Here is a 54,511-nt window from a genome sequence, read left to right as displayed (position 1 = left end):
CAAAAGCAAGCTATACCACCACGTATCCAGAGCAACAAGGAGAACCGGTGAAGTTAAAACTGTTCTTTCATGAAGATGTACATGTAGGAAAGTATGGAAGTGTGATTATTCGGAATGTAACCGATAATAATCCTGTGCTGACGATGTATGCTTCGGGTGGACATTTTAATGCCAGCAGTGGATCGTTGTATTTGAATCAATCCGGTAATACGTTTTACTTTGAAGCGTACGGATTGAATAGTGGGATAGAATATTATGTGGATATCCAATCGGGTACATTTGTAGATCAAGCAGGAAATGGATTTGAAGGATTTCCTCCCAATGTGAAAGAATGGACATTCCAAACCGTGGATCATGCTCCTATGCTTCAGTATTATGGACAAACCGGAGAGATTGATACGTTAACACCTAAATTAAATTTAGTATTTAGCGAGCCGGTTGAAGTCAATCGAGGAAGTATTGATATTTACCGAAATAGCGATGATACGTTAGTTGAAAGACTGAATATTACAAGTGGAAAAGGCATCGATGCTCCTTATGAGACATATAGTGGAGGAATAGTCTGGAATATTCAAACTTCTCAATACTTAGACGACCAGACCGATTACTATGTATCGATCACACCGGGTGCATTTAAAGATAAAACAGGTCATAATTTTTCAGGATTGACGGGTAAAGACTGGATTTTCCGTACACCGGATCGCACTGCTCCTGAAGCTAACTTTTCTACTAATTATAATAGTGGTATAGGCGCACCTATTTGGATTGGTCTAGAATTTAATGAAAAAGTTCGTCCATCTACAGGTAATATTATTATTCGTAATGAAGCTACTGGTGAGAAAGAAATGGTTATTCACACTTCAAGCGGATATTTTTATAATGAAGTCGAAGAACGTGTATTCTCTTATGAGGATAACAATGGATTCTATTTACAAACACAAGGATTAAACAGTGGAGCGACTTATTATGTTGATATGTCGTCAGGTATGTTTGTAGATACCGCAGGTAATGTATCTGAGGCTGTCTATAATAGTGATGATTGGAGTTTTACAATATCTAATTATGCTAAAGGCGATATCGTATCTGTATCCTATGGCATATTAGAAAATCAATTAATTCGCAATTTACCATTTCAACTTAAAGCTGGAGAACTTTTACGTGGATTAACACTTACACCTAATGCTTATGCACTGGTATATAATTCTAATGGATCGCCTGTGAATTCAGCGACTTTGATTACTACAGGTATGCAAGTGAAAGTATGGTCTACAAATGGAACAAGTAAATTATATTCGCTAGAAGTAGAGAAATCGACTTCTAAAAAATCCGACTCAGACAAAAAAACAGGCAACAACCAACCAAGTACACCGGTTAGCTTTGCGCCTACAAATCCAGTACCATCAACACCTGTACCGACAGCAACAGGCGGTAATGGAGGAGCGCAACCACAGGCTACGCCAGATAACTCGTCTAATAATGGCAAGCCATCTATTCCAAGTACGGCGAATCCATCGTCTGGAAATGAAGTACCTGTGATTACATCGAATCCAAATGTGCTGGTTATTGTAGCACCGGTACAAGCTACGGCAGATACAGTAAGCTTGCAAGCGAATAGCCCGGCCACCAATGCACTTGTCTATTACTATGATAACAACTGGGATAAATGGATTGCTGTACCGACAACACGCGACAATAATAATTTGAAAGCAATTGTACCACAGGGCGCATGGACTTCAGTGATAGCTAATTCTAATATTGCTCAACCTCAAGATACGATAAATAGTTGGGCGAATAAAGATATTTTGAAATTAATGAGTTTAAATATTGTACAAGGTGATACAGCAGGTAGCTATAATCCACAACAAGCTGTGAATCGTTATGAAATGGCAGTAATGCTTGCCAAAGTGTTACGCTTGGATATCCCAACCGTATCTAGTGCTTCTATACCTACAGATAATGCAATGCCAGCATGGGCGGAACCATATGTCAAAGCAGTATCTGAACAAGGTATTATGGTAGGAGACAATAATGGATTTAACGGAACGCGTTCGATTACCCGTGAACAATTAGCAACAATGATCGGTAGAATGTTACCGGAGTCTACTTTATCTTCTACAACATCTGTTACTTATAAAGATGCCAAAAAAGTGTCTTCTTGGGCAACGCAAGGGGTTGGAAAAGTAAATGAACTGGGATTGATGAGTGGTTATCCAGATCAGACTTTCCGTCCTAATCAAGAAGTCACTCGAGAAGAAATGGCTGCTGTGTTATCCAAATTGGTTGATATTTTAAAATAGACAACTCTTTTACAAGTGATAAAAATCTGTAGTGCCTAAAGGTACTACAGATTTTTTTATATACAGAAATACTTTCTTATCGTTACGAATAAAATAGATCAAATTGCATCGTTATTGACGTATATTTGGTATAATTTAAACTATCACGACAATCTATAGTTTGAAGTCACAGAAAGGCTGTTTAGCATGGCAAAATACCCGCAATGGTCTTATTCTCAATCTCGAGCCAATATGTTCGATGAATGTTTACGCAAATATTATTTTCATTACTATGCTGCTCATAACGGATGGAGTGAAAAGCTAGGTTCAGACGAGCAAATACACGCTTACCGTTTAAAGCAGTTACGTAATTTTTATTTGTTGTTTGGTGATCTGGCTCACCGGATGTGTGAATCTGCTCTCCGGCAATGGGAACAATCCCAAACAGCTCCAAGACAAGCCTTTTTGTTAGAACAAATGCGCAAGTTACTCAATGAAGCGTATATTCAATCTCAAGATGTAGAAGCTTGGATGCACAATCCCAAAAACCATACCATGCTTTCTGAAATCTACTATGGTGATGATACACTAAATAGCCGAATTGCTACGATTAAGCAGCGGCAAGAAGAGTGTATTCAGCATTTATATGATACCCTCACATGGAAAGAAGTCACCCGGCGTGATATGACTATTTTAGAAATAGAAAAATGGGATACGATGATATTGTTTGACACCAAAGTCTATGTGAAAATGGATTTATTGTACCGCAAACCAGATGGTACAGTGGTCATTGTTGATTGGAAAACAGGACGAGAAGATGACTTTTCGGATCAGTTGTATCTATATGCTTCTTATGTACAAGAAAAATATAATATGCCGCTTGATAAAATCCAGATTCGTGTTGAATATCTGGTAACAGGCGAACATAAAGAGTACCGAATCACTACAGAAGATATTAGTAAAGTGGAACAAAGTATTGGTCGATATATTGAAGAGATGAAGTCGTGTTTAGATGATGATTACTACAATCGTCCCAAACCGGAATCCTTTTTTACCCCGATGCCTTCACAACGTAAATGCAAAGACTGCAATTTTCGTGAAATATGCGAATTTAGAGCAGTATGAATCTATAGACGATTAAAGGAGGATGGGTTTGTGGTTAATGCTTCTCTCCCAGAAGAATCGATACTGGCACATATGTATGCAAATATTCCCGAGGGTATTGCTATATTTTCTGCTCAAGGGACATGCATACAAGCCAATCCTGCATTGTGCAAAATATTAAAGTACGAAGAATTTGAACTACGAAATGTATTGACGACATGGAATGTACTGGAAGAATGGCTACCCCAACAAACAAACAGTACACCAGAAAAAGCAGAAAGACGCTGGATGAATGCAGATTACGTACCTGTTTGGTTGTCGATACAAGTTTCTTATATTTTTGCTAATGATACATCCGAATTACAATACGTAATAATGTATATCACTGTAGTTAAAGATCGAGGAGCAGAAGATTTACATTCGATGATTGTACGTAATTCTTCAAATATTATTTCTGTGAGTGGGCCTGATGGGACTATCCAGTATGTCTCTCCGTCAGTCAAAAAGATTTTGGGATATGAGCCTTCTGAAATGTTATCTAAAATGCGAATGGAATATTATCATGAAGAAGATGCTCAAGAGATGTATCAACCGGGCAGTATGTATGCCGATGATAAAACGTTTATTCGACGTGTCAAACATAAAGAAGGTCATTATATATGGTTAGAGATTTTCACACAGCTCATGCGTGATGATCTAGGTAAAGTAGAGAAGGTACTGGCTATTGCTCAGGATGTTACCAAGCAAAAATCAGAAGAAGATATTATTGCTCATGCGCATCGTATGGCTTTGTTAGGTGCGTGGAATTGGGATTTGCAACAAAACACGATTTACTTCTCCAAAGATATCCGGCGTATGTATGAAAAAAGTATGCTATTGGTCGAGCACAATCTAGATTCATATCTGGCTGTAGTTCATCCTGATGATGTAGAGCAAGTAAAACGTTGTATTGAAAAAGCGATCCATGAGAAAACAAGTGAAGAAGCAAGATACCGGATTATATTACCGGGAAATGTACAGAAAGTGATTCATGGATACTGGGAAGCGATTGTAGACAAAGAAACCAAAAAATCTTTGCAGTTAATAGGTCTTGCTCAAGATATTACAGAACATTATCTGATCAGTGAACAGTTGCGCGAAAGCGAACAGAACTACCGTATGATTACAGAACATTCTTTAGATATGATTTCCCGACATGCGGATGATGAATATTCTACATTTTTGTATGTCTCTCCTGCCTGTCAGCTTATTCTGGGATATGAAGCAGCACAATTGATCGGAAGCCCCGGATACAGCCATATTCATAAAGAAGATTTACCGCTATTTAGTCACTTTCTAAAAGGCGTACGTGAACACAAAAATGTGAAAGAAACTGTTGTTTTTCGTTGTCGTCATCAGAAAGGGCATTATGTCTGGTTAGAAACAACAAGCCGTTATATGTACAATCAGGAAACCAATGCGTATAGTTATACCGCCGTATCAAGAGATATTACCGAACGCAAGCATTTAGAAATGGTGCTACAAGATAATGAACATCGATATCGCTCTTTATTTGAAAATAACCCTTCTGGCGTATGTGCTGTTGATTTGAAAGGGAATTTTATCTCTGTAAATAGTAGTCTGGAAGAGATTACAGGATATTCACGTTATGATTTGATTAATCAGTCGATCTTGTCTTTATTTGAAGAAAATCAGATGGATCGAATTATTCATCATGGCAAGCTAGCCAAGCAGGGAATCCCGCAGACGTATGAACTCAATGTATATCGTCAAGACGGTTCATTATTTCCAGCGAATATTACCAATGTACCGATTGTAGCAAATGGTGAAGTCATTGGATTGTATGGAATTGTTACAGAAATCACAGAATTAAAGCAATATATTCATCAGGTGGAGCGTCTCAGTAATGAGCACTCATTGATTTTAAATGCAGTTTCTGAAGGTATTTTTAGTATCGATAGTGAAGGCAAAGGTGTGTTTATTAATCATGCCGGTGCGATGATGTTAGGTCTGGATATTGAAGAAGATGTGTTAGAATTTGCTCGTTCTAACCAAATACGCAATTGGGGCGTTCAAGATGATGATATACTTGGCGAGAATTCTTCGATTATTCAAGCTATCCGCCAAGGCAAGCCCAATCAAGAAGAAGAGACCGTATTTTGGAAAAAAGATGGTTCTAGCTTTATTGCCGCTTATCAGGTAACGCCTGTTGTTGATCATGGAGAACAACGCGGAGCGGTGATTGTATTTCGAGATATTACCGGAGAAAAAGAGATTATTCGAGCAAAAGAATCAGCAGAACGTGCAGACCGAGCCAAATCTGAATTTTTGTCTGTGATGAGCCATGAATTGCGAACACCGATGAATGGGATTATTGGAATGAGCGGGTTGCTTGCTGATACTGAATTGGATGAACAGCAACAAGGATATCTGGATATCGTATGTAATAGTAGCGAAACATTACTTCATTTGCTAAATGAAATTCTTGATTTTAGTAAGGTAGAAGCGGGGAAAATGACACTGAATGCAGAGCCGTTTAACCTGCGAGCCATTTTGGATAATGTGAAAGAACTGTTTGCTTTTAAAGCGCAGGAAAAGCAATTAGACTTCATTTTCAAAATAGAGGAATCTATTCCGCAATGGTTTGTAGGCGATGCGGGGCGTATCCGTCAAGTGCTTGTGAATCTGGTAGGAAATGCTATTAAATTTACAGATGCCGGTTCTGTTACTGTACAGGTTCGTCCGTTAGAACGGGAAGAAGGACAATCGGCTACTGGTGAAGATATATGGCTGGAATTTTTGGTCAAAGACACAGGGATTGGTATTCCTGTTCATCAACAATCCCAGTTATTTCAACCTTTTTCCCAATTACATCCTGTATTAAATCGCAAATATGGTGGTACTGGACTGGGATTATCGATTTGTAAAAAGGTAGTCGAATTAATGGGTGGAAGTATTGATGTCACTAGCGATGAGAATAGCGGTGCTCAATTTTATTTTGTTTTGAAATTAGAAGTGTCTGCCGAATTGAATGATCTACCGGGCATGTCTTCAGAAATCGAAAATAGGACTCATCCTATCCAGAGAATAGAACCTGTAGTGGTTGTTCAAGATTATTATCCTATGCGTATTCTGGTTGCTGAAGATTATGTTGCTAATCAAAAAGTATTGTTAGCGATGTTACACAAATATGGATATGATCCTGATCTGGTTACCGATGGACAACAGGCTATACAACAAGCGACAGAACATCGATATGATCTTATTTTTATGGATGTACAGATGCCGATTATCAACGGAATTGAAGCGACTCAACATATTCATCAACATTACGTGAATGAAGAGATGCCGATTATTATTGGTGTGACTGCTTTTGCTAGAAAAGAAGATCGAGAACGTTGTTTGACCGCAGGTATGCACGATTTTATCAGCAAGCCTGTCATCAATACTGATCTTCAACGAGTGCTTGCTTATTGGAGCAGTCATATCTATCATCGTGCTCATCATTCTTCTTCGCTAACAGAGTCTAATCACCTGTTAGAAAAAGGTCGTCAAGAATAAATAGTATCTATTATAAAATATAAAAGTATAAAAATATAAAAGTATAAAAATATAAAAGCGTATTTCTTCTTTTTAGAGGAAATACGCTTTTTGGTATACATCTAGATTATGATAAAGGGTCTACTTGAACCATCGATTGTTTGCCACTTACTTGAATGCCTGTTTTGGCTTTTCCTGAGGACTGAAGATCACGTAACAATTCTTCGATAATTGTTTTGGCTTTAGCGGATTCTTTGCTACCTTGTGTTTTGACTACTAGCAATACCGCATTATGCGATTGTAGGATACGTTCTGCTTGGTTTTTTTTCGTTTCATAATCATGATCTTCAATAGCAGCCGTTAAGCGAATTTCTTTGATTTTAACAGGTTTATCACTTTTTTTGGATTGTTGTTTCTGTTGTTTGGCAGCACCTGCTGAGATCAACTGGCAAGGAGGCGGGCTACTATATAGTGAAGTACATACCAGATCGACTTTTAATGTTTTAGCCATTTGCAAAGCTTCAGCAGTAGGCACAATGCCCAAGTCTTCTCCATCGATTCCAGTTAAATGTACTTCTATCGCTTTGATTTTTTCATTTTTGATCACTGTATTATCCTCCAGAAACCTATTTATTGTTTATACTTAGTATACAATATCATGAATTGATAACGATATTGAGGTTTTACAAATATAACTTTAACTGGGATAATAAAAGGGAATCTAATATCGAAAGGGGAACATTATGAAAAATAGAAAATGGGTTATGTTGCCACTGGTTCTGCTTCTTGTTATTTTGTCAGGTTGTCAGGCTGTAGGTAATCTAGACATTAACAGTGCAATGGTTAATGATCTAAAAGTCAAATCGATCGAATCCAAGCAATCGCTTGCAGTTCAATTAACACCTACTTCAAAAGCTTCGGCTGAAGAACGTCAATTAGCAACAGTGTTAAACGGAATGCAATTGAATATCGATCATGCCAAACTTCAAGATAATGGAAATATTTCACTTGAAGGTGGTATCGCTTACAGTGGAATGACTTTGCCGTTCCAAATGTTTATGGATACGAAAGGAGTTACGATTGCTCTATCTGGTGCACAAAAGCCATTATACATACCACTCACTACAGAAGAACAAATGGCTTTTTTACCTGGCAATCTAACGATGAACCAAATTGAAGATCAGGCCAAAGAGTTGATTACCAAATCAGCTAGCTTATTTTTCAAACATGCGCCTAATCCATCGAATGTAACCGTAGATTCGGTGACTCAAGAAGTCTATGGAGAATCTGTTGATCTGACTCATTTACACATTGAGCTAACAGGTGAAGAATTTATCAGTCTGGTCAAACCGTTCTTAACAAGTATCTCTACAGATGAAGCAGGCTGGCGTGATCTGTTAGCTACGTTGTATGACTTTATCACTTATGCTGAATCTCAAATGAGTGCTGATGAAAAAGAGTATATGTCTTATTTGACGCTAGATCAGACCAAACAAGAGTTTGTAAATGAATCTTATGCTGATGTTCAATCGTTTTTGAAAGATGTTTTATCTGAATACGATGAATATTTGAAAGAAGTATCAGCAGAGCCTGAATTTAAAACGGTGTTTGGTACAAATACTCGTCTATCACTAGATCTTTATTTTGATAAAGATTTGCACGCTCGTAAGCAAATTGTGGACTTAACTGTAGCTTTGCCTAATTCAGAGTATACGCCTTACAGTATGTTCAATGTACACACAGAAAATGAAAATTGGAATATAGACGGCAATATTGTAGCAGATCCAATTACAACACCAAATGGGATCCTTGATGTTACTTCAAAAGATTTTACACCAGGTGCGTTATTGCGTAGCTTCGATAAAACTTCACCTGTGTATCTATTGTTACATGATGTAGCACGTATCACTGAAAAATCGATCTATATTGATAAAGACCCTTCTTATGCTTCTTACAATGTGGTCACCAAAGATCGTGTATTATTGATGTCTGTAAAAGAACTTGCAGAAGAGTTAGATGCCAAATTCACTTGGAATCCGGCGACTAAAAAAATAACACTGACCGATGATATTACAGGCGCTGTGACTACATTATCCTTGAATTCTAACAAAGCGGTAACCGATGGAAAAACCAAAACAATGACTCACAAAGTTGTTAATATCAAAGGGGTCACTTATGTACCTGTACGTTCGGTGGCAGAGATTTTGGGAGCGACAGTAACTTCTGAATCTTCTTATATTGTTGTAGAACGTAAATAAGATAATCAATACATTGTTACAAGAAGAAGGGTATTCTACAATATGTAGGATGCCCTTTTTGCGTATCGTTATATGAGTCTAAAGAATCAAATACCTATTTTTTCCAAAAAAAGTATTGCTAAAGAAGTTCAACTGATTATAGAATAAAGCGTCAACATCTTAATAAGTTAATTAGTAAAAAAAGTTCTTATTTGGCAGTAATATACAAACTACATATTACCTTATTAGACGTTAGAAGTACTATGTCCTATTTAGTAATGAATTTATTTATATAGGTAAGAAAGGGTGGATAAGCAGACTATTAGTGAAAAATGAACATAATATTAATTAATTATACCTAGTAAAATTTTACTATAAAAACTTTTTTTATGATAAATGTGTCAAAGTTTGGAAAAACGGTTATTAACGATCTATGAATATGTAACTTAATTAGATGTCCATTGATGATTTTTGGGGGAACAAAGAAGTAGATTCTAAACAACGACTGTACTCTATAGTGACACAGCCTATGTTCTGTGTACTACTAGTATTCTGAATAGATTATTTCTACATCTAGCTATCCCAATGCAATACTATTATTTTTAAAGGGGAGATTAACAAATGGGATTGCTTACATTGAAAAAAACGGGTGCAGTTTTACTTGGTGCATTATTGATGGGGACTGTATATCAAGGTGGAACAGCACATGCTTTGAATTACAGCAATGATGTAGTACCCGTATTGAGCTCAAACGCAGGAGCAAATGGAACGGCAAGTGCAAGTGCGGAAGAAGCAGGTCATGAAGCATGGAAAGCATTTGATGATAACTCTACTCCAGAAAGCTCATGGAAAGCTCCGGCAAGTTCCTCGAATCAACTCATTTATCAATTTAATACCAAAAAAGTAATTACTCAATATACAGTGCAAGCAGATACGTACGATACATCTGAAGCACCAAAAAAATGGCAGTTGGCAGGGAAGATCGGTAAAAACTGGTTGGTAGTAGATGAACAATCTAATCAGACCAACTGGAAATCAGGCGAGCAAAGAACATATACGATTGGAAATGATACTGCTTATACAGCTTATGCTTTATTTATTTCTTCTAATAACGGCGGTGACCATGTAGCAATTAGCGAATTGGAATTATACGAATTTGGAGATAATACCAATCTTGTTCCATTGTCCAATGCAATGACATCTTCTTCTAGCGGAGCATCAGCTTCTGTAAATGAAGATACAGCATGGAAAGCATTTGATCATAATACAGGATCAGATAGCTACTGGGAATCAGATGATGATAACTTTATGGATGCTTCTATTGAATATCGTTTTGAAAGTCCACAAGTTGTTAAAGGATACTCGATCACATTGGCTAACAAATCAACAGCGCCTGTGTTCTGGACACTTGTAGGTAGTAACGATGGTCAACAATGGGAAGAAGTATTGCATGATGTGAAATCTTCTTATCGTTGGGAAGTTGGTCAGAAAAAAGTCTATGAAATCGACAATACCAAAGCTTACAAAACATATAAATTGATTTTTGATCGTAGTTCAGGCCCATCTACTGTAGCGGTAAGTGAATTTGAATTATTTTAAACAATAAATAATCGATCATTATCCAATAGATTAAAATCAAAAGAAGTGATTCGCTTTTAGAATCATTTCTTTTTTTGCTTATAAGCTTGTTCATCCTAAGAGATAGCTATTGTATTTAGCCTAACAAGTATGAGAGTATAGATGTGGTAAAAGCGCTATCATCGATAGGGAGGGTAATTCAATGACGAAAGTAATGCCACTAGCTAAGCGTGGAATTTCAAATAGCCGATTAGCACTAGGTTGTATGCCATTCGGTGGAGGTTGGGATACAGAACCTTTTACAGAGCAACATGTGAAAGAAGCAGAAGCTGCTGTTGAAGCTGCATTATCGATTGGAATAACGATGTTCGATCATGCAGATATTTATACTAGAGGAAAAGCAGAGCAGGTTTTTGGACGTGTATTGAAAGCTCGACCTGATCTACGCGAACAAATCGTTATCCAGTCTAAATGTGGTATTCAATTAGGTGAAGGTGATCTACCAGGTCGCTTTAACTTTTCCAAAGAACATATTCTACATTCAGTAGATGGTAATTTAGAGCGATTAGGAATCGATTATTTGGATGTTTTATTGTTGCATCGTCCTGATCCATTGGTAGAACCGGAAGAAGTCGCTGAAGCGTTTGCCCAATTAAAATCTTCGGGCAAAGTACGTTATTTCGGTGTCTCCAATATGAGCGCGTCTCAGATCAAATTTTTGCAACAAGCGATTCCAGATTCGTTTGCTGTTAATCAATTAGAAATGAGTCTAAATCATCTGCATTTTGTTGATCATGTCGTTCATGTCAATCAACAAGCAGGTACAGAAGTGAATTTTGCTGAAGGATTGATGGAATATTGCCGTACAGAAAATATTCAACTGCAAGCATGGAGTCCGCTTGCACAAGGTAAATTTTCTGGACGAGATATCAAAGATGAACCTGAACATATTCAAAAAACGGCTCAACTGGTACAACAAATGGCCGCTGACAAAGAAACAACAGCAGAAGCGATTGTGCTGGGATGGTTAATGTATCATCCTGCGATGATTCAACCGATTATCGGTACATCCAATCCAGCGCGGATCAAAGCTTGTGCAGATGCAGAACGTCAAGCCAGTCTTATGACGCGGGATGAATGGTATACATTATATGTAAGTGCACGCGGAACATTGTTACCCTAAACATAATGATAAGCGCTGTAATGATGTCTATTTCAAGATATCATTACAGCGCTTATTTGTTGTAGATGATCAATCAGGGAATTGAGTTTTGCCTGCTACAATATACGCACTGGATGTCGCCTGACTCGGTAGTGCTTGTAAGGTATCCGTAACTACTTTGCCACGAATATCGGTAATACGTACTTTTAACGGTTGATTGCCCATTTGTTCACCGACAAAATGGTTATAATCTGTTTTGGGTAAGCTGATCCATTGACCTGCTTTTTCATATTCAAATTTCATTACAGGGTATTTGTGATTGCGAACTTGAATCGCTGCCCACCATTGACTGCTTCCTTCTTTGATCCGATAGCTAAAGTTACCTGTAATCGGTGCTTTAACTACTTTCCACTGAATATCGATTTTTCCTTTTGCTATATCCCCGATTGCTGCAAACGCATTTGGAGATAAATCCAAAGCTCCGCTAGCTCCTTCACGATAAAGATCAGTAACATAGACTGTTGTTTTACCAAGTGGGCCTTGTACTTCTAGATAAGCGCCTGCAAGTGCTGCTTTGACACCGCCATAATTCATCTGTGTTGGATTAAGGGCTGTGATCTGGGCATTAGCTGGAATAGGGTCAAGTAAAACAGCTCCACCGGAGTACCCTGATCCTGTGTAAGTGGCATACCCTTTATATGTATCGTTCCATGCTGCTGAAGCGGGCAAAGCAAATACTAATAAACCGAGTAGTATGAATATACTTGCTGTACTCCATTTGCGTGTATTCCATTTTGATTTCAAATCTATCCCTCCTTAGAAAATTTTAGATACCTATAAATTTTTATGGTGACTATAGAAATCAGTTGTTTCTGAATAAATATACTATATATTCCATAAGGTTACAAATATATCTTTTGATCTATAACAAAATACATACAATATGCACCATCATTATTACAAATATTATTAATTTACATTTAAATGAATTTATTTTTACCATTTTATGATACTTTAAATGAAGAATAGACTTTTATTGATGAAATGGGGAATATAAGTATGGGTTATTGGAAAAAGAAAATAAGTATAGGGATATCTGCAAGTGTATTGATCACCTCACTCTGGTCAGGTATACCAATCAATCAGCAGATTGCTTCAGCGGAAGAATATAGTAAAAATCAATCTGATTCGCTAGATAATGCGACCTCTTCTGCGCTAACTAGCCGTTCTACTATTCAGACCGTCAGTCAAGATGTGTATACAACGATGCCGATCATCGATGTACGGAGTCAATCTTTGAGCAGTACCGTTTCTACGCGTGGAGTGATTACGTATCGGGAAGATACAGGTAACGGGTACAGTAATCTATATATTCAAGATGGAAGTGCAGGGATTGTAATACGCGGGCAAAATCTATCTGGCATCGAAGGGCAAGAAATCGAAGTTCACGGTACATTGACAGCTTACAAAGCGCTTTTACAAATCGAAGCGTCTGCAAGTGCAGTCAATATTAGCAATTCTACGATTCAGCTACCTGATGCTCGAATAGTAAGTGGTACTGATTTTGTTACCAGTAATACATATGAAGCTCAATTGATCAGTGTTCCTAACGTAACTGTTGTGAGCAAAAGCGGCAGTAATTACACTGTCAAAGATGCCAAAGGAACATTTATCATATATACCTCTAATCCGTGGTTGGAAGTCGGTCAGACGTATACTAACATCACAGGCGTAATGTCTCGCTACAACAATACGTTTGAATTGATTCCACGCACTATCAAAGATATAGAAGGAGGTACGCCTCCTGTTATTAATCCGCCGTTACAGTTACGAATCCATGATATTCAAGGTGCTGCTCAACGCTCTCCTTATGAAGGGAAAGAAGTAGAGCAAGTTGAAGGAATCGTCACGATGGTCAAAGGTAAAACAAGTTTTTATATGCAAGAAGCCGATGATCGAATTGATAGTGATGAAGGAACATCTGAAGGTATATTAGTTTATCGTTCTGCACATGGTCTAAAAGTAGGCGATAAAGTGAGTGTTGATGGCAGTATAAAAGAATATCAAGAATTAGGATATGCTGATGCGGCTGATCTGACGACTACTGAAATTATCGCTTCTGCGATTCGTCTACAAGCATCCAATCAACCTTTGCCTGCTCCAACAATTATTGGTGAACAAGGTCGTGCTATTCCTGATCAGATTGCTAGTAGTGATGGATTAGCTCCGTATGATGCTACTCGCTATAGTATCGATTTTTATGAAAGTCTGGAAGGTATGCGTCTACAGTTAAATAATGCTTCTATTATTGGGCCGTATACGTATGAGATTCCGGTCACTGTTGATTTGAAATCTTCTCCACTGGTCACGCCAGCAGGCGGGCTTGTTATTGATCGTAATCAGTGGAATGCCAAAAGATTATTGATCAGCGCCAAACCTACCCAAACAGTGAGTACTGGTGATCAATTTGCAGGAGCACTCAATGGTATTATGAGTTACAGCTATAGCAATTTTAAAGTATTACCTGAAGGAACATTGCCACCTATTATCGATCATGGATTACAACGTGAAGTATCTACTCTACAATCTGGAAGTAAACAATTAACGATTGCTTCTTTTAATGTAGAGAACTTCTGGGATAATCCTAAAGATAAAGAAAAAACAACACGTATTGCAGACGATGTCGTCAATCATCTTCGCAATCCAGATATTTTGGGATTGATGGAAGTACAGGACAATAACGGTGAGACCAATGATGGCACAACAGATGCCAGTCGAAGCTTTGCGGCATTAATTAAAGATATTCAGCTTGCAGGTGGCCCAACATACCAATATACCAGCATTGCTCCGCAAGATCAGCAAGATGGTGGCGCACCTGGCGGTAATATTCGTGTAGGATTTTTGTATAATCCAGCACGGGTGAGTCTGCCTGTAGCTGCCAATGGCGCAGGCGATTCGGTAACAGCAACAACATATAGCGCCAATGGGCTGACCTACAATCCCGGAAGAATTGCACCGAGAGAAGAAGCGTTTGCCAATTCACGCAAATCGTTAGCGGCTCAATTTGTATTTAATGGAGAATCTGTTATTGTAATTGCCAATCATTTTAACTCTAAAGGTGGAGATCAGGCTTTATATGGCAGTATCCAACCACCTGCACGTAGTAGTGAAATTCAACGTGCGAAGCAAGCGACATTGTTGAATCAATTTGTAAAACAGACATTGTCTCAAAATAGTCAGGCTAATGTTGTGTTGTTAGGCGATTTTAACGATTTCCAATTTTCCAATACGCTTAATGTACTGAAAGGGCAAGAGTTAACAAATCTGATCGATACATTGCCTGCGAATGAACGTTACTCTTATGTATATGAAGGTAATTCGCAGACATTGGATCATATTTTGATGACTGCTAATATCGCTAAGCGTGCTCAATTAGATATTGTGCATATCAATTCTGATTTTATGGAAGCAGATGGGCGAGTTAGTGATCATGATCCATTGTTGGCTCGAATCGATTTTGCCAAAAAAGATTCAGATAACGATTCTGGTACAAGACCGGGTTCACAGCCAGGTAACGAAAATAATAGTAGCGGTGGATCAAGCCCGACAACCAATCTTCCAACAGATCCTTCGTCTGTACCTGCACTTCCGACAGTACCTGTATATGAAGGAGTATCTAGCAATGGTACGATATCTAGCTGGACATTGCCTACTGTATCCAATAGTAACTCCAATCATGCAGTGATTGCGTCCAGCACATTAACACCAGTGATGTTGCAAGAGATGATCAGTCGTGCAGAAGGATCGCACACTTTACAGCTTTCTGTACCTGAAGTTCCTAAAGCTACTATGTATCAACTGCAATGGGATGCTTCAGCCCAACAATCGTTCACCGGACAAACAGCGATCGATCGTCTGATCCTATCTACTCCTATAGGAACTTATGAATTGCCTGTATCTGTTATACAGAAACAGACTTTATCTTCTAATCAGAAGATTGTACTTGATCTAGCTAGTTCTACAGAAGCGATCACTCAAGCCCAGCAAGCAGGTTATAATGTGCGTACGGCTGTAGATTTTGATTGGTATACATTAGATGATCAGAACCAGAAGCGTCCTATTTCTTATTTTGATCAATATGTTAAGCGATCCGTGATCAGTCCAAATACAAATACAACAGATCGTATAGCGGTAGTTCGTGCTCAGCCTGATACTACTGGCGATATTTCGTATACACCAGTTCCATTTACTGTTTCTAACGGAGTCGTTACAATCTTTAGCCGTAGTAATAGTACGTATCTGGTAGTAGATCGAAATGAACCGTTATTCACAGACATATCCGGTCACTGGGGACAAAAGGATATTCAGCAATTTGCCGATCGGATGATTGTAACAGGAACAGGTAAAAATCAATTTGAACCTGCTCGCAAGATTACGCGTGCAGAACTGGCTACTTTATTAACCAGAACATTGGGCTTGGCGGAACGTTCATCATCAGACTCCTCTTCTTCATTTGATGACGTTAGTACTACAGCATGGTATTACAATTCAGTACGTACAGCGGTAGAAGCAGGATTGATGCTAGGAGATGCTAACGGTACATTCCGTCCACAAGCCACAGTAACACGCGAAGAATTAGCAGTTACTTTGGAACGTGTGTTATCATTTATCGATCCCGATCAAGCGATCATAACTTCCAAATCTACCGATTCTTTTAGCGATTTGAAGCAAGCTTCTTCATGGTCACGTACTGCGATTCAACATGTAAGTGCTACAGGAATATTAAAAGGAAATGCTTCACAACAATTTAAACCAAAGGAAAAGCTTACACGTGTTGAGAGTGTTGTAGCTTTTAGTCGCATATTGCAGAAAATAAATAAAGAAAAATAAAATTAAAATGATTTAGAAATAGGAACTTGTGTTCCTTAAATGGGATAAATATACTAAATGGTAACAGAAAAATAGGTTTTGTAACCAAAATGTAATATATTATTTTTGAATTTTTTTACCAATTTAATTTTATAAAAAAAAGAAAAAATCTGTATTCGTGATCAAATTGCGAATACAGATTTTTTCGCGTCATAACAGGGTTTTAAGATTTTTATACAGTTATAATACAAAAAATGTAAATTAAGAATCAGGCAAAACGTTATCGTACCAACACTATTTCATATTAGCTAATTATCTAAACTTTTTTTCATAAATGGAAAATTTATCATGTAAATTCTGTTTTTTAAATATATAATGTACTTAGCTGATTAGTGTTATTCAAAACGAATAACTTTTGGGTACATGTATGAAAGAGGTTTGGAAGGCAGGGGAACCCGGATGATTGAAAGAAATGGTAACAAACTCATCTTTCTTCTCTGTGTGCCACGTAGTGGGAGCTCGCTCGCAACAGTGATGCTACAAAATCACACACGCATTTATGCGGCACAAGAAATGTGGTTTCTTATGAGTCTGTACGATTTGAAGAAGCCAGAGAAGCGTGCATACGGTGGAACAGCTATTCTAAATCAATTCTTTGATGGTGTTCTACCTGAAAGTGTATATGATGAGGCATGTCGTAGCTTTGGAATGAATGTCTATAATGGATTACTATCTACCAGTGAAGCAGATATGGTTGTAGACAAATCACCACGCTACTATTATCTTCTTGAATTTTTGGATCGTTTATTCCCGCAATCCAAGCGGATCGGATTATTTCGGAATCCATTGGATGTAGCGGCTTCTTATAAAAAAGTAAATCAGCGATCTGCACCGAATTTCAATTTAGCAGATCAGTTGAATGACCCGTCGTTGAATATGAAGATGGTTGATATCACTGTCGGATTATTCCGTTATCACCAATATTTTGCGCAAAAAAACAAAAATGCTTTCTGGTTGAAGTATGAACAAATGGCTGCACATCCAGAAGAACAGATGCAGAAAGTGTGTAATTTTCTAGATATTTCGTACGAAGAAGGAATCGAAAAGTATGGAGATTACATGGATTCTGCCAAGTCGGAACTGTTCTATAGCATGGGTGTAGGTGATCCATATCTCAGTGAACACCGTACACCACATATGAAGTCTATCGGTAACTGGCGTACCATGCTAGACTATCGGGAAATCGAAGCTTACTGCCGTATACTGGGAGCGAGACTATTTCGTGAGCTAGGGTATGGAGCAGAGCTTGAAGAAGCACAGCGTCTTACAGGCGTCGTGTTTGAGGAGGAGCCAGACATGAAGTGGATTGAAGCCAAAACGAAGCAGTTCACCGAGGCTACCGGCTGTCGCTGGGAACCGGAGTATAAGATGCAATCGGCTGTTCTACCTGAAACTTCGCCAGAAGTTGCAAGTGCGCTGTCTCAAGAATCAAAAGAAAAAGCCGAAGCAGATGAATTGCTGCGTATGCGAATGACGTTACGATCTTTGGAAAAACGAATGGAGCAACATTACATCGAACGTGATCGTCTCCATCAAGAAAGTGAACGTCTACGCAAAGAAGTCAAAGATATGAAGCAAAAAATGAATAAAATCAAGTCACTCATTCCGTTTAATCGTTCACTTGGACGCGTATTTAATGCTTATCTTGTGCGTAAAGGCGTCGAAAAATGAGTACGATCGTAGGGATTTGGAATTTTCAACGTCAAAGTTCAGATGCATTAGCTCTTCAAGGTCAACGATTAATGCAGAAAATACGACATTACCCTTCAGATGCTTCTGCTATATGGCAAGATGAAGATATATTTGTAGGTTGTCATGATCGTTGGATTACAGAGGAATCAGTCAATCAAGTTGTGCCCTATCATGATCCTATAAGTGGTCTTGTGATTACAGCAGATGCGATTATTGATAATCGAGAAGAACTTTTTGAAGCGCTCGGCATTAGTCGCGCTGAAGGTAGTCAATTATCAGATGTATTATTGATTTTAAAAGCGTATCAAAAATGGGGAGAATACACTCCTAAATATTTGATTGGTGATTTTGCTTTTATGATCTGGGATTCGAAAAAGCATCAGCTTTATGGTGCACGAGACTGGTCAGGCAATCGAACCCTTTATTATTACCACACCTCTTCTCAATTTGCATTTTCGACATTGATGGAGCCTTTATTTCAGACAGGTGATATTCAGAAAAAAATGAGTACTCCCTGGATGGCCGAATTTCTGACTATGGCTGGTATGACAGAATCTTTGGATATTAAAGGTACCGTATATGAAGATATTCTACAGTTGCCTCCTGCACACGCTATTATCCTCACAGAGCAGCATAGTCATATATTCCAATATGGTACTTTATTGCCGGAAGAACCGCTTCGCCTTCGTTCTAACGGAGAATACGAAGAAGCTTTTCGTGATGTTTTTACGCAAGCTGTAAAATCGAAAGTTCGTACCCGGCTAGGAGTAGCATCAACGTTAAGTGGTGGGCTGGATTCCGGTGCTGTAGTTAGTTACGCATCCAAAATTTTGGCAGAGCAGGGCAAGTCATTGCAGACCTATAGTTATGTACCGATTGCTGGCTTCGATGATTGGACTTCCGCAACCCTCGTACCGGATGAGCGTCCATATATCGAGCAAACGTTAAAATATATCGGAAATGTGCAAGGCAATTATCTTGATTTTGCAGATCGTAATCCGTTTACAGAAGTGGATTCCTGGTTGGATTTTTTGGAGATGCCTTACAAGTACTTTGAAAATTCGTTTTGGATCAGAGGGATATTTGAACAGGCTCAACAACAAGGTGCAGGTGTTTTACTAACAGGAGCCAGAGGTAATTTTACGATTTCATGGGGACCTGCATTAGATTATTATGCAGTGCTTCTCAAAAAGTTCCAATGGACCAAGTTGTATCGTGAACTGAAATTGTATGGTCACAAAACAGGCGTAGGTCGTTCCCGGTTATTACCGATTATTCATAGCAAAGCGTTTCCGAAATGGAATCAGGCAGCAGCATCGAAAGATCGTCCTAACCCGTTAGTCTGGATCAATGCCGATATGGCGCGTCAGACAGGGATGACCGAACGTGTACAACAGCAAGAAGAATGGTTAGTCGGTCGTGAAGTTCAGAATGCATTTGATATTCGCTTGGAAAAATTCAAAAATCTAGCGATTGCTAACAAAAATGGAGCGATGACCTCCAAAATCTCAGAGCATTATGGTGTCTGGGAACGCGACCCTACCAGTGATGCACGAGTAGTCCGATTCTGTCTTTCGATTCCGGTAGGACAATATGTGCAAGATGGAATGGATCGAGCTTTGATTAGACGTGCGACCGCAGGTGATTTGCCTGATCAAGTACGATTGAATCAAAAAGTCAGAGGAATGCAACCAGCAGATTGGGTACAACGGATGCAACCGAAATGGTCTTCCTTTACCGATGAACTTCGAGATTTGTGTAAAGATCCTGCGGTAGCACATTGGATGAATACTACTACGATTATGAAAGCTTTAGAAAAAGTAGGCGAACATCCTCATGCCGACGCAGCAGCCCATCCGGCTACCCGTTTGTTGATGAGAAGCTTGATTGTAGGGCGATTCATCCGCAACTTAGCATAGTAACGAATACTACTTTACTGAGGAGGTGAAAACATGAACAAAGAAAAAATGCAATGGCAGGCTCCAACATTGGAAGTTTTAGATGTCAACGAAACAATGGCAGGTAAAGGCTGGAGACAAATTGACTGGGTATCTGAGCATGACGCCGATTTGTACAATCCTAGCTGAGGCATTTTTTAAATGAATTAACTATCAAAAGGAGGTAATAATAATGAACCAAGAAAAAATGCAATGGCAAGCTCCAACGCTAGAAGTTTTAGATGTCAATGAAACAATGGCAGGTAAAGGCTGGAGACAAATTGACTGGGTATCTGACCATGATGCCGATCTATATAATCCTAGCTGAGCATTTAATATAACAATTCATTAATCAACTATCAAAAGGAGGTTATTATGATGAAAGAACAAAAATTGCAATGGCAAGCTCCAACGCTAGAAGTTTTGGATGTTAACGAAACAATGGCAGGTATTGGTTACAAGCAAATTGACTGGGTATCTGAGCAAGACGCTGATCTATACAACCCTAGCTGAGTACTGCAAGCTACACAGGGATAGAAAAGCACGCAGTTGTTCAGAAAGTCCTTATACGAGTTAGTATAGGGACTTTCTGTTTTAATAAAAGCTGATATTCGGAGAAAGCAGAGTCATAGGCTCTATGGGAGGTAATGACCATTTTTACCGCAAATAAAACCATGCATAAGACGATTTATCAAGCGTTTGGATTACGCTTTGAGAGTGAAATATTGTTGCCTGAACTGTTGCAGCGTCAAGATATTGAAGAAGCTGATGTGAAAATCGAAATTCAAGATTTGTCTGAATGGAGATCTGTTGTTAATACACGTGAAAATAATTTTACGATGCAATCTATTGGATTTGTGTTTGAAATTCCAAATACTGCTTTGTTTTGTATTCAAGAAGGCAAACGGATCATGATTCATCCGTTGCACGATGCTAATATAGACAAAATTCGTCTATATGTGTTGGGAACTTGCATGGGCGTATTGTTGCTACAACGTGGAATTTTGCCTTTACATGGAAGTGCAGTCGTAATTAATAATAAAGCATATGCGTTTGTGGGAGAATCAGGTGCAGGTAAATCTACACTTGCATCTACTTTTGTACAATCTGGATTTGAATTACTGAGTGATGATGTGATCGCTGTAAGTTATAAAGATGGAGAGCCTGTTGTTCATCCTGCGTATCCACAGCAAAAGTTATGGAAAGAAAGTTTAGACCTTTTTGGAATGACAGAAGAGCAGTTCAAGCCTCTTCATGATGAAGTAAGTAAATTTGCGATTCCTGTTACCAAGCAATTTCGCAATCAGACGGTTCCTTTAGCAGGTGTATTTGAACTTGTCAAAATGGATAGTGAATATGTAGTGATGCGTGAAATGAACCGTCTGGAAAGACTGCATGCCATGATGCTACACACGTATCGCGGTGCTTTAATTCCTAGACTTGGGCTCAAACAGTGGCATTTCTCAAGCGCTGCCGCTTTGGCAGGAGAGTCATTTGCTTTACAAATTTTACGTCCAACATCTGGTTTTACAGCGCCAGAATTAATGAATCAGATTATGAGAAAAGTGCAACAAGAAGAAATGCAAGGGGATACGATCTATTCCACAAAACATTTCAACTGAAAACAAGATTAAAGGAGAGAATGTGAATGAATAAAAGCTTAATCGGACCCGATCAGGTTATTGAACAAAATAAACAATATATTGCTAGTGATATGAATGGTGAAACCGTAATGATGAACGTAGAATCTGGCAAATACTATAATTTGGGTATGGTCGGTGGACGAATCTGGGAGCTTAGTTCTTCTCCGGTATCTGTACAAAATATCGTAAACACTTTAGTGGCTGAATATGATGTATCGTATGAAGTTTGTCTGGAACAAGTTAGTGAATTTGCCGGACAAATGTTTAAAGAAGGTCTAATTGAAGTGGCTGCTGAACAGGATGGACTTCGTGTGGACTAAGATCGCCAAATTCCGTAGTACCCCGATGCCTATGCGCAAATTGATGCTAGAAGCGCTTGTATACTTAGCATGGGCTCGCTTTTTGAAAATGTTACCTTTTGCCAAAGTATCTCCTACACTAGGTTCTTATATGGCAGAGACTTCATACGATCTAAACAGAGATCAGAAATGGCAAGGGGTACAGGTCTCAAGAGCATTGCATCGTGTAAGCGGGCATGTATTTTGGGAAACGGAATGTATGGTGATGGGAATGGCGGCTATGAAAATGTTAGCCCGGCGGAAAGTGCCAAGTACATTATATCTGGGGATGCGTCGCAATCAGGCAGGCAAAGTAGCTGCACATGCGTGGGTAAGAAGTGGAGCTTTTTACGTGACAGGAGCAGAAGAAATCGAACAGTATACGGTCGTGGGGAAATTTGCTAAAAACTAGCATAGATACATCGTATAGTACTACATTGTAATTACACTAAAGCATGATCCATATATGGTAATAAAGCTGAAAATCACTGAATGAACGCTATAAACTGAACAAATGATAAAAATCAGTTTATATCCAAAGGAGTTCGGTATGAATATAGATTGGGATTTAGACGTGCAGGATTTTCCTGTAGAATTGAAATGCTTACTTGAACTGATGAACGTAGATACAGATACTCTATCGGTGATTGATCGGTCAGATGAGCAGATAAACTGGCAACAATTTTATGCACTCACAAGACATCATCGGGTGTATCCTACGATTCATGAACGGTTCAGTGCACAGCCAGAGTCTCAAGCGCCCAAAGGGATGGTACAACAACTTAGTGTCGACTATAGTCGCAATGCACTGATTATGTTGCAATTAAGCGGTAAAATGGCGCAGGTTAGTGAAGCGCTTGATCAGAAAGGTATTTACGCTTTGCAATTAAAAGGGCCGGCTTTAGCAGAATTGCTGTATGGTAGTCTGTCACGCCGTACTTCTAAAGATTTGGATATTTTGGTTCATCCAGATCAGATTGAACAAGCAGAACAAGTATTAGAACAATTAGGATATATCAAAACACAAGAAGTATCTCGGATCGTAAGCGATTGGAAATGGCGTCAAAACCACGAATCATTTACTCATGATACTACAGGGATAGAAATTGAATTACACTGGCGTTTGAACGGAGACGCAGGTGCAGAACCTAGCTTTTATGAATTATGGAGTCGTCGTCAGACACTAGAATTTGCAGGAACCAATGTATATATGTTGGGCAAAGAAGATTTGATGTTTTATCTTACAGCACATGGCGCTCGGCATGCATGGTTTCGTTTGCGCTGGTTAGCGGATATTGATCGCCTTGCACGTATGGAACTTGACTGGGATAAGCTAACTGCTTTACTACGTCGTTACAAATGCACACATTTAGTCGGTCAGGCATTAATTTTGTCTGCTGCTATGCTTAATACACCGATTTCTCGGGAAATGGCTTTGTTAATGAGTACAGATCGTCCACAAGACTTGGCACGTCGTGTCCTTATTTTTATTCGAGAACAAGTGAGTCTGTGTCCTGAACCAGAAAGTGAAATACTGGCTCAGATTTATCGCAATTATCTGTTTTCTTTACGTACACCGGGACAGAAAGCAATATTTTTAGCTCGGAAAATGGTGCCGGATACCTGGGACACGCAGACGCTTCCGTTGCCTAAGTCATTGCGCTTTCTCTATTATCCTCTCCATCCCTTTTTATTGTTACATCGTCGTATTCAGCGGCGGGCTGCTTTGGAACGGGAGGTGGGTCAGTGAATGCTATCAGCGCTTATATGCGACAACTGCATGACTTCGCGGGCAAGCGCCTTTATATCTATGTATTCCTTATGTTAATGATTAGCTGTCTAGATGGATTAAGTATTTATTTGCTTGTTCCTCTACTTAGTCTGGTTGGATTATTTGGAACACAGGGTTCTATGCCAATGGCATGGTTATTTGAGCCATTGCAACGTATTCCAGCAAGTATGACATTATTTGTTGTGCTCGGCCTCTACAGTCTATTGATGATTGTGCAGGGGTTAATCCAACGTAGACAGGCTGTTATGGGAACAGAGATTCAGCAAGGATTCGTCAATAATTTGAGAATTCGTACGTACCGTTCTATTTTGCGCGCGAATTGGACATTCTTTTTACGTAAACGCAAATCGGATTTGAGTCATGTACTTACTTCAGAATTAGCACGTGTTAGTCAAGGAACCAATCTGGTGATGCAATTATCTACATCCCTTATTTTTATGGTGATCCAAATAGCATTTGCGATGGTATTATCGGTACAGATGACATTGTTAGTTATTGTCGGCGGGGTATTGTTGACACTCTATTCGCGTAAATTTGTACGACGTGCCAAACAAATGGGAGATCGGACTACCTTTTTATCGCAAGAATATTTTTCGGGGATGCAAGAACATTTAAGTGGCATCAAAGATATTAAAAGTAATATGTTAGAAGCTTCGCATTTTGAATGGTTTAGAAGTATGTGTGGCAAGTTAGAAAAAAATGCTATTCAACTGGTACGCCTTAATTCAGGCACTCAATTTATTTATAAAATTATTTCTGTTGTCTTTATTATTATGTTTGTGGTCTTGTCTGCTCAAGTGTTCAAATTACAACCAGAGCGTTCGATATTGATTATTTTGATTTTTGCTCGCTTATGGCCTAGATTTGGTGGTATTCAATCTTCATTGGAGTATATTGGTGCACTGGTGCCTGCTTTTCATGCGGTAACCGCACTACAAGAAGAATGTGACCAAGCTGAAGAATCTTACAAAGCAGTAGCACCCGGTCAAGTAGAAACGGTTCATATGACCAAAGGGCTGAGCTGTGAAAATGTATCTTTCCGCTATCTAGAAGATCAAGGCAATGCGCTAAACAATATCAATCTCTTTATTCCGATCGGTAAAATGACAGCGATTGTAGGACGTTCAGGAGCAGGAAAAAGTACATTGATTGATCTATTAATGGGACTGATGGAACCGCAAGAAGGTAAAGTCACTGTAGATGGAGAGACCTTAACCGGCGAACGTTTACAGACATGGCGTAATTCGATAGGTTATGTTTCGCAAGAACCGTTTTTATTCCATAGCAGTATTCGTGAAAATCTGTTATTAGTTGATCCACGTGCAAAAGAAGAGCAGTTATGGGAAGCATTATCTTTTGCAGCTTGTGAAGATTTTGTACGCAAATTGCCTGAAGGATTAGATACGGTAATCGGTGATCGTGGAGTGCGTCTATCTGGAGGAGAACGACAACGGATTGTACTGGCACGAGCGATTTTACGTCAACCGGAAGTACTTATACTGGATGAAGCAACCAGTTCATTAGATAGTGAAAATGAAGCGAAGATTCAAGCGGCGATTGAGAAGCTCAAAGGCAAAATGACTTTGATCGTGATTGCTCATCGTTTATCTACGATTCGTGATGCAGATCAAGTGGTGGTACTGGATCAAGGACAGATTGTACAACAAGGTGAATTTGGAGCGCTATCTCGCGAAACCAAAGGCACATTCCATCAATTACTAACCAAACAAACGGCTGTACAGAACGCTTAATACTCCCTTTTCTATTATCGGAAAAGTAGAGGCTAAGTCGCTGTACAGCCGTTTTTCTGTTATACAGTCTGTTGTGCTCGTTGATCAAGTGTTGCAATGACTTTAGCTACACATTGTTGTACAGACTCATGTTCCGTATCTAGCGTTAATTCAGGTTGTTGCGGAGCCTCATAAGGAGCACTAACCCCTGTGAAGTTCGGAATCTGACCTGCACGAGCCTTTTTGTATAATCCTTTAGGATCACGCTCTTCGCAAGCAGAAAGAGAACAATCTATATACACTTCAATAAAATCGCCTTCATCAAATAAATCACGTACCATTTGCCGATCTTGTGCATGTGGAGAAATAAAAGCAGCGATCACGATCGTGCCGGCATCTAGAAATAATTTGGCAACTTCTCCGATACGACGCAGATTTTCTTTGCGATCTTGTTCTGAAAATCCTAGATCGCGATTAAGTCCGTGACGAATATTATCTCCATCCAGTACATAACAAGATTGTTCACGTACAAATAATTCTTTTTCTAGCGCAAAAGCAAGTGTCGATTTCCCTGAACCGGAAAGCCCTGTTAACCAGATCACTACACTGCGTTGTCCATATCGCTGTTCTCTTTCTTTGCGTGTGATATTGGAGGACTGCCAGGTGATATTTCGTGAAGATTCCATCTTAATTTCGCCCCTTTGCTGACAATACGTATTCATTCAATTATATCAGCAATTTGGCTAAATCTCTAAGTTGCTTTGTAGATAGCAATAAATAGAAACACAAATAGGAATTTATGGTGTTGGAGACGAGATAGGATCGGCAGGTGATTATTGTTATGTATACCGCTAAGTAAGAAAGTCATTGAAGATCACTTTCTTACCTGCGATATTAATGCTGTACTATTTTGCCCCAGCCTACATAATCATGCACAGCGATTCCGGCAAAAGATGAGTGGGTCGATGCTTGTGTAGTGACCTGACTCAACGCTGTAGTCAGTGCATCTGCTCCTTTGCCATAAAAGCTAATATGATCGCCTTCAGAAGATGGATTCGTTTCAACTCCGATATACATATCTTTACCTGCGGTATCTGCTTCACTTAATTGAGCTTGAGCCACATCATCAATAGCTGCTCCCGAGTCGCGATAAGCCATTACAGTTAATGAACCATATTGATCGATCATCCATTTACTCAGTGTAGAATGACCATCAGGCGTATTCAGTGTGTACAACCAGAAAGGAATATCTGCACTAGCGGGTAGATGAAGCGCTTGTGCTGTTGCAGTAATCATCTGTACACTACGTTGCCATTGTGCCACAATAGTCGCTTGCTCGTTTGTCCAATTTGGAAGTAAATACGGCTCAATATCGATATGAATACCACCAAATTGTTCTGTAGCGGAAGAGGCTTGTTGATAAGACGTAATCCATTGCAAAGTATCTTGCAACTGGTGACGATCTTGATCCAATGCCCAGGAAGGCGCACCATCTAAAGCTTCAATCATAATATGCTGTGCAGAAGCGGCTGAGATAAAACGTTGGTATTGCGAAATATCCAGATCTTTATTGATTTGCAGGTAGATCGTATTGATCTGTTGAGAAGCAGCAAACTGTAAAATATCTGTTGTAGAATCTACAATAAGCGTCGTATTCCACAACCATGTCGCTTTTTGAATCGATTGCGCATGAATCATTTTCATATTGCTAACTCCTAGCAAAAGAAAAATCATTACACTGACTAGACCTGTTTTATAACAAAAAGACATCATCGTATTCATGATGAATCGGACTCCTTCGATTCATACCGCATCAGGTATTCCTCGGTAACCGGCTGTCATGACATGCCCTACAATTCATGTGTTAGACCCTATGGCTTTGCGTCTTTACTTTTCAGTAAATTTGCCTGATTAAATATGAGATTAGATAGACTTACACATGTACTGTATAAAAAGATTGTACACAATGTTTATCGGCTGTTTAAAGTTACTTGTGAATAGGTAATTGACTTCACAACAAAAAAGCCAATACCTACTTAAAGGTATTGGCTTGCTGTATCTCTCTAATCATATACGCAATTATTTTACTTTCTCAGGCTCAGGGTAAGTAACCCCTTTAGTGTCTACAGTTACCTTTTTCATAACAGCAGGAGTATTAGGCTTATCTTGTCCATCTCTTGGAAGATTCACAATCTCATCGACAGCATCCATACCGCTAGTCACTTTACCAAATGCAGCATATTGTCCATCCAATTGCGGAGAATCAGCAACCATAATAAAGAATTGAGAACCACCGGAATTTGGATCAGCAGCGCGTGCCATTGAAAGTACACCACGTGTATGTTTTAGATCATTTTGCACATTGTTGGATTTGAATTCTCCAGCAATACTGTAACCTGGGCCACCTGTACCGGCACCATCAGGGTCGCCACCTTGAATCATAAATTCAGGAATAACGCGGTGGAATGTTAGACCGTCATAAAATCCAGACTTAACCAAAGCAATAAAGTTATTGACTGTATTTGGAGCAGCTTTCGGGAATAATTCAATTTCAATCTTTTTGCCATTTTCCATTTCTATGGTGACGATAGGATCATTAGCTTGTTTGAAATCAGCAGAATTGTCAGTTGCAGAAGCTTCTTCGGTTGTGCCCGTTGTTGCCGAGCTGTCTGTACCTGTCGATTCGGTTGTAGAACCGGATTGATCAGTTGAAGTACTCGTGGAGGTACTTTCTGTCGTTGTACCTGACGTGCCTGTTTGACCGGTACTGGAACTGCTTGTTCCGTTGTTACCACAGCCTGCAATAATCAAAAATAGCGCTGTGAAGATAAGCAAAAAAGCTACATTTTTACGTGATTGACGCAACATTTGAATATCCATCTCCTTTGGGATTGTTTATTGTAATTAATAATCGCTTGTGAATCAGCAATTCTTAGTATAAAACGTCTACAGAACAAGATACAAGTTTGGATGAAATGGTGTCCATTACCTTTACCTTACTAAGTTCTATACCCATTTTATAAATGATGAGACAAAGCGATCACAGCCGTAATCGTAAATACATTTACTAACGTAGACACCAATACCGTCTGTGCAGCAAAGTCAGGTTCATTTCGATACTCTTCTGCTAGAATCGATGTATTCACACCTGTAGGCATCGCTGAAGCAATAAGAAGTGCTTGAGCAGGGATGCCGTGAATCCCTAATAAATAGATCAGCAGAAGCCCGATAGCAGGCCCTGCGAATAAGCGTAACGCCATACTTAGATAAATGTCTTTCCGATATAAGCGTAGCGGATACTTAACAATCTGTGCGCCAAGCGTAATTAACGCAATCGCCACCATTGATTGTTGGGCATACGTTAACGGTTGAGCCAGAATCACTGGCAAAGGAATCGCAAACGCATGCATAACCAGACCTAGCAACAGCGCATACGGTACAGGCATTTTCAGAAATCCAACAATCACGCTTCGATAATTACCGTTTAGTCGTGATCCTTGAATCGAAATCACACCATACGTAAAGGTTAGTAGACTTTGAAGCGACATAATCAATGCTTGCATCGAAGCAGCCAGTGGATCGCCTTTGAACACCAAATCATTAATAGGCAATCCGTAATTACCCGAGTTATCGAGCATAATACTGTTGTTAAAAGCGGCTTTTTTGCCTTTTGTATAGCCCATTATTTTGGAGGTGACTGATCCTAGAATATACAAGATCAATACATACAAAGCGTAAAAAAAGATAACACTTCCAAGTAATTGAGCAGACATATCAGAATGATACAGACTCATAAAAACAGCCGCAGGTGTAATACAGTAAAAGTTGATTTTGGCGAGTGTATACAGATCCAACTGGAAAACACGCTGTAAAATGGACCCGACCGCAATCAACACAAAAATCGGTAGAACCACACTGTACAAAATCGTAAAAATCAATCTCTCCACTTCTTTCTTTAATCATTCATTTGGATCTTTTCATTATGAAAGATCATCGTTATTTTTAGGTTTTGGATGATCGATAGTCTCATCATCTCTATTATTTTCAGTATGTTGTTGATCTACATCATGACGCTCAATAGGATTCGGTATGTCTTGCTGATGAGGTGGAGGTTGTCCGTTGGTATCCCGGCGTTTGTAAAATAAACGCGATAACCCCAGTCCAACTACACCTAATATAATAAACAAGATCGCCCGTACACCAATCGAAATATCGGGAAGATCGATAAAAATAATTTTGAGTAAGGTGAAAAACATAAACAGTATTCCGATAATCCGCAATTTGGATTTCTGAATAACCATACCGATCACAATAATCAGAATCGCATAGACAATCCATGCACTCGAAAGGCTCAGATGACGTATATCTAAATTTTGGAATCGAGAAGCCACTTCTACCAATTGACTGAGATAAATCCATCCGAGAATCGCTTCTGTCCACATCAAAATATAACGTTTGCGATACAGTGAGCCATAGACTTTATCTTCTGGCTGTATCCATCTTCCAATAATCCGATAGATCGCCGCAATCGTAATGATCAAGATCAACCAGTTAAACGTAGGTGCAGACCAGAAAAGTACAATTGGAATCAACAGTGTCGCTAAAAAGGCATATAGATACACTATACAAGCGAGCACCAATTGTAATTTGTTACGGAATCGAAGAGCTAATAAGAACGCTAATGTACCTTCGACCAAAATAACAGCCATACGAGCCGGGAAATTCGGAATCATATTTAATAACAAAAACCAGCCAAAGATCGCCATCGCAGGATAAGCAATTCCAACAGGCGTGCGCTTTTGAATACCGGAAGCATATAAAATGCTATACATCAGCGATAAGATAGCAATCATCCAACGTGCACCTGTCTCATTGCCATCAAGATAATAAATAGTAAGCCATCCACCGACAAAGGCGAAGCTGGTAAATAACACACCTAGCTGCATATGGATACTACGCTTTTTCCATAAAACAGAAATAGCTAAAATCACTGCATGTTGAATCAAAACTGCTACTACATTTTGTACAGAAAAACCATACCAGATCATACTTAGTCCAAGCGTAATATGTAGTAAAGCAAATGCAAGGATATAACTGACCCGGAATGAATATTTCATTGCAACCACTAACATGACTGCTGAGAAAATCGTTTCAAATCCAGCAAATATCCATAGATTTGGATAAGCAGGAGAAATCAATACAGGTGCAAGATAACCTGCGATTAACGTGATCCCAACAATTGATTGAGAACGCTGACTTAGTGCAATATACACTCCAAATACAAGTGCACCGATATACAGTAAAAATGCAAATATAAACGGCAATAAATCATACAATAGATACGATGCGACTATCGACAAAATCAGAATAGCGATCGAACCGCCTAATAATACTTTGCCCAGTGCGGGTCGTTCTTTATTAACCTCGCGTTCCCCGAGCCAGTACAAGATAGCTGCTACCAGTACGCCGAGAATACAACGAATCGGTTCAGACAAATAACCTGCTTTGACAACTGCGATAAATCCCCACACAATCCCGAGAATCAACACAACGATAAAAACACGCGGTAACCATACACGTGCAATCAGATATTCCCAGTCTTTGGGCGGCTTAGGAACTGGGGGTGTATAAGGAGCTTGTACAGGCGGACGTTGTGCGCCAGCGAATGGGCCTGCCTGTGGTTGCGCTTGTGGTCTAGCATTGTACTTTCCTTGCGGTGGTGGCGCATTCACATAACCATCTTGCCAGTTTGATTCTGGCGGAGGTGGAGCGAAAGGTGGCGCAGACGGCGGTGGTGGAGCTGTTCGATTAGGCGGTACCGGTGGAGGCGAAGCATGTCTTCGTTGCATTTCTAGTTGCTTCAATTCAGCGACTTCGTGTTCAAGCCTGAGAATACGCTGTTCCAGTTGTTCTACTTTATCATTATGATCCACAGCAATAGACACTCCTTTACAAATGATTTGATTCACAAATTATACCATAAGCGGCAGAGCTAGAAGATGGATTTACAGGCTATAAAGCGATATATTTAAGATAGCAACTTAACATAGTAAGGGTGTGACCTTTTGAATAAATGGATAAATACGATTTTGTTATTAATCGCATCGGCGGTATTGACTCGATTAATTCCTTTTTCATCGTTATTTCGTAATTTGAATACGATGATTCATGAATTTGGACATGCGATGATCACGTTAATTACTTCCGGTCAGGTCAGTGGTATAGAGCTGAATGCTGACCATAGCGGAGTAACGTATACCAGAATAAGTTCAATGTGGAGCGGACTTCCAATCGGGTTAGCAGGATATATGGGGTCTTCGCTTTTTGTGATTGTTTTATTTTATCTGTATCACAAACGCAAGCAAAAAGAAGGCATTGTGCTGACAGGCATTATTGCACTGATTATGCTGATATTATATGTGCATCATGGATTTGGCCTGTACTGGTTAATCGGATTTGTGATTGTAAGTGGTGTGATGGTGATTGCGCCAGAATGGTTACGTAACGGTTATTATTTGTTAATTCTGTTTTTGACTCTCGAAGAATCGGTATTATCTTCGATTACAATTCTGTGGCTCAGTATGACTAGCCCTGCTGGAGCAGGAGATGCCGCAGGATTAGCGCAACAATTCGGGATTCCGGCTGTAGTATGGGGTGTTCTTTTTGCAGGCTTTTCATTATGGTGTGCGCACCGATCACTTCAATTATTTTGGCGGAAACGAAAACCACCGGTATACCGAGCAGGAGGAGCGCGCAGATGAGTACACCGCTACAGCGTCAGCGTCATCGTCCGTGGGCGATGCATGGCGCAAGTATACAGATCGATCCGTTGTTTCCGTATTACGCTAATCGATCGCCACAAAGTATCGCTGACGAATTAGCGCTCGCTGGATATCGAACAGTTCATTATTTTGTTGTCAATGAGCAACAGGTGGATATCGCACTGGTCGAAGCATTGCAACAGCGAGAAATAGCGGTATGGGCGCTTGTGCTAGGCAATGGCACATTTAGTGTAGAACTTGCACCTAAAGAATGGTCATCCTGGCGTATGGAATTGATTAAGCCGATTAATGATGGATTTGAGCGATTTTCTCATTTTTCAACCGAATATATTCAATGGAAAAAAGAAGTGATTGCTTATCTGGTTGCAAATGTTCCTTTTGACGGAATTGAGATAGCAGAGCCTTATTTTCCAGAATGGAATGGCATTGAACGCGGTGTATACGGAGATATCGGCCCGCTTGCACAACAGACTTTTCACAACAAATATGGAATGGATATGCCTAACTTTACCCATTCTTCCGCGGCTAATTATTATACCAAAGTTCCTTATATTTATGAGCGCTGGGTGGATATGCGTGTCGAAGCAGTCAATGGATTAATTCATGAGATTATTAACGGTGAGCATGGAGCAAGAGATGTGCGACCGGATATCAAAGTAGCGACATGGTCATTAGCTGTCCGCGATCCAGAAGCGACCAAAAAGCTACGTGAATGGCAAGGACTGGATGCGCTAACGATGATCGATTTGGTCAAGCCTGATATGCATATTTTACAGACTCATTGGCCGGATTGGATGAAGCGTGGTCTACCATCTAACTATATTCGAGATTATGAAAGTATAGCTGCACCGATCCGGGCATTACATCCCAAATTACCACTTGGTATTCAAGCAGATATCGGCTCCAAATCCAGTATGATTAAAGGAAGACGTTGGATCGATGAACTGGAACATCATGCCTATGCGCTTGGATATCAGAGCTGGACCGCTTATGAATACCATATTGGTGGGTATATGTATGCAGAGCCTCCTTTACCTTCATCAGGGCTTCGTATAGCACCTAATGAAGTGATGATTATTTATAATAAGCGTATTGATCCACAATCTATTGGTACGGTTACGTTATCTCCAGCGATAGGATTGGGTAAATCATATGAGTTGAAAGTGAGTCAATCGGCTGTAGACGGGAATCGTTTATTTTTGCGATTCACGAGAACGTTACCGAATACTTCTTTTCAATTAGAGATCAAAGATGTGAGTGATACGCCTGATCTATGGTTACTTAAAGGTAAAAAGGCGAATCGTACACCACGCAAAACAAAAGTATTCATCGTACAGGAAGAGTAAGCGGGAAAAGAGGAATAGAAATGGTGTTGACGACCATTGAATGGTTGATTATTGTAGCGGTTGTCGTAGTTGTTATCCTATTTGTTATTAAGCGTCCTACTCGTGTTGTAAGTTTTGCTGAATCTCCATTATATAAATGGAATCGAGTAGATCTAAGCGGGATTGTAGTAGCAGGAGACGGATCGCCCTATTACTTGCTAACCAAGCGTGGCAAAAGTAAAAATGTGGTCGTGTATTTTTCCGGTGGAGGGATTAGCTGGGATCGGAATACAGCTTCCAAGCCATTCGGATTACGCACTTTATTGCATAATCGAGAATTAGGTTATTATTTTGCCAATATTCCTTTTTACAAAACAGATTTGTTAGGGGGTATGCTGGATAATCATCGGGAAGATAATCCTTTTTACGATTGGACAATTGTGTATATTCCTTATGCGACAGGCGACTTCCATATTGGTAACAATAAAGTGAAGTATAAAGGAAAAGGCAAAATTCATTTTACAGCTCATTACAGTGGCAGACCGAATACGCTCAAAGGATTAGACTGGTTATTCGATCATATTACGGAACCGGAGAAATTATTTATCGCTGGCGCTAGTGCAGGTGGATTTGGATCAGCATTTTGGGCTCCTCATATTGCAGAACATTATCCTGATGCCCAAATATATCATTATGCGGATGGGTCCTATTTATCGTCTCATCAGTGGCATCATATTATCGATGAAGTATGGCAATCCCAATTTGAGCAGCATTTCGGCTATCCAATTGAAGAGGATATTATTGCAGCAGCATTTCGTTATAATGCGCAGAAGTTACCAGCTAATACGATTTTGCTACAATCGAATACGTTATATGACAAAGTATTGCCTTCTTATGAAGCAGTACTGAATCAGCAGACGATTGGATTGGTGAGTGGTGACGATGTTATGACTCAGAGCTGGTCTCAAGGCATGCTTGATTCTGCCGGACAATTGGATCAAGAGCTAGACAATTATTATTACTTTGTAACTGATTATGGCGTAGGTACGAAGAAACGAAGTACACCGCATACTTTATCACCATCACGCGTTTTTTACACCGCCGAAGAAAGTGGTGTGAGATTAAGCCGTTGGTTGGGAGATATTATCAACAAAGATAAGCTGTATTCTGTAGGAAAAGAATTTGTAGAATCGCCTATGGGTAAATAAAATCAAAAGCGCTGAACATCAAGTTCAACGCTTTTTTTATTATCAATATACATCAAAACGGGTAAACTAATAATAACCCTATACTCTGGAGAAAATAAGGATGTGACCTATGCTACATTCATTAACTGCAATAGACAATTATCGTGAACTTGGCTATCTATCTACCGATAATCCATATCTCTGGTTACATTATTTGGTATCGGCTGAAGAGCGGATCGTGAATCTGGAACGTGTAACAACGTTGCAAGAATTAAGTAATGCCAACCCTGTACTGGATTATGTAGAGCGTACATTACGTATTCTGGATCAATTGCGAGTATCGTACTGGCAAAAAGAACTGATCGAAGAAGTGCTAGTCTGGTCTGAAACAGCCAAAGGCGGTACGGTACGTGAACGTATACGCTGGCAAGAACAGGGCATTAATTTATTTGTACATAATGAAGGATCGGCAGAACTGTATTTGCATGCGTCTGCTGAACCACAGCAAGAACGAACGCAATTAGTATCGACGTTGATTCGTACACATGGACTAATCGGTCAATGTTTGCGTGGAGAAGTGCCTTTTGCAGAGAATCTGCCCTTAACCGAACAAGTCAGTCATGGGATTTTATCGCCAGAAGAAATGAAATCCACTTTACTGATACTGAATCGCTGTATTATAGAAGCTGTCTCGTCAGAATTATGGCAAAAAGTACAAGACGATGTGCTTGCTTTGATCCAACCGATTGTCTATCAAGAGCAACCTGTAGGTTGGACAACCGAAGATCGGATACTACGCTTACGGGCTGCCAGTATTCATAAAGGAGAAAATACATTAGAAAGTCTACACCAACTGAATGAACAGATTAATCTAGAACATTCTTTTGCTATGCTTGATCATCAGACTTTCTGGTATGTAGAAGCAGCACTACAAGATTTTTCATTTGAAGAGTTTGCCAAAATATTTACACTGATCAGTCAGATTGTTCCTGAAGATGTACGGCATATTAGCTTTGAACGACTAATGAATACAATGTATTACGATTACAAAGGCATCAAAAAAGTAAATGTCTACAAAAAAAGAATGATAGAGAAAGTACTTGCTGATTGGTCTTGGGATCAATTGTCTACAGGCAAATGGGTACAAGATAGTCCACATTTGAATTATGAATGTGTGCAGGAACCTCATATTGCCGATACTGTCTTTTTTAACTTTGTTTTTTCACCTGCGGCAGAGAAATTAATAGAATTCTGTATCGAAGCTGAAAAGTCACCACTCTATGAAAAAGCCGTATTGTTATTATTTGATCTGTTCGGATTACGGCGTGATGCGTATGATCGTTTTCATAATGAAGAAAGTTATCTTGAAATGATGAATCAGACGGTCGATTATAAGCGGATACTGCTTCAATATATGGTCGGTCAGACGATTATAGATATTGGCCCTGGTGGCGGAGTTATGCTTGATTTGATTGAAGAAGAATGGTCGGATAAACGTGCAATTGGAATTGATATTTCCGAAAATGTGATCGAAGCACTTCAACGCAAAAAGCAATTAGAAGGTCGTTCCTGGGAAGTGATGAAAGGCGATGCGCTGGCATTACGAGAAATTGTTGAACCAGGCAGTGTAGATAGTGTGTTATTTTCGTCGATTTTGCATGAGCTATATTCGTATATTCCATTTAACGGACATAAGTTCAATCTTGAAACCGTCGCTGCGGCATTATCCAGTGCGTATGATGTTCTTTCAACAGGTGGACGGATCATTATTCGGGATGGCATTATGACAGAACCGATAGGACAGAAGCGTCGTATTCAATTTTTACAAGAAGATGGTCTGTCTGCATTGAAGCGATATGCTCAAGATTTTGTCGGGCGCTCAATAGAGTACGAAGTAACAGGAGAACAAGAAGTGATCATGCCTGTTAATGATGCGATGGAATTTCTGTATACGTACACATGGGGCGAAGAAGCTTATATTCATGAAGTGCAGGAGCAATTCGGTTACATGACCCCATCCCAGTATCGAACTTTTATCGAGCAGACATTAGGCGAACAAGCGCATATTGTTCATTTAGAGTCTTTTTTACAAGCAGGATATACGGAAGTTTTGCAAGCAAAAGTGAAAATAACAGATGAGTGGGGCGAATCCGTTTCTTTACCAGATAGTACTTGTATTATCGTCATTGAAAAAACGTAAGTACAGTATTGCTAAAGTGAATAAATGTGCTACTAATATCTAATATCCTATTAAATAAAAGAACCTTTCCTGTAATCAATAAGGGAAAGGTTCTTTTTGAATTGATAAGATGCTATTCGATTTCTGGCTTGTTTTTGTCTTCTTCATGACGCGGTAATTCGTTATCATGAGGAAGTTCGTTATCGATGACTCTTTTTTGAATTTCATCCGGTGCTGACTCGGGAAAAGAATCTTCTTTGAACAATCCAAATTCATCATCATTATCGCGTTCAGTCACTAAATTTTTCTTTTCTTTGTCCTGATCTTTATCATGAGTACTCATAGTCCAATCCTCCTTGTGAACGTCTTAGCGTCCGAAACGGTCTGGTTCGTCTTCACCTGTTGATCCGTTTAAGATATCTGTTCCATGTGCATCTTGATCTTCTAAAGGTACAGCCGCAGGATCGACAGGAGTCTCTCCATCTAATAGATCCGCATCTGGAATATCTGGAAATTCATCATCCAGCGTAACATCTTCTAGATCTGTAAGGGGATCGCTATTCAGATCATTCCCTGTATCGATTGGTGTCTCAGCCACATCGAGATCAATACTGTATGGAGACACGTCATGTTCATCTTCAAGCTCTGCATTAGCATCACGTACAGCTACATCTTCACTTGTAATCGGTTGAATCCCTTCTTCATCACGCATTGTAGGATTAATAATATCTAGATCATTTTCAGGAATCGTACGCAATTCATCTTCTATATCCGAAGTGACCGGTTCAGTTGTCCGGTATCTATTGTATTCCTGCGCCGCAGCATCTCTATTATCATCAAATGGTTTGTTCATTATCATTCATCTCCCTTAACGTTATAAATACATCTATTTTGATTTCACTTATTGATTTGGCTTACATGTACTTTACCCGAATTTATAATATTGCAATCGCTCTCTTATAAATTGTTATTCATTGCTTATGAAAGGTAATGAATTTGGATAATGGGTTAAACAAGAGTAGAATGAAATTGATTTAAGCAGTGTCGTGGAAAGGGCGTGTAGACATAAGTGGTAGCTATCGAGGACTTTTCTTGGAAACGGAATTTAGTTGTATTGTGGTTAGGTGTCTTTTTTTGTAGCACAGCGTACTCCATCTCTATTCCATTTTTACCTATTTTTCTAAAAGCTGATCTGGGTGTAACCAGCAATTTAGAGATATGGTCAGGGATTGCTTTTGGTATTACTTTTTTAGCCAGTGCGTTGATTTCACCATTTTGGGGATCACTTTCGGATAAATACGGACGGAAACCGATGCTGATTCGTTCAGGCTTTAGTTTAGCTGCGTTATATTTGATTAATTATTTTGTGACAGACCCTTATTTATTTTTGGTGGTGCGTATTTTTCAAGGATTGCTTGCAGGTTTTGTACCGGCATCGATCGCTCTTGTCGGAACAAATACACCGGAAAATAAAACCGGTTATGCATTGGGAGTCATGGCAACCTCAGGGGCAACAGGTACGATTATAGGGCCACTGATTGGTGGAGTAGTCAGTTATTATTTTGGTAATCGTAATACATTCTTATTTTCAGCAGCGATTGTATTGATTGCAGCTCTAATCGCGACCTTCTGGGCAAAAGAACATAATTTTAATCGTTCAGCCAAACGTTCTCATGTTCGTGATGATCTCAAACAAGCAGCAGGTAATCCTATATTTGTGGCTTTGTTAATACTGGCAGGAATCAGTACTTTTTCGATTATGATTTTGGAACCGTTGATTACGATCTATGTACAAAGTCTAGGGGTATCGAGTAATAATGCTTCATTAAGTTCAGGTATCGTATTCTCTGCTGTAGGTGTAGCCACATTGATTATGGCTCCACGCTGGGGCAAAGTAGGTGGTAAAATAGGATATGGTAAAATCTTATTTATCGGCTTATTAGGAAGTGGTATCGGGAACCTGTTACAATTTTTCTTTACGAATATCTGGGGATTTGGTATATTGCGATTTGCATACGGATTATTTTATGCGGCTGTATTACCATCGATCAATGCTTTAATTGTCAAAGTCACTCCGTCTGATTTTCGCGGTCGAGCTTTTGGGTTAAATCAATCGGCTTCACAGATTGCTACGATGGAAGGGCCGATTATCGGTGGTCTGCTCGGACACTGGATTGATATTCGCTGGGTATTTGTAATCAATGGACTGATGTTACTGATCTGTGCATTTTTTGTAAAACGGCGTAGCTGGGAGATTCCTGTTCTAGAAAGCTCCTCTGAATCGACTCGTAAAGTGCCTCATGCGTAATCTTATTATTTATAATAAATAAAAAAGAACAGTACACTACAATATCAACCAAATAGTAATAATGGAACACAAGATGGAGGTCTGTATGGCAAAGTCAAAATATTATGTAGTATGGGAAGGGCATCGTCCAGGAATCTATACCTCATGGGCAGATTGTCAGCAACATACGAATGGATACAAAGATGCTAAATATAAATCGTACGAATCGCTTGCTGAAGCTGAAAAAGTATATGCAGAAGGCTGGAAAAAGCATTGGGGACAAGGCAAAAGTAGCTCCTCTTCTAACAGTTCAAGTGGCAGTAACAGCTACAGTAAGCGTACTTCGTCATCTGCAACGATTTCGAAAGACTTAATAGATTACGATAGTATATCTGTAGATGTAGGAACACGTGGTAACCCGGGGCCTGTAGAATACCAAGGAGTAGATACGCAGACAGGGAAAGTGATTTTTACTTGTGGCCCGATTGCCAAAGGAACAAATAATTTAGGTGAATTTCTAGCGATTGTACATGCGCTTGCTTATTTGCATCGTCAGGAAAGTAGCAAAACGATCTATAGCGATTCTGCTAATGCGCTAAAATGGGTAAAGCAAAAAAAAGCAGTATCTACACTGGTTCGTGATGAATCTACAGCCGAGATTTGGAATCTGGTTGATCGTGCAGAACAATGGCTACGTACACATAAGTATGATAATAAGATTCTCAAATGGGAAACAAAAAGCTGGGGCGAGATCAAAGCTGACTATGGACGCAAATAATACAATGCTAACCAACCATATAAAAAAGATACCTGTTCTCACAATATGTGCGAAAACAGGTATCTTTTTTTATAAGTGATAGGCGATAGCCTATATTATTCTTCTTGCTTATCGTTTTTGATATGAGCGGCATCGGATTCTGGATCTTCTGGATCAGCGCTTGGATGCGGCCCAGCATCTTCTTCATCGGCAAGCTGTCCAAACAAAGGTTTATCCATTTTTTCCGGTAAGATAACAGCCTTTTTAGCATCTTCAGGCAATTCATCTTCCGTATTTGTTTGGGAATCTTCATCATTTAAAATAGTGTTACGTGTTTTCCAAAATACGTCGTCGTAATGTTTGTCGTCTGTCATTATTAAATCCCTCCAATACGTCCGTATATGAATAGTGCTTACCCTAGTCTGTCTCTTACCAAACGGTATGAGTACTATTTTATAAATAATAAGCTCTAATTTATCGGTCATTTGTACCTTATCTTAGCGAGTGATTTATAGTGTGAATATATACGCATTTAGATCAGTGAGTATGCAGAATCGGTCGATAGAGCAAGCATTTTGAAATGTTTTGTAGATAGTGTATCATTGTAAAATTAATAGTATCTCTGAAGTAAGAGAGCAAGTATAATAGATAAAGGTGGGTATATTTTCCAAACGTCTTGTAGTACATAGTTTATTTATAATGAGGTGCTGAAATGAAGATTCTGTCCAAAGCCTTAATCGGGGTTTTAATCGCAGTTATAGTGGTCGTCTTGGCGTTATCTTTCTTTTCAACTCAAAGTGAAAAACGAACAGGTTATTCTATCAATTATTGGCAAATTAAATGGCAATCGCAAAATACGTTAACATCCAAACCATGGGATAGTGATCAAGATAGCCCCTGGATTTCTTCTGAAATTATGAAAGATGGCAAACCGGTCAATAGTTCTTCAGCTTGGATTCGTATTCCTTTACCTGAATTATCATGGAATACAGCGGGCGTACTTATTCCAGAACTGAATGGTAAGCATATTATTGTGTATTTGGATCAAGATAAGATTTTTGAATCGAAGCGTAGTTATGCGTATGAACAAAATCAATTGTTATTACCTTTAACAAAACAGGATTCTTACAAGTTACTGTATATCTGGGTAGAATCAGCGCGTGAACAGATCAGTCTGAAGCAGGGCATTATGGTTGGCGATTATCAAGATATGTTGATTTCGTATGTCAGCTCTGATCTGATTGATGTAGTACTGGGTAGCGCTTGTATCTTTATATCATTGGTAATGGTGATCTGTTCTGTATTTTTACGGCGAGATCAATTAAGAATGTGGCTTAGTCTAGCCGCTATTATTCTTTCTCTCGGCATATTAGTGGTAACTTACTCGCCATTTTTGTTTACTTTTTACCCGACTTATTACAAATTGTATTCGGTTTTACTGGATTTAAGCTTATTTATACTATTGCCTGCATTGCTTTACTTTTTTGAATGTGTGTTCGGCAGTGGTTACAAAGGTATCATTACGAAAATGAAAAAAGTTCAATATGCGTATTCTTTTATCTGTGTAATGGCGATGATTTTTAATATTTTGACAGATGAACGATACTTCGCGATTTACTACTTTATTTCGGTCAAAACGTTAGGTATTCTACTGATTGTTCAATTATTGATATTGATGATCGTAGCAGTGACATATGCTTTTCGTAAAAACAAAGATGCTATCTTGTTCGCTTCCGGCTTTTCTATTTTCGCTTTGATTAGCGGGGGAGAATTAACATGGTTTTATATTCAAGCTGGAAGTTACAATGTAACCCTCTGGAAATGGGGAGTGATGATTTTTGTAATTTCACTTATATCTGTAATGGCAAGACGATTTGCTCAAAATCATCAACAGATGGTGCTCTACTCCAGCCGCTTAGAACTCTTTAACAATGAGCTTCAGCGTTCAGAGAAAATGGACATTATTAGTGAACTTGCTGCTTCTGTTGCTCACGAAGTACGCAACCCACTACAAGTGACACGCGGCTTTTTGCAATTGTTACAAATGAATACCGATGATAAAGGACGAGAACATCTCAAGATTGCGTTAGAAGAACTCGACCGCGCATCGGCGATTATTACAGACTTTTTAACATTTGCCAAACCTGAATTTGATAAAGTAAATAAGTTAAATTTGGCGCAGGAATTTCAACATATCGAAGGCATTATGAGACCGCTGGCTACTTTGGCTGGAGGAACAATCACGATAAATATACCTGACAATCTCGATATTCAAGGGAACTCTTCCAAGTTCAAGCAAGCTTTGATTAATATTGTGAAAAACAGTATCGAAGCGTTACCTGAAGAAGGCAAAATTCATATCTGGGCAGAGCAAAATGAGAAAGAAATCGAGATCCATATTCAAGATAATGGAAGTGGCATGACAGAAGAAGAGTTAAAACGATTAGGAGAACCTTACTTTTCGAATAAAACCAAAGGAACAGGCCTGGGGTTGATGGTGACTTTTCGCATTATAGAAGCACTCGGGGGAGTATTAGAATTTAAAAGTAAAAAGAATGTAGGCACAGAAGCTGTTATTCATCTTCCAGCAGCGGACCCGCAAGTATAAGGGGTTCGCTGCCAGAAGATTATAACAGTTTTTTTGTGTACGATTATATACATATATAAGTATAGAAAACCATCTTAATAACACAAGGGGAATATTACCAACCAGCATCAACTTTCACTTTAGCATCAGCCATCATAGATGAAGGCTTTGGAGGGATTACCAGATAGAACTCATCGCTTTTTTCTTCTACTGTTTTAAGTTGCACATGTTCTGGAAAAGAAATACCCAACACATCTTTCAGTGCTGATTTTGGATCGGTTTTTAACATCTCCATAAAACTAGGGTCTTCCCACGCCTTTTGAATAACTTGTGCTTGAAAAATAGCTTGGCTGGACATATTAATCTTCCTCCCTTAAATGGTTATAATTACCTATTAAGTGTATCATGTCTAATTCTAAAAATCTATGAAGATGTAAGGTCTTTTTGAATAAAGTACAGTAAACTTCCCTGTAAAAGGGTATTTCGAGCTTCCTGTATAGATGTCGCAGCTTCATGCAATTGTTGAATTAAATAATTTCGAAAAGCTATTAAAGAGTCTGATACAAATAATGATGGAACATCGGTAAAAGAAGATTGTGCATACTGCGCATAACGACAGATGACTTCTTGATCATAGATCGCTTGTTGTACCTGGGTCGCTGTAACTTTATCTGAAAATAAAGCTTGATGATGGTTGACTGCTTCATAGCGAATAAAAGCGAGCAAACAATTATAATTGTGTTCGACCATATCTTCTTCCCAGTCGCTAAGATCGTCGTTCATTTGTAATACAATCAAAGCTTGATCCAATTGTTGCAACAGATCAGGTAACATATACATGCAATCCAATTGAAGCAACATAGCAATTAATGAAATTTTGAGCGGACTAACTTTGCTAGCAATCTGTTGTGGTTGTTCAAACAAATAATCAGCCTTTGCTTCATTGTATACAGCACTTGCCCACTCGGCTAAAAACTGCTTATAGTATTGCCAGAATGAAGAGTCATTACCTAGATGTTCTCCACAAATACTTACAAATTCATTCCAGAACAACTGACTAAGCGGGATCAGATCATGTAATTTATCGGCAGACAAATCAGGCGTATCCATCAGATCGTCTTGAATAAAAAAATGAAGCATACAAAAAATATTAGCAACACCCATACGATGCGATAATTCAGGTAACGATTGTAGATGAGATGAAGAAGAAACGATAGTGGAAGAGGTATTATTCATTGTTGAAGTTGCATGAGCTTGAATAGTTTCTGCTATCCAAAAAGGCAATAAATAACAGACATAATTTTTAGTGCTATGTTTTTGCCGGATATCAAATTTGGCTAAATACGCTAATCCTAATTCGTGTAATGGCTTTGGAAAATGGGCTACTTTTTGCTTCGCTTCCTCAAAAACAGCATCTAATTGAAGTTCAAATGGTTGTAACCAAAGCATTAGCTTCCACTCCTCAAATTCTTTTATAAACAAAGAACTTTTTACAGGTAGTATACGACATCAATTGAATATATTGGATGTTCATGTGCTATTATATCGAACTTTATACACGTTGACTAACAAAATTATCGATAAGGTATGTATGATATTGTCGAAAGTCCTACAAATAGCCTGAGTAGATAGACGTATTTAAATAATAAAAATAAATTGATGTTGAATAGATACAAAAATGGAGTACCACTCGTCTTTCTTATAGCTGCAGCGGAAAGGAGCATGAACAACATGGACATTCCGGAACCGGAACCATTTCAACAGATATTTCATGAACATTATCCGATCGTCAAACGCAAACTTTATGCGTTGTTACGCGATGAAGCAATAGCGGATGATCTAGCACAAGAAGTCTTTCTTCGTCTATATCGCAATCCACCTGATGATCCGCAAGCGATTGGAGCTTGGCTACACAGAGTTCTGACAAGGATTGCTTATGATTATATGGATAAAAAAGCTAGAGAACGCCGACTACAAAATAAACAAGAACAATACTATGATCTTCAACACTCTCCACCTTCGGGTGAGGATATCGTGATACAGCAGATGGAACAAGAAGAAGTACAAGAATGGTTAGAACAATTACCTCAACGGGATAGGCAAGCTTTACTCATGAAATATTCGGGTTACAGTTATGCGGAGATTGCTGAAGAGCTTCAATTAAAACCACCGCTTGTTGGTACATTATTACATCGGGCAACCAATAAATTACGTAAAAAGATGTTACGGTCTACGTAAATCAAAAACAAAAGGAGGAATAGACGTGAGCAAGTTTCCGCATGATCCTAATGCCACTCAGCCTACAGAACCAACAGATTCATCTAGTGCTACAGATGAAGCATGGGCAAAATTAAAAAGCCGGCTTGTTAATGAAACGCCACATTCTAACTGGGAAAAATGGGCTAATGAACCGCATTTATTTCAAATAGATGATCCATCATCACAATCACAACAACCTCAAAGGAGTGTAATTGCTATGAAAAAATCGAATGAAGAACAATCCTATACTTCATCAACAGAAACAGAACCAACCGTTAAGCGTCGCCGTAAAATGAGTTCAGCTCGCAAAAGATGGACAACAGGTATTGCTGCTTGTGTAGTCGCTGGAGCAGTGATAGCTACTCCATTTGGCAATAATGCGATGGCTGCCTTATTGGATCAATTTCGTGCACAGACGTTAACAACGGTGGATAGTGAGCAATTGTCTGATATGTTCGATCAATACAGAAGTGAAAATAAGTTAGGAGAACAGGAAAATCGGTTTGGAACATTTAATTCGACGTATGGCAACATAGAAGGAAGCTTTAGTCCTTCCAAAGCAGCAGAGTTATTAAATTACACTGAAGTTAAAGATTTTTCTCAAGATGATGAAGAAAAGGCACAAATTGAAAGTTCGAGAACAGAGACACTCAATATGAATGTAGACGAGGTTAACAAAGCGATCCAAAGTCTAGGAGGGAAAGAATTGTTACCTCAATCGCTTAATAATACGCCGATTGCTATACATTTCCCGGAGACTATTCATTACTATATCTTTAAAGATGAACAGACGGCATCTTTAAGCCAAACTAAAGTCCCAACTGTTCAATTTGATGCTTCTGTTTCTACAGATGAAGTATTTAAAGCGATTGCTGATCTGCCATTCTTACCACAATCGCTTAAAGACGGATTGCAAAGCGATAAAATTATTAACGGTTCATTACCATTACCTGTTGAATCAAGTGGTAAAACGGAACGTGTGACGATCGCAGGAGAACCTGTTTTGATCTCAACATATACCGTTAATGATAAAATAGGTTATTACGGAACATGGATTCATAATGAAGAATTGTTTACATTGGATGGTGCAGAGATTTATAACACATATGAATCGTTTACAAAAGAAATTGAGAAGTTGATCCAATCATGAGTACAGTAGCGATCGATATTCAGCAATTAACGAAAGAATATGATAATGGTCGTGGCTGTCGCAATGTAACTATTAGTGTGGGAGAAGGGGAAGCCTTTGGCTTCCTCGGTCCCAATGGTGCAGGCAAAAGTACACTGGTCAAAATGCTGGTTGGATTGACAGCCCCTACTTCAGGAAGTGCTACGTTATTTGGTGAACCTATTGGTTCTTTAGCTGCCAAGCGACATATCGGTTATCTACCTGAATTGTATCGTTATCAAGAATGGTTAACCGGTGAAGAAGTGATTCGATTGCACAGTCGTCTGTGTGGAATGGATCAGAGTACGATCAAGCCACGAATCAAGCAAGTGTTAGATCAAGTAGGTATCGGTAAGCGTGGAACAGACAGAGTCAAACATTACTCCAAAGGCATGCAACAACGTCTCGGTATGGCATGCGCATTAGTCAATGATCCACCAATCTTATTTCTCGATGAACCTTCTTCAGCTTTGGATCCGATCGGTCGGTTAGAAGTACGTGAATTGCTTAAAAGTTTAAAAAATGAAGGTAAAACCATCTTTTTAAATTCGCATTTATTGGAAGAAGTAGAAAGTATATGTGAACGCATAGCGCTACTGAATAATGGACAGATTTTGCGTCATGGACAAGTCAGTCAGGTCTTATATACCAAGACCAAATGGAGATTTAAAGTGGGCGGATTCACACCGGAGATTCTACCGTGGTTAAGCGAGACTAGCGGTATTTTGATAGAGCGATATGTTACACCAACGATATCATCTGCCACTGCTACACTGCCTTTAGGACAAGAGACTGTCTGGTTAGAAGCAACGATAGATAACGAAGAGCAGGTTGGTTGGCTGAATACATTAATCGTGAATCAAGGAATGACATTATACAATGTAGAACCGGTCAAAGAACGATTAGAAGAATGGTTTATGGATGCTGTATCCGGGCTAAGTCACAGGGGGGAGCAATAATGACAACAGTGATTGGTATGACCTGGAAAGAATTAATGCGTAAAAAAGTGGTCTTAATGACAATGATTATGACCGTATTATTTATTATCGTTTTTTCACTTATCGCTCGAATTCTTGGAGAACCATCTGATATGGACCCAAGTCAGCAGTTGATAGCCCAGTTTATGACGGGAGCGTCTATTTTGACATTAGGCTTCTTTTTTGGCAGTTTTATTTTAGCTTTTTTAATTATTTTTAGTTCGTTTTCTTCTATATCTGGAGAAGCTGAAGTTGGTATTATGCAGTCAATGTTGACTCGTCCGATTCAGCGTTGGAAATGGTTTTTGGGGCGCTGGCTAGGATATACGTTATTTGGTATCGCCTATGCTTTGATTTTATATATTGCGATTGTTATTATTGCAAATATCTTTTCAACTGTACCGCAGACTTTTGTTGTACATATGCAATCGTTTTTATTATTTGCACTTACCGTACCTGTGCTAGTTACCGTTACTTTTTTGGGAGCTACCATGTTTTCGGCCATTGGTAATGGTGTATTTATGACCATGTTATATGGAGCAGGTTGGCTAGGCGGTATGGTAGAGAAATTTTCCAGTAGTATGGAGATGAAGCCAGAAGTGGCTCGTTCTCTATACAATATTACAGGGATGATTTCATTAGCAATGCCAACAGATGCTCTTCAACGTAAAATGTTAGCAGTCATGTTGAATGTAGAACAATTAACAGGGATGTTTAATATTGATGAGGAAATGAGAGGTCATATGGGGATTGGACAAGTACCTTCGACAGCATTTATATTCTATACTTTAATTTACATGATTATTTTATTTTTCTGGGGAATGCGCCGTTTTTATAAAAAAGAATTTTAACTGATGGGTATATCCATCTATGTATATCAAACGTTCTTCGATACGTAATTGCGTATTTAGAAAGAACGTTTTTATTTTTGAAATGATACAAACCACAGAATATGGTAAAATGTTCAAGATGAAATGTGTAAGCAGAGCAAGGAGATGAATATACTATGAAACACCAATTTGTATTAGATGCTGATTGGCATGGTGGACGTAATAGCGAAGGAACAATCGAATCAGGCAATCTCAAAACAGCCATCTCGATTCCACAAGCGATGGGTGGCCCGGGGACAGGTACGAATCCTGACGAGATGTTGCTAGGTGCAGCCGCAACTTGTTATATTATTACACTTGCAGCGATGCTTGAACGATCTCATATTGCGGTTGCGCGATTAACTATGAAGTCTGAAGGCATTGTAGATGTAACCAATAACATTTTTACGTACGAACAATTGATTCATCGACCTGAAATTGTATTAAGTGCCGAATCAGCCGATCAAGTGGAGAAAGCAACAGTACTTGCACATAAAGCAGAACAGTCTTGTATGATCTCACGTGCGATTGCTGGTAATGTTACCATTACGACGCAACCTTTAATTAGTATCGCTGACTAAGTAAACACTCCAAACTCTGAAGAAAGAAGGTTATGATACATGGGAACAAAATTACCTTTATCACCATTAGTGAAATTGCTAGATATGAACGAACACCGCGAAGGCGGTTGGTATAAAGAAATGTGGAAAGCTTCTTTTGAAATTCCAAAAGATATTTTGCCTGAACAATATTCAGGACCACGTTTTTCAGCAACATCGATCTACTTTATCCTGCATGGTGACGAAATCTCGGATTGGCATGTTGTTCATTCTGATGAGTTGTGGTTGATCCATTCTGGTAGCCCGCTTGAACTGACACTAGGCGGTAAAGGCGATCAACCGGTAGAAGGCAAAAAAATGATTTTGGGTATGGATATCGAAGCAGGACAGACACCACAAGTATTGATTCCAGCAGGAGAATGGCAAATGGCTAGACCGCTTGGAAATGATCCTGTATTTGTATCTTGTGTGGTAGCCCCAGGATTCCATTATGATGATTTCAAATTGATTGAACGCTAGGGACAAAACCGGATGAAGTGGTATACATTTGGACAGATGATCGCCAGTATTCGGTTAGGGCAAAAAGCCATGACAATCGATGAAGCACGTATTATTACGCGTACAACAAAAGGTATCATTTGGGTCAATGGTAGAGAACAAGGGCAATATGTTGAAATCAAAGATTATTTGTTTTCCGACTTATGGCATATTTACGAAGATGAAGAGAAATCTATTTCTTCTGCTGAACGCGAACAGTATGAACAACAGGAATATGATATGATCGAAAATCAGTATATGGAATGGTGGACAGAGCGCAAACAAGCTCAAAAGTAAGCAGACTCTACCCAAATTGTATAGTGTATGTTATCCAAAAAGGTCCTGAATAGCATTTACAGTGCTTACAGGACCTTTATTTATAGATTTATTTAGTCCGCTACGTTACAATAAATAAAGGTATCTTTTCCATAAATTAATAGTAGATTTTTGTGAAAATAAAGTGTAGTCCTATGCGGTTCATGGTATGATACTAAAAAAAGAATCGAATTTTGTCGATATTCGGGCATTTAGATTTTTAATACGGCTAAAAGGCATGGAGCAAGTGCGGCTGATATAGATGGGGGTTAATTTCCTAAAATGAAACAACGTAAGAGCCTGGTACCCAAACCTTTTCCGGTGACTGTATATATTTTGGCTGTTATGACAGTTGTGTTGATTATTGTGAATACTACGTATTATGTAACAACACGAAAAGCATTAATTTCGGTTCAAGAACAAAATATGCGCGCAATCACTGATCAGATTAGATCATCTATCAAATTATCTCAAAGTGGAGAAGCTTTTGTAGAGGACTTGATAGGCGAGAACTTGAGAATGGCAGCTCAAGCTGCACAGTCTAAAATTGGGTCAGACATGAACAAGATTACCAATCAACAACTTGCTGAAGTGAGCAAAGAAGTAGGTGTAGATCGGATTACACTGTTAGCACCTTCAGGTAATAATGTGGTTCCTATACGTTCTTCAGACCCCAATGAATTATCGGTTAAAGAAGAATGGCGAGCAGATTGGCTCAAAGCTGTTCAAGAATTGCTTGCTGGCAAAACGCCTACTGTAGATATTGGACAAAAGCTACCTGATTATTGGGGAGCTCCTATGATCTCCAAAGTCGATCGTGCGAACTCTGCTGGTGAGAAGTGGGGTTATTACTACGATGGCAAAACAAATTATGTAATTAATGTGTATACAAATGATAAATCAGTGCGAGAATTTCAAGAAAAAACAGGTGTAGAAGCGATTATTCGTGAAATCCTAAATGGTGAGCGTAGTCGTCAGACATTGGGGATTGCTATTTTTAATCCGCCTATTTTTCTCGATCAAGCGAATCAATTCAATTCGCATGGGGTTATCTGGTACTCGGACAATGAGACATTATACAACGATTACTCTTACAAGAGTGCTACAGACAAAACAAATATTAAGCAAGTTAATAAATCAGGAAATACGATATCGATTACCGATGAATTTGATAATGTGCCTGTACTCAAAACATTTATACCTGTGGAGTTGACGTATCCTGCGATTATAACGGTTGTATCGGATTTGACCGAAGTGCAGCAGACCCTTAACGAACAATTGATCCGATTAACACTGACGATTTCAGCTTGTTCGATCGCTATTATTGCTCTGGTTTTGGGACTGATTACGATTTTGAATCGTCGTACTGAAGCCGCGGCGCAAAGTGTGCAAAATGTTTATTTAGAAAATATTGATGCGCTATTTAACTCGATCAAAGAACAACGTCATGATTTTAATAATCATGTAAATACGATTCAATTGTTGGTCAAAATGAAAAAGTATGACGACTTGTCTACGTATACTGCGGAGCTGGTAGGAGAATCGATCGCGATGAATCAGATTATCAATATTAATCTGCCGGCATTATCTGCATTGATTCAAGCCAAAACGACGCAAGCATATGACCGCAGAATTAAGTTTGAATACGATATCAGCAATCTCAAATCAGTTCAATTTGGTACAGTAAAATCAACAGAACTGGTCAAGATTGTTAGTAATCTGATTGATAATGCGTTTGATGCGGTTAGCGAAACAGACAAACCGGATAAAATGGTCAAAGTAACCGGACGTGTTCGTGGAGAACAGTTAACCTTTACAGTTGGAAACAATGGCAATCCTATTCCCGAAAAATTAAAACAACAAATTTTTGAAGCCGGATTCAGTACCAAACCGCTGAATCGTAAAAATTCAGGATTAGGTCTGGCGATTGTACAGAAAATTTTATCCAAACATCGGGGTATTATTCGGGTTGAAAGTGATGAAGAATGGACTGAATTCTCTGTTCGTTTACCATTGTGATTATAAGGTATGAAATGCAAGAAATGAATCAAGTGAATCTTTATCATCATTCTCTATATGTTCGTAAGATATGGGGATAAGCTGATAAAAGTACAAATAAAACCGCTATATTCTCTTGTTACAGAGAAGTAGCGGTTTTATTTGTGTCACGAATCTTGAGGCAATGTGGATTGCGGTCTGGAAGCGTGAGAGCGTAGTGAATGCTTGCCTTTTTTGCCTGCTGATCCGGTTAACCATTGTCCTCCTGGTAAGCGAGAGAGCCCGCTTGTTAGCGCTATAGCTGTAGGAGCTACAATCATAAAAGTAAGTAGGGTTAGTAGAAGGTTAAGTCCGGGCGCTGTGATCTGGCGTGTAAAGTAAGATACACCCATCAATATTAAGGCATGCGATAGATACCCACCAAATGAGTATCGTCCACACCACTGCAAGAAGCGAACGATCACACCTTGTCGTTCTGCAAGCAACAAAGCTAATCCGTACATCAATAACATATGACTCAATACAGCCAAAAAGGTAGTAGGCTTGAGATAAGTCGATACATTTAAATTAATAGCGACAGGATCAAAACGCAACAGATCATAACCTAACCACATATACATAATCAAAAACGAAAACACTGTCCAGAGCAATATTTTGAGCATTATTGCGCGCCAGCGCTGAATCGCTGAACCACAGATACCACCCAATACAAAATAAAAAAAGTAAAAAATAAATTCACTGGTACGATGATCTAAAATGATTTTCCAGATACCCTGTACATTCCACGTAGGCATCGCATAATAACATGACCACATCAACCATCCATATATGATACCGATGATGATTAACATCACAATAATATGTTTTTGTTGCTCTTGTGGCGAACGATTGTCTAATAAACGTGTTCTGAATTGCTTACCCAGCCAGCGGAAAAGCGGAAATAACAAATAAAATTGAAAAATCATAATCACAAACCAGAGATGATATCCATTGGTAGGTACAAATAGTTGCTGTACAATATCTTGCCAACTATCCGCTCTAAACAACGGCATATTAAAAATAAACTGCATAACAATCCAGTAAATGATTGTCCATACAACAAATGGAATATAAATATCTCCAATTCGTTTAACAATCACCGAACGATATTTACGTCCATCTCCATATTGATAAAATAAAATAGCACCTGCTAAAAAAACAAATGTTAGCGTGCCAAATCTTGTAAAATGATAAAGCATACCTAACATTATCGAATCAGCTTGTATACTGCCACTTCGATAAATATATTCACCAATTGAATGTTGCATCACGACCGCCAAAAAGGCAAATCCACGTAGTAATGCCCATTCATTGATCCGTTCTCTAGACATAGATTCACCTCAATCATCCATAACCATTCTTTACACTAATAAAGCAGTATATCAGACAATTGTTAATAGAAGATGAATTATATATATTTTATGCAAACAATATAAGTAATAAAAAAGACTTCCCTTGAAATAACAGGGAAGTCTTTAAAGTATGCAGAAACAGAATTTTATTGTACAGCTACATTCCATTTAGAAAAATTAATTTGACCATCGCCACCGAATACTTCGGTACCAAATTCAACACTACTTACATATTTTGTATTTGCCATCCATTTTTTGCTGTTTACCAGATAATCAGTAAAGTTTTTCACATTGAGTGAAGCACTGGAGACATTAGAAGTGCGTACAAAAGAGAATACATTCCATCCTTTGCCATTACCAGCATCTAGCCAACCTTTGTGTACTTTCCAGCTACTGCCGCCAATAGTTACTGTTTCTACGTAAGTACCTAGTGGCCCGGCATTGGTATTATTCAACCAGATCATCACTTCATCAGTAGGGGTAGAATCCCAACTCGCTTTGTTTGTATTGTGGAACCAGATATCATAAGCCGCGTTGTAAGTACCATCTGCTTTGATAGAATAAGCTACATTGGTATTGATATTTTTGTTATCCGAAAGGCGAGTAGGGAAACCACTACCCGGTGTATAACCTTCTGTCCAATGCCATCCGCTAACAAGCGACGGATATGCTTTGACAGAAGATGTAGTACTTGGCCAGTGCCATACCCAACCTAGATCGGTATCACTGTTATGATAGACCGTCTGCCACCATCCTTGAACCGTATCTTGCCCCCACACATTGTTAAATACATAGTACTTATTGTTAGCAAAATTGAGCTTATCGTAGGCTGTAGAAGAGGAAGCTGCTGAAGCGTGAAGCGGTAAAACTATCACCAACGACAAACCAACAGTGAATGCCAAAAAACGAGACCACATACGATAACGAATCCATTGAGTCAACATAAATGTCCTCCTTGAATAATGAGATTAGTGTGCTCTACACTGACCCGATTATACCAGTCATTTTATGGAATTATAACCATTTCCGACTATAATCATATGTCATATAAATATGTTGAAATTTATTGTTTTTGCAATAAAATAAGTCTTTTTCCTATTCCAAAAAGATTGTGTCTATAGACCTATTTTCCAAATATGGAATTGACAATTTCAAAATATACCGAGTATGATTGCTATATTATAAACAGGAAGGAGGTTGAAGGACATGATTTTACGCAATGATATGAATATTCAGAATACGTATCAGCCGGATCAGCATAGTGGTCTACGGTTAAACGATGAACATAATACCAACTGCTGCTTGAAAACTTCATACACTTGCTTCATGTTCTTCAATCTCTTACGGACGACATAAACTGCAATACGGAAATGTA

At 39.0% G+C, this 54,511-nt stretch carries 47 protein-coding genes and 1 riboswitch; of the genes, 33 read left to right on the top strand and 14 right to left on the bottom strand.

Annotation, left to right across the window (positions count from 1 at the left end; translation table 11 throughout):
* From ACFSGI_RS17170 to ACFSGI_RS17160, 3 genes are all read left to right on the top strand, one after another.
* A partial coding sequence (locus ACFSGI_RS17170) for an S-layer homology domain-containing protein (RefSeq protein ID WP_379283759.1) occupies positions 1 to 2,297 on the top strand: 2,297 nt, incomplete at its 5' end.
* A 186-nt stretch (positions 2,298 to 2,483) separates the two neighbouring features.
* Complete coding sequence (locus ACFSGI_RS17165; RefSeq protein WP_204825407.1) at positions 2,484 to 3,401, top strand: PD-(D/E)XK nuclease family protein; 918 nt, start codon at positions 2,484 to 2,486, stop codon at positions 3,399 to 3,401.
* 30 nt (positions 3,402 to 3,431) lie between these two features.
* Positions 3,432 to 6,941, top strand: a complete 3,510-nt coding sequence (locus ACFSGI_RS17160) for a PAS domain S-box protein (RefSeq protein ID WP_204825406.1) — start codon at positions 3,432 to 3,434, stop codon at positions 6,939 to 6,941.
* A 106-nt stretch (positions 6,942 to 7,047) separates the two neighbouring features.
* On the opposite strand, the gene infC is transcribed toward ACFSGI_RS17160, so the two are convergent.
* Positions 7,048 to 7,527, bottom strand: coding sequence for a translation initiation factor IF-3 (gene infC, locus ACFSGI_RS17155; RefSeq protein WP_204825405.1), 480 nt, complete (start codon positions 7,525 to 7,527; stop codon positions 7,048 to 7,050).
* A 136-nt stretch (positions 7,528 to 7,663) separates the two neighbouring features.
* On the opposite strand from infC, the gene ACFSGI_RS17150 reads away from it, so the two are divergent.
* From ACFSGI_RS17150 to ACFSGI_RS17140, 3 genes are all read left to right on the top strand, one after another.
* Positions 7,664 to 9,178 carry a copper amine oxidase N-terminal domain-containing protein gene (locus ACFSGI_RS17150; protein WP_204825404.1) on the top strand — a complete coding sequence of 505 codons (1,515 nt, stop codon included), beginning with the start codon at positions 7,664 to 7,666 and terminating at the stop codon, positions 9,176 to 9,178.
* A 600-nt stretch (positions 9,179 to 9,778) separates the two neighbouring features.
* Positions 9,779 to 10,756, top strand: a complete 978-nt coding sequence (locus ACFSGI_RS17145) for a hypothetical protein (protein WP_204825403.1) — start codon at positions 9,779 to 9,781, stop codon at positions 10,754 to 10,756.
* A 181-nt stretch (positions 10,757 to 10,937) separates the two neighbouring features.
* Positions 10,938 to 11,918, top strand: a complete 981-nt coding sequence (locus ACFSGI_RS17140) for an aldo/keto reductase (RefSeq protein WP_204825402.1) — start codon at positions 10,938 to 10,940, stop codon at positions 11,916 to 11,918.
* A gap of 69 nt (positions 11,919 to 11,987) precedes the next feature.
* On the opposite strand, the gene exlX is transcribed toward ACFSGI_RS17140, so the two are convergent.
* A complete protein-coding gene (exlX, locus tag ACFSGI_RS17135) occupies positions 11,988 to 12,701 on the bottom strand; it encodes an expansin ExlX (RefSeq protein WP_204825401.1) in 714 nt (237 codons plus the stop codon).
* Between the two features lie 255 nt (positions 12,702 to 12,956).
* On the opposite strand from exlX, the gene ACFSGI_RS17130 reads away from it, so the two are divergent.
* The 11 genes from ACFSGI_RS17130 to ACFSGI_RS17080 all read left to right on the top strand — a co-directional run bounded on the left by ACFSGI_RS17130 (position 12,957) and on the right by ACFSGI_RS17080 (position 25,979).
* A complete protein-coding gene (locus ACFSGI_RS17130; RefSeq protein ID WP_204825400.1) occupies positions 12,957 to 16,787 on the top strand; it encodes an S-layer homology domain-containing protein in 3,831 nt (1,276 codons plus the stop codon).
* Positions 16,788 to 17,189: 402 nt separating this feature from the next.
* Complete coding sequence (locus ACFSGI_RS17125; protein ID WP_379283753.1) at positions 17,190 to 18,497, top strand: sulfotransferase family protein; 1,308 nt, start codon at positions 17,190 to 17,192, stop codon at positions 18,495 to 18,497.
* The gene (locus ACFSGI_RS17120) at positions 18,494 to 20,437 is read left to right on the top strand and encodes an asparagine synthase-related protein (protein ID WP_204825398.1); all 1,944 of its coding nucleotides are present in this window, start codon (positions 18,494 to 18,496) and stop codon (positions 20,435 to 20,437) included. The genes ACFSGI_RS17125 and ACFSGI_RS17120 overlap by 4 nt, the downstream gene beginning before the upstream one ends.
* A 33-nt stretch (positions 20,438 to 20,470) precedes the next feature.
* Positions 20,471 to 20,605 (top strand): paeninodin family lasso peptide, encoded by a 135-nt coding sequence (locus ACFSGI_RS17115; RefSeq protein ID WP_204825397.1) that lies wholly within the window; start codon positions 20,471 to 20,473, stop codon positions 20,603 to 20,605.
* Positions 20,606 to 20,648: 43 nt separating this feature from the next.
* Entirely contained in the window at positions 20,649 to 20,783 is a 135-nt protein-coding gene (locus ACFSGI_RS17110; protein WP_204825396.1) for a paeninodin family lasso peptide, read from the top strand.
* A gap of 50 nt (positions 20,784 to 20,833) precedes the next feature.
* On the top strand, positions 20,834 to 20,968 hold the full coding sequence (locus tag ACFSGI_RS17105) for a paeninodin family lasso peptide (RefSeq protein WP_204825395.1): 135 nt from the start codon (positions 20,834 to 20,836) through the stop codon (positions 20,966 to 20,968).
* A 161-nt stretch (positions 20,969 to 21,129) separates the two neighbouring features.
* A complete protein-coding gene (locus tag ACFSGI_RS17100) occupies positions 21,130 to 22,077 on the top strand; it encodes a phosphoenolpyruvate carboxykinase (ATP) (RefSeq protein ID WP_379283749.1) in 948 nt (315 codons plus the stop codon).
* Positions 22,078 to 22,103: 26 nt separating this feature from the next.
* Positions 22,104 to 22,418 carry a lasso peptide biosynthesis PqqD family chaperone gene (locus ACFSGI_RS17095; protein WP_204825393.1) on the top strand — a complete coding sequence of 105 codons (315 nt, stop codon included), beginning with the start codon at positions 22,104 to 22,106 and terminating at the stop codon, positions 22,416 to 22,418.
* Complete coding sequence (locus tag ACFSGI_RS17090) at positions 22,408 to 22,848, top strand: lasso peptide biosynthesis B2 protein (protein WP_379283747.1); 441 nt, start codon at positions 22,408 to 22,410, stop codon at positions 22,846 to 22,848. The genes ACFSGI_RS17095 and ACFSGI_RS17090 overlap by 11 nt, the downstream gene beginning before the upstream one ends.
* 138 nt (positions 22,849 to 22,986) lie before the next feature.
* On the top strand, positions 22,987 to 24,186 hold the full coding sequence (locus ACFSGI_RS17085; RefSeq protein ID WP_204825392.1) for a nucleotidyltransferase domain-containing protein: 1,200 nt from the start codon (positions 22,987 to 22,989) through the stop codon (positions 24,184 to 24,186).
* Complete coding sequence (locus ACFSGI_RS17080) at positions 24,183 to 25,979, top strand: ABC transporter ATP-binding protein (protein WP_204825391.1); 1,797 nt, start codon at positions 24,183 to 24,185, stop codon at positions 25,977 to 25,979. The genes ACFSGI_RS17085 and ACFSGI_RS17080 overlap by 4 nt, the downstream gene beginning before the upstream one ends.
* Positions 25,980 to 26,038: 59 nt before the next feature.
* Here ACFSGI_RS17080 and cysC read toward each other — a convergent pair whose 3' ends face one another.
* The 5 genes from cysC to ACFSGI_RS17055 form a co-directional block, all read right to left on the bottom strand.
* Positions 26,039 to 26,644, bottom strand: coding sequence for an adenylyl-sulfate kinase (gene cysC, locus ACFSGI_RS17075; RefSeq protein ID WP_204825390.1), 606 nt, complete (start codon positions 26,642 to 26,644; stop codon positions 26,039 to 26,041).
* A gap of 208 nt (positions 26,645 to 26,852) precedes the next feature.
* Positions 26,853 to 27,740, bottom strand: coding sequence for a hypothetical protein (locus tag ACFSGI_RS17070; protein WP_379283743.1), 888 nt, complete (start codon positions 27,738 to 27,740; stop codon positions 26,853 to 26,855).
* 41 nt (positions 27,741 to 27,781) lie between these two features.
* Positions 27,782 to 27,876: riboswitch (cyclic di-GMP riboswitch) on the bottom strand.
* Positions 27,877 to 28,037: 161 nt separating this feature from the next.
* The gene (locus tag ACFSGI_RS17065; protein WP_204825389.1) at positions 28,038 to 28,826 is read right to left on the bottom strand and encodes a peptidylprolyl isomerase; all 789 of its coding nucleotides are present in this window, start codon (positions 28,824 to 28,826) and stop codon (positions 28,038 to 28,040) included.
* Between the two features lie 149 nt (positions 28,827 to 28,975).
* Positions 28,976 to 29,896, bottom strand: coding sequence for an AEC family transporter (locus ACFSGI_RS17060; RefSeq protein ID WP_204825388.1), 921 nt, complete (start codon positions 29,894 to 29,896; stop codon positions 28,976 to 28,978).
* Positions 29,897 to 29,938: 42 nt separating this feature from the next.
* The gene (locus ACFSGI_RS17055) at positions 29,939 to 31,891 is read right to left on the bottom strand and encodes a DUF2339 domain-containing protein (RefSeq protein WP_204825387.1); all 1,953 of its coding nucleotides are present in this window, start codon (positions 31,889 to 31,891) and stop codon (positions 29,939 to 29,941) included.
* A 132-nt stretch (positions 31,892 to 32,023) separates the two neighbouring features.
* On the opposite strand from ACFSGI_RS17055, the gene ACFSGI_RS17050 reads away from it, so the two are divergent.
* From ACFSGI_RS17050 to ACFSGI_RS17035, 4 genes are all read left to right on the top strand, one after another.
* Positions 32,024 to 32,719 (top strand): M50 family metallopeptidase, encoded by a 696-nt coding sequence (locus tag ACFSGI_RS17050; RefSeq protein ID WP_204825386.1) that lies wholly within the window; start codon positions 32,024 to 32,026, stop codon positions 32,717 to 32,719.
* Entirely contained in the window at positions 32,716 to 34,086 is a 1,371-nt protein-coding gene (locus tag ACFSGI_RS17045; protein WP_204825385.1) for an N-acyl-D-glucosamine 2-epimerase, read from the top strand. Before ACFSGI_RS17050 ends, ACFSGI_RS17045 begins: the two co-directional genes overlap by 4 nt.
* Before the next feature lie 20 nt (positions 34,087 to 34,106).
* Positions 34,107 to 35,273, top strand: a complete 1,167-nt coding sequence (locus ACFSGI_RS17040) for a pectin acetylesterase-family hydrolase (protein WP_204825384.1) — start codon at positions 34,107 to 34,109, stop codon at positions 35,271 to 35,273.
* Positions 35,274 to 35,382: 109 nt separating this feature from the next.
* Positions 35,383 to 37,452, top strand: a complete 2,070-nt coding sequence (locus ACFSGI_RS17035) for a class I SAM-dependent methyltransferase (RefSeq protein ID WP_204825383.1) — start codon at positions 35,383 to 35,385, stop codon at positions 37,450 to 37,452.
* Positions 37,453 to 37,564: 112 nt separating this feature from the next.
* Here the strand turns inward: ACFSGI_RS17035 and ACFSGI_RS17030 are convergent, their stop codons facing one another.
* Both ACFSGI_RS17030 and ACFSGI_RS17025 read right to left on the bottom strand, forming a co-directional pair.
* Positions 37,565 to 37,774: a hypothetical protein gene (locus tag ACFSGI_RS17030; RefSeq protein WP_204825733.1), complete on the bottom strand. Its 210-nt coding sequence runs from the start codon at positions 37,772 to 37,774 to the stop codon at positions 37,565 to 37,567.
* A 24-nt stretch (positions 37,775 to 37,798) separates the two neighbouring features.
* Entirely contained in the window at positions 37,799 to 38,284 is a 486-nt protein-coding gene (locus ACFSGI_RS17025; protein WP_204825382.1) for a hypothetical protein, read from the bottom strand.
* A gap of 216 nt (positions 38,285 to 38,500) precedes the next feature.
* Between ACFSGI_RS17025 and ACFSGI_RS17020 the strand changes: the two genes are divergently transcribed.
* Positions 38,501 to 39,739, top strand: a complete 1,239-nt coding sequence (locus ACFSGI_RS17020; RefSeq protein WP_379283739.1) for an MFS transporter — start codon at positions 38,501 to 38,503, stop codon at positions 39,737 to 39,739.
* Between the two features lie 85 nt (positions 39,740 to 39,824).
* On the top strand, positions 39,825 to 40,496 hold the full coding sequence (rnhA, locus tag ACFSGI_RS17015; RefSeq protein WP_204825381.1) for a ribonuclease H: 672 nt from the start codon (positions 39,825 to 39,827) through the stop codon (positions 40,494 to 40,496).
* Positions 40,497 to 40,591: 95 nt separating this feature from the next.
* Here the strand turns inward: rnhA and ACFSGI_RS17010 are convergent, their stop codons facing one another.
* Positions 40,592 to 40,849: a hypothetical protein gene (locus tag ACFSGI_RS17010; protein ID WP_204825380.1), complete on the bottom strand. Its 258-nt coding sequence runs from the start codon at positions 40,847 to 40,849 to the stop codon at positions 40,592 to 40,594.
* Positions 40,850 to 41,187: 338 nt separating this feature from the next.
* On the opposite strand from ACFSGI_RS17010, the gene ACFSGI_RS17005 reads away from it, so the two are divergent.
* Positions 41,188 to 43,083 (top strand): ATP-binding protein, encoded by a 1,896-nt coding sequence (locus ACFSGI_RS17005; RefSeq protein ID WP_204825379.1) that lies wholly within the window; start codon positions 41,188 to 41,190, stop codon positions 43,081 to 43,083.
* A 94-nt stretch (positions 43,084 to 43,177) separates the two neighbouring features.
* Here ACFSGI_RS17005 and ACFSGI_RS17000 read toward each other — a convergent pair whose 3' ends face one another.
* Together ACFSGI_RS17000 and ACFSGI_RS16995 are read right to left on the bottom strand one after the other, a co-directional pair.
* The gene (locus tag ACFSGI_RS17000) at positions 43,178 to 43,420 is read right to left on the bottom strand and encodes an NHLP leader peptide family RiPP precursor (RefSeq protein ID WP_204825378.1); all 243 of its coding nucleotides are present in this window, start codon (positions 43,418 to 43,420) and stop codon (positions 43,178 to 43,180) included.
* A 65-nt stretch (positions 43,421 to 43,485) separates the two neighbouring features.
* Positions 43,486 to 44,511, bottom strand: a complete 1,026-nt coding sequence (locus ACFSGI_RS16995; RefSeq protein ID WP_204825377.1) for a hypothetical protein — start codon at positions 44,509 to 44,511, stop codon at positions 43,486 to 43,488.
* Positions 44,512 to 44,793: 282 nt separating this feature from the next.
* On the opposite strand from ACFSGI_RS16995, the gene ACFSGI_RS16990 reads away from it, so the two are divergent.
* The 8 genes from ACFSGI_RS16990 (at position 44,794) to ACFSGI_RS16955 (ending at position 51,766) form a co-directional block, all read left to right on the top strand.
* A complete protein-coding gene (locus ACFSGI_RS16990; protein ID WP_204825376.1) occupies positions 44,794 to 45,300 on the top strand; it encodes a sigma-70 family RNA polymerase sigma factor in 507 nt (168 codons plus the stop codon).
* 25 nt (positions 45,301 to 45,325) lie between these two features.
* Entirely contained in the window at positions 45,326 to 46,471 is a 1,146-nt protein-coding gene (locus ACFSGI_RS16985; RefSeq protein WP_204825375.1) for a hypothetical protein, read from the top strand.
* Positions 46,468 to 47,448 (top strand): ABC transporter ATP-binding protein, encoded by a 981-nt coding sequence (locus ACFSGI_RS16980; protein WP_204825374.1) that lies wholly within the window; start codon positions 46,468 to 46,470, stop codon positions 47,446 to 47,448. Before ACFSGI_RS16985 ends, ACFSGI_RS16980 begins: the two co-directional genes overlap by 4 nt.
* Positions 47,448 to 48,317 carry an ABC transporter permease gene (locus tag ACFSGI_RS16975; RefSeq protein WP_204825373.1) on the top strand — a complete coding sequence of 290 codons (870 nt, stop codon included), beginning with the start codon at positions 47,448 to 47,450 and terminating at the stop codon, positions 48,315 to 48,317. Before ACFSGI_RS16980 ends, ACFSGI_RS16975 begins: the two co-directional genes overlap by 1 nt.
* Before the next feature lie 155 nt (positions 48,318 to 48,472).
* A complete protein-coding gene (locus tag ACFSGI_RS16970; protein WP_204825372.1) occupies positions 48,473 to 48,916 on the top strand; it encodes an OsmC family protein in 444 nt (147 codons plus the stop codon).
* A 39-nt stretch (positions 48,917 to 48,955) separates the two neighbouring features.
* Positions 48,956 to 49,414, top strand: coding sequence for a cupin domain-containing protein (locus ACFSGI_RS16965; protein WP_204825371.1), 459 nt, complete (start codon positions 48,956 to 48,958; stop codon positions 49,412 to 49,414).
* Positions 49,415 to 49,426: 12 nt separating this feature from the next.
* Positions 49,427 to 49,729 (top strand): hypothetical protein, encoded by a 303-nt coding sequence (locus ACFSGI_RS16960; RefSeq protein ID WP_204825370.1) that lies wholly within the window; start codon positions 49,427 to 49,429, stop codon positions 49,727 to 49,729.
* 300 nt (positions 49,730 to 50,029) lie between these two features.
* Positions 50,030 to 51,766: a sensor histidine kinase gene (locus ACFSGI_RS16955; protein WP_204825369.1), complete on the top strand. Its 1,737-nt coding sequence runs from the start codon at positions 50,030 to 50,032 to the stop codon at positions 51,764 to 51,766.
* A gap of 146 nt (positions 51,767 to 51,912) precedes the next feature.
* Here the strand turns inward: ACFSGI_RS16955 and ACFSGI_RS16950 are convergent, their stop codons facing one another.
* Both ACFSGI_RS16950 and ACFSGI_RS16945 read right to left on the bottom strand, forming a co-directional pair.
* On the bottom strand, positions 51,913 to 53,115 hold the full coding sequence (locus ACFSGI_RS16950) for an acyltransferase (RefSeq protein WP_204825368.1): 1,203 nt from the start codon (positions 53,113 to 53,115) through the stop codon (positions 51,913 to 51,915).
* A gap of 167 nt (positions 53,116 to 53,282) precedes the next feature.
* Positions 53,283 to 54,053 carry a GH12 family glycosyl hydrolase domain-containing protein gene (locus ACFSGI_RS16945; protein WP_204825705.1) on the bottom strand — a complete coding sequence of 257 codons (771 nt, stop codon included), beginning with the start codon at positions 54,051 to 54,053 and terminating at the stop codon, positions 53,283 to 53,285.
* 289 nt (positions 54,054 to 54,342) lie between these two features.
* Between ACFSGI_RS16945 and ACFSGI_RS16940 the strand changes: the two genes are divergently transcribed.
* Positions 54,343 to 54,492, top strand: coding sequence for a hypothetical protein (locus ACFSGI_RS16940; protein ID WP_204825367.1), 150 nt, complete (start codon positions 54,343 to 54,345; stop codon positions 54,490 to 54,492).
* Positions 54,493 to 54,511: the final 19 nt, after the last annotated feature.

This window comes from Paenibacillus nicotianae, from assembly GCF_042681745.1.
Classification (GTDB): Bacteria; Bacillota; Bacilli; order Paenibacillales; family Paenibacillaceae; genus Saccharibacillus; species Saccharibacillus nicotianae.
Note: the sequence above shows the minus strand (reverse complement) of the source record. Positions and strands in the feature narration are given on the sequence as shown.

Coding starts and splice junctions, on each gene's coding strand:
- ACFSGI_RS17165 (WP_204825407.1), top strand. CDS start 2,484: ATGGCAAAATACCCGCAATGGTCTTATTCTCAATCTCGAGCCAATATG.
- ACFSGI_RS17150 (WP_204825404.1), top strand. CDS start 7,664: ATGAAAAATAGAAAATGGGTTATGTTGCCACTGGTTCTGCTTCTTGTT.
- ACFSGI_RS17145 (WP_204825403.1), top strand. CDS start 9,779: ATGGGATTGCTTACATTGAAAAAAACGGGTGCAGTTTTACTTGGTGCA.
- ACFSGI_RS17140 (WP_204825402.1), top strand. CDS start 10,938: ATGACGAAAGTAATGCCACTAGCTAAGCGTGGAATTTCAAATAGCCGA.
- ACFSGI_RS17130 (WP_204825400.1), top strand. CDS start 12,957: ATGGGTTATTGGAAAAAGAAAATAAGTATAGGGATATCTGCAAGTGTA.
- ACFSGI_RS17125 (WP_379283753.1), top strand. CDS start 17,190: ATGTATGAAAGAGGTTTGGAAGGCAGGGGAACCCGGATGATTGAAAGA.
- ACFSGI_RS17120 (WP_204825398.1), top strand. CDS start 18,494: ATGAGTACGATCGTAGGGATTTGGAATTTTCAACGTCAAAGTTCAGAT.
- ACFSGI_RS17115 (WP_204825397.1), top strand. CDS start 20,471: ATGAACAAAGAAAAAATGCAATGGCAGGCTCCAACATTGGAAGTTTTA.
- ACFSGI_RS17110 (WP_204825396.1), top strand. CDS start 20,649: ATGAACCAAGAAAAAATGCAATGGCAAGCTCCAACGCTAGAAGTTTTA.
- ACFSGI_RS17105 (WP_204825395.1), top strand. CDS start 20,834: ATGAAAGAACAAAAATTGCAATGGCAAGCTCCAACGCTAGAAGTTTTG.
- ACFSGI_RS17100 (WP_379283749.1), top strand. CDS start 21,130: ATGCATAAGACGATTTATCAAGCGTTTGGATTACGCTTTGAGAGTGAA.
- ACFSGI_RS17095 (WP_204825393.1), top strand. CDS start 22,104: ATGAATAAAAGCTTAATCGGACCCGATCAGGTTATTGAACAAAATAAA.
- ACFSGI_RS17085 (WP_204825392.1), top strand. CDS start 22,987: ATGAATATAGATTGGGATTTAGACGTGCAGGATTTTCCTGTAGAATTG.
- cysC (WP_204825390.1), bottom strand. CDS start 26,644: ATGGAATCTTCACGAAATATCACCTGGCAGTCCTCCAATATCACACGC.
- ACFSGI_RS17070 (WP_379283743.1), bottom strand. CDS start 27,740: ATGAATACGATGATGTCTTTTTGTTATAAAACAGGTCTAGTCAGTGTA.
- ACFSGI_RS17065 (WP_204825389.1), bottom strand. CDS start 28,826: ATGTTGCGTCAATCACGTAAAAATGTAGCTTTTTTGCTTATCTTCACA.
- ACFSGI_RS17045 (WP_204825385.1), top strand. CDS start 32,716: ATGAGTACACCGCTACAGCGTCAGCGTCATCGTCCGTGGGCGATGCAT.
- ACFSGI_RS17040 (WP_204825384.1), top strand. CDS start 34,107: ATGGTGTTGACGACCATTGAATGGTTGATTATTGTAGCGGTTGTCGTA.
- ACFSGI_RS17035 (WP_204825383.1), top strand. CDS start 35,383: ATGCTACATTCATTAACTGCAATAGACAATTATCGTGAACTTGGCTAT.
- ACFSGI_RS17030 (WP_204825733.1), bottom strand. CDS start 37,774: ATGAGTACTCATGATAAAGATCAGGACAAAGAAAAGAAAAATTTAGTG.
- ACFSGI_RS17025 (WP_204825382.1), bottom strand. CDS start 38,284: ATGAACAAACCATTTGATGATAATAGAGATGCTGCGGCGCAGGAATAC.
- rnhA (WP_204825381.1), top strand. CDS start 39,825: ATGGCAAAGTCAAAATATTATGTAGTATGGGAAGGGCATCGTCCAGGA.
- ACFSGI_RS17010 (WP_204825380.1), bottom strand. CDS start 40,849: ATGACAGACGACAAACATTACGACGACGTATTTTGGAAAACACGTAAC.
- ACFSGI_RS17005 (WP_204825379.1), top strand. CDS start 41,188: ATGAAGATTCTGTCCAAAGCCTTAATCGGGGTTTTAATCGCAGTTATA.
- ACFSGI_RS17000 (WP_204825378.1), bottom strand. CDS start 43,420: ATGTCCAGCCAAGCTATTTTTCAAGCACAAGTTATTCAAAAGGCGTGG.
- ACFSGI_RS16995 (WP_204825377.1), bottom strand. CDS start 44,511: ATGCTTTGGTTACAACCATTTGAACTTCAATTAGATGCTGTTTTTGAG.
- ACFSGI_RS16990 (WP_204825376.1), top strand. CDS start 44,794: ATGGACATTCCGGAACCGGAACCATTTCAACAGATATTTCATGAACAT.
- ACFSGI_RS16980 (WP_204825374.1), top strand. CDS start 46,468: ATGAGTACAGTAGCGATCGATATTCAGCAATTAACGAAAGAATATGAT.
- ACFSGI_RS16975 (WP_204825373.1), top strand. CDS start 47,448: ATGACAACAGTGATTGGTATGACCTGGAAAGAATTAATGCGTAAAAAA.
- ACFSGI_RS16970 (WP_204825372.1), top strand. CDS start 48,473: ATGAAACACCAATTTGTATTAGATGCTGATTGGCATGGTGGACGTAAT.
- ACFSGI_RS16965 (WP_204825371.1), top strand. CDS start 48,956: ATGGGAACAAAATTACCTTTATCACCATTAGTGAAATTGCTAGATATG.
- ACFSGI_RS16960 (WP_204825370.1), top strand. CDS start 49,427: ATGAAGTGGTATACATTTGGACAGATGATCGCCAGTATTCGGTTAGGG.
- ACFSGI_RS16955 (WP_204825369.1), top strand. CDS start 50,030: ATGAAACAACGTAAGAGCCTGGTACCCAAACCTTTTCCGGTGACTGTA.
- ACFSGI_RS16950 (WP_204825368.1), bottom strand. CDS start 53,115: ATGTCTAGAGAACGGATCAATGAATGGGCATTACTACGTGGATTTGCC.
- ACFSGI_RS16945 (WP_204825705.1), bottom strand. CDS start 54,053: ATGTGGTCTCGTTTTTTGGCATTCACTGTTGGTTTGTCGTTGGTGATA.
- ACFSGI_RS16940 (WP_204825367.1), top strand. CDS start 54,343: ATGATTTTACGCAATGATATGAATATTCAGAATACGTATCAGCCGGAT.